Origin of the sequence: Escherichia sp. WS547 (assembly GCF_046486065.1) — a bacterium.
Classification (GTDB): domain Bacteria; phylum Pseudomonadota; class Gammaproteobacteria; order Enterobacterales; family Enterobacteriaceae; genus Escherichia; species Escherichia coli.
Window position 1 is genome coordinate 1 of sequence record NZ_JBJQMA010000004.1, and the last position, 57,671, is coordinate 57,671.

Sequence of the window (57,671 nt, forward strand, 5' to 3'; positions counted from 1 at the left end):
AACGAAGTTGGATGCAAATGTCAGATCGTGTGCGCCTGTTAGGGCGCGGCTGGTAAGAGAGCCTTATAGGCGCATTTGAAAAACCTCCGGCTATGCCGGAGGATATTTATTTACTTAGTAGAGATAAACGGAACTGTACTGCCGGGAATCATGGTATCGGGTAGCTTACCGTCCCAACGCTCAGCAGTGGTGAGGGCAACAAGTCCGGGATTATCCCGCAGAGCTTCACCGCGCAGGCGGATAGCTTCTGCTTCAGCCGCACTTTTTAAACGAATAGTTTCAGCCTCTGCCGCGCCTCTTACGCGAATAGTCTCAGCTTCTGCTTTGGCTGCCGCCAGTTTACTGTCTGCTTCTGCCTGGGCCTGAGTTACCGCTATTTGCGCCTGGATTTTCTCTGTTTCCAGATTTTGCTTACGTGTGGCAATGGCGACTTCTGCTTTCATTCGATCTTCAATCGATTTTTCATAAGCGTCAGAAAAATCAATATTTTCAATCTGAACACCATCAATCACCACCGGGCCAACAACGGCTTTACGCATTGCATTTTGCAGATCCTGAACCAGTTTTGTACGATCCTGTACCGCGCTGATGGCTGTATATTGCCCGAAAACGTTCTCCAGTTGGGTTGGCAGCTGGCGGACGATCAGACGCTCTTTTAAAGATTCAATGGTGTTGTAGGTTGTATAAACTGCGCCAGCTTCTGAAGGTTTAATGTGGAAGCTGACTGATACTGTCATTTGTGCCGGTTGCTGGTCGCGGCTGTAGGCCTGTAATCCCTGATAAACCACAGCCTGATTACGCGTGGAAATTTTCTCCACGCTTTCCATAAAAGGGATCTTAAAACCCAGACCCGGCTCGGCAACTTTTACGATTTTTCCGTAGCGCAGCAAAATGCCGCGTTCACCTTCATTAACGGTGTAATACGAGAGAAATGGCAGCACAACCACGGCAAGCACGCCAATGACGATAGCAATAGATTTTTGTGGGCGAAATGAGGTTATTGAAACAGGTGCTTTCATATGAATCTTCCTTGAGTAAAGTGGGGAATATGTCACATGAGGTGAGGAGAAAATAGCCGACAGGTGAGAATTCAGAATCTATAAAGGGGTATAGCGAAAAAACATTGCATTAAAAAAGTATGTTTTCGGACATTCAATAAATAAATGGCGATATGCATCACAAATACAACAACAATCAAAATGTTGATTTTGTGATAAACATAACAAATACAAAGTTGACTTTAAAAATATCAATTTCATTTTGTTGTTATTTAAGGTTTTATTATTTTTGTTCATGGGGTTTTTCTTCTCGCGTACCCAATTGCTTTCATTAAACCGCACGAGTATTTTATTTATACCGCCTGACGGTACCCTAAAAATAAAATAAGGATAATTTATGCGGTTTATTGATTATTTCCCAAAATCATCAATCTCAGTTATACATTCAGCAAAAGACTGGCAGGAAGCTATCGATTTCTCGATGGCATCATTGCTGGATAAAAACTATATCAGCGAGAATTACATTCAGGCAATTAAAGATTCCACCATTAACAATGGCCCTTATTATACTCTCGCACCAGGTGTGGCAATGCCTCATGCGCGACCGGAATGTGGGGCGCTTAAAACCGGGATGTCTTTGACGTTACTTAAACAAGGCGTTTATTTTCCGGGGAATGACGAACCGATAAAATTACTCATCGGCCTTTCTGCTGCCGATGCCGATTCGCACATTGGCGCTATTCAGGCGTTAAGTGAATTATTGTGTGAAGAAGAAATACTCAACCAATTATTAACAGCAGCATCAGAAAAACAATTAGCGGACATAATCAGCCGCGGATAATTACTCTCTCCTCTACAGGATAATATTATGGAAAACAAGTCTGCTCGTGCAAAGGTCCAGGCTTTTGGGGGCTTTTTGACTGCAATGGTCATCCCCAATATCGGTGCTTTTATTGCCTGGGGTTTTATTACTGCATTATTTATTCCTACTGGTTGGCTGCCGAATGAACATTTCGCCAAAATTGTCGGCCCGATGATTACCTATTTATTGCCCGTGATGATTGGTTCTACTGGTGGTCATCTGGTCGGCGGTAAACGCGGGGCGGTCATGGGCGGAATAGGTACTATTGGTGTGATCGTTGGCGCAGAGATCCCGATGTTCCTTGGTTCGATGATTATGGGGCCGCTCGGTGGGCTGGTCATAAAATATGTCGATAAGGCACTGGAAAAACGCATACCTGCCGGTTTTGAGATGGTTATCAATAACTTCTCATTAGGTATCGCGGGGATGCTCCTTTGTCTGCTGGGTTTTGAAGTTATCGGCCCGGCGGTGTTAATTGCCAATACTTTCGTCAAAGAGTGTATTGAGGCGCTGGTACATGCGGGTTATCTGCCTCTGCTGTCAGTCATCAATGAACCGGCGAAAGTGCTTTTCCTCAATAATGCGATCGATCAGGGCGTCTATTATCCGCTGGGAATGCAACAGGCATCAGTTAACGGCAAATCCATCTTCTTTATGGTGGCATCCAATCCAGGGCCTGGCTTAGGACTGTTGCTGGCATTCACTCTGTTTGGTAAAGGGATGAGTAAGCGCTCTGCACCTGGTGCGATGATTATTCACTTCCTCGGCGGTATCCACGAACTGTATTTCCCGTATGTGCTGATGAAGCCACTGACCATTATTGCCATGATTGCGGGCGGTATGTCTGGCACCTGGATGTTTAACTTACTGGACGGTGGTCTGGTGGCTGGCCCAAGTCCGGGGTCTATCTTTGCTTACCTGGCGCTGACGCCGAAAGGCTCATTCCTGGCGACAATTGCTGGTGTTACGGTAGGTACCCTGGTGTCCTTTGCTATCACTTCGCTGATACTGAAGATGGAAAAAACGGTGGAAACGGAGAACGAAGATGAGTTTGCTCAGTCAGCCAATGCGGTTAAGGCGATGAAACAAGAGGGTGCATTCTCGTTAAGCCGGGTTAAGCGTATCGCCTTTGTTTGCGATGCGGGGATGGGCTCCAGCGCGATGGGCGCAACCATCTTCCGTAAACGTCTGGAAAAAGCGGGGCTGGCAATTGAAGTAAAACATTACGCGATAGAAAACGTGCCTGTGGATGCGGATATCGTTGTTACTCATGCCAGTCTGGAAGGGCGCGTGAAACGTGTGACGGATAAACCGCTGATACTGATTAATAACTATATTGGCGATCCAAAACTCGACACTTTATTTAATCAATTAACCGCCGAACATAAAAACTGATTGCCGAGGTAAAAATGAAAACCAAAGTTGCTGCTATTTATGGCAAGCGGGATGTCCGTCTGCGCGAATTTGAACTGCCAGAAATTACCGATAATGAACTGTTAGTGAGTGTAATTTCTGACAGTGTCTGTTTATCGACCTGGAAAGCGGCGTTACTCGGTAGTGAACATAAACGCGTACCCGACGATTTAGAAAATCATCCGGTCATTACCGGGCATGAATGTGCTGGGGTTATTGTCGAAGTGGGTAAAAATCTCACCGACAAATATAAAAAAGGCCAGCGTTTTGTATTGCAACCGGCGATGGGGTTACCAAGCGGATATTCAGCGGGCTACAGCTACGAATATTTTGGCGGTAACGCCACCTATATGATTATTCCCGAGATCGCCATTAACCTGGGCTGCGTATTACCGTATCACGGCTCTTATTTTGCTGCGGCGTCGCTGGCAGAGCCTATGTGCTGCATTATTGGCGCTTATCATGCCAATTATCACACCACGCAATATGTTTATGAGCATCGCATGGGCGTTAAACCTGGCGGCAATATTGCGCTGCTGGCGTGTGCAGGTCCGATGGGCATTGGCGCTATCGATTACGCCATTAACGGCGGCATACAACCGTCGCGGGTGGTGGTGGTCGATATCGACGACAAACGCCTGGCGCAGGTAGAGAAGCTGCTGCCGGTGGAACTGGCGGCCAGTAAAGGCATTGAGCTGGTGTATGTGAATACCAAAGGGATGAGCGATCCGGTACAGAAGCTGCGGGCGCTGACAGGAGATGTCGGGTTCGATGACATTTTTGTTTATGCGGCGGTGCCTGCTGTCGTTGAGATGGCTGACGAATTACTGGCGGAAGATGGCTGCCTGAACTTCTTTGCCGGGCCGACGGATAAAAACTTCAAAGTGCCGTTTAATTTCTACAACGTCCATTACAACAGCACGCACGTCGTCGGTACATCCGGCGGTTCAACGGACGATATGAAAGAGGCGATTGCGTTAAGCGCCACGGGGCAGTTGCAGCCGTCGTTTATGGTGACCCATATTGGTGGCCTGGATGCGGTGCCAGATACCGTGCTCAATCTGCCGGATATCCCCGGCGGTAAAAAACTCATTTATAACGGCGTCACCATGCCGCTCACTGCCATTGCCGATTTTGCCGAAAAAGGCAAAACCGATCCGCTGTTTAAAGAGCTGGCGCGGCTGGTTGAGGAAACGCACGGCATCTGGAATGAGCAGGCCGAGAAATATCTGCTGGCGCAATTTGGCGTTGATATCGGGGAGGCCGCGCAATGATGTCCCTGGCGTGGCCATTATTTCGCGTTACGGAACAGGCAGCGTTGGCTGCCTGGCCGCAAACCGGATGTGGCGACAAAAATAAAATTGATGGCCTGGCGGTCACCGCGATGCGCCAGGCATTAAACGACGTCGCTTTTCGTGGACGAGTGGTTATCGGCGAAGGAGAAATTGACCATGCGCCGATGCTGTGGATTGGCGAAGAGGTGGGCAAAGGCGATGGGCCAGAAGTCGATATCGCGGTTGATCCCATTGAAGGCACGCGGATGGTGGCGATGGGGCAGAGCAATGCGCTGGCGGTCATGGCTTTCGCCCCTCGAGATAGCCTGTTACATGCGCCCGATATGTATATGAAAAAGCTGGTTGTTAATCGGCTGGCGGCGGGCGCGATTGATCTGTCTTTGCCTCTGACGGACAACCTGCGCAACGTGGCGAAAGCGTTAGGCAAACCGCTGGATAAGCTGCGCATGGTTACGCTGGATAAACCGCGCCTGAGTGCCGCGATTGAGGAAGCAACACAGCTGGGCGTGAAGGTTTTTGCCCTGCCGGATGGCGATGTCGCCGCCAGCGTGCTGACCTGCTGGCAGGATAATCCTTACGATGTGATGTACACCATCGGCGGTGCGCCAGAAGGCGTGATTTCTGCCTGTGCCGTTAAAGCATTAGGCGGGGATATGCAGGCCGAGCTGATTGACTTTTGCCAGGCTAAAGGGGATTACACGGAAAATCGGCAGATTGCAGAGCAGGAGCGCAAGCGTTGCAAGGCAATGGGCGTTGACGTTAACCGTGTGTACTCGCTCGATGAACTGGTGAGGGGGAACGATATCCTCTTTAGCGCTACGGGCGTGACGGGCGGTGAGCTGGTGAACGGTATCCAACAGACGGCGAATGGGGTGCGGACGCAGACATTACTGATCGGCGGCGCGGACCAAACGTGTAATATAATAGACTCCCTGCATTGATGGTGATCTATCGGAAGACCAATGGCGACGCTGACAGAAGATGATGTGCTTGAGCAACTGGATGCACAGGACAATTTATTTTCATTTATGAAAACTGCGCATACCATTTTGCTCCAGGGGATACGCCAGTTTCTGCCGTCGCTGTTTGTCGATAACGATGAAGAGATCGTGGAATATGCAGTGAAGCCGTTACTCGCCCAAAGCGGCCCGCTTGACGATATTGATGTTGCACTGCGTTTGATTTATGCGTTGGGGAAAATGGATAAATGGTTGTACGCCGATATCACGCATTTTTCCCAGTTCTGGCATTACCTGAACGAACAGGATGAAACGCCCGGATTTGCCGATGACATGACCTGGGATTTTATCAGCAACGTCAATAGCATAACCCGCAATGCGATGCTCTATGACGCGTTAAAAGCGATGAAGTTCGCTGATTTCTCCGTCTGGTCAGAGGCGCGTTTTAGCGGAATGGTCAAAACGGCGCTGACGCTGGCAGTAACGACCACCTTAAAGGAATTAACGCCGTGAAAATTGAATTAACGGTGAATGGGCTGAAGATACAGGCACAGTACCAGAACGAAGAGATTGAAAATGTACATAAACCGTTGCTGCACATGTTGGCGGCCTTACAGACGGTAAATCCGCAGCGGCGTACGGTGGTTTTTCTTTGCGCTCCGCCGGGGACGGGTAAATCAACCCTAACCACCTTCTGGGAATATCTCGCGCAACAAGACCCGGAACTGCCCGCTATTCAGACGCTCCCGATGGATGGTTTTCACCATTACAATAGCTGGCTGGATGCGCATCAATTGCGCCCCTTCAAAGGCGCACCAGAGACATTTGACGTTGCGAAACTGACGGAAAATCTGCGCCAGGTCGTGGAAGGGGATTGTACGTGGCCGCAGTACGATCGACAAAAGCATGATCCTGTTGAAGATGCGTTGCACGTTACCGCACCACTCGTCATCGTCGAAGGAAACTGGTTGTTACTGGATGATGAAAAGTGGCTGGAGTTGGCATCTTTCTGCGATTTTTCTATTTTTATTCATGCACCTGCTCAAATTCTGCGGGAGCGCTTGATTAGTCGTAAAATTGCGGGAGGATTAACGCGGCAAGTAGCCGAAGCATTTTATGCCCGCACCGATGGCCCCAATGTCGAGCGTGTGCTGATGAATAGCCGTCAGGCCAATCTGATAGTAGAGATGACTGAAGAAGGCCGGTATCACTTCACAAGCTGACAATTTATTCCAGTTATTGTAGGGTTATTATTACGCCAGCCTGGAATAAAGCTTCCCACAAAAGGGGATAAAAGTGTGATGTGAGTCAGATAAATGTCTTCTTCGGCTGGACAAACATTCCTTTTATTCCACGTTTCGCTTATCCTAGCTGAAGCGTTTCAGTCGATTAAATGTTCGACAATTAACCAATCAGTCGCAGTTTGCGACAGGTAAGGTTTCCCCGGACGATTTGCTGGATTACTCTGTCTGGCAAATTTGCTCAGGGAAAACCTTGCAGGAGATCTATGACCGTACGCGTAGCGATAAATGGCTTCGGTCGCATCGGGCGTAATGTGGTTCGTGCTTTGTATGAATCCGGACGCCGGGCGGAAATTACCGTGGTGGCAATCAACGAACTGGCGGATGCTGCGGGCATGGCGCATTTGTTGAAATATGACACCAGCCATGGCCGTTTTGCATGGGAAGTACGACAGGAACGCGATCAACTTTTTGTTGGTGATGACGCCATCCGCGTATTGCATGAACGTTCACTGCAATCGCTCCCCTGGCGTGAACTTGGCGTTGATGTAGTCCTCGACTGCACCGGCGTATATGGCTCCCGCGAGCATGGCGAAGCGCATATTGCCGCCGGGGCCAAAAAAGTGCTCTTTTCACATCCTGGCAGTAACGATCTCGACGCGACCGTTGTTTACGGCGTCAATCAGGATCAACTTCGTGCGGAACACCGCATCGTTTCTAACGCTTCCTGTACCACGAATTGCATAATTCCCGTCATCAAATTGTTAGATGATGCGTACGGTATTGAGTCCGGCACTGTGACCACAATTCACTCCGCCATGCACGATCAACAGGTTATTGATGCATACCACCCTGACCTGCGTCGCACCCGGGCAGCCAGCCAGTCGATCATTCCGGTCGATACTAAACTGGCCGCCGGTATCACACGATTTTTTCCGCAATTTAACGATCGCTTTGAAGCGATTGCGGTACGTGTGCCAACCATAAATGTGACGGCAATCGATTTAAGCGTGACGGTGAAGAAACCTGTAAAAGCCAATGAAGTCAACCTGTTGCTGCAAAAAGCAGCACAAGGTGCATTTCATGGTATAGTTGACTATACGGAATTGCCGTTGGTCTCTGTAGATTTTAACCACGATCCGCACAGTGCCATTGTCGATGGCACCCAAACCCGGGTCAGTGGCGCACACCTGATCAAAACGTTGGTCTGGTGCGATAACGAATGGGGCTTTGCTAACCGAATGCTCGACACGACGTTAGCTATGGCTACTGTTGCTTTCAGGTAAGACGCAAGCAGCGTCTGCAAAACTTTTAGAATCAACGAGAGGATTCACCATGTCTGTAATTAAGATGACCGATCTGGATCTTGCTGGGAAACGTGTATTTATCCGTGCGGATCTGAACGTACCAGTAAAAGACGGGAAAGTAACCAGCGACGCGCGTATCCGTGCTTCTCTGCCGACCATCGAACTGGCCCTGAAACAAGGCGCAAAAGTGATGGTAACTTCCCACCTGGGTCGTCCTACCGAAGGCGAGTACAACGAAGAATTCTCTCTGCTGCCGGTTGTTAACTACCTGAAAGACAAACTGTCTAACCCGGTTCGTTTGGTTAAAGATTACCTCGACGGCGTTGACGTTGCTGAAGGTGAACTGGTTGTTCTGGAAAACGTTCGCTTCAACAAAGGCGAGAAGAAAGACGACGAAACTCTGTCCAAAAAATACGCTGCACTGTGTGACGTGTTCGTAATGGACGCATTCGGTACTGCTCACCGCGCGCAGGCTTCTACTCACGGTATCGGTAAATTTGCTGATGTTGCGTGCGCAGGTCCGCTGCTGGCAGCTGAACTGGACGCGCTGGGTAAAGCACTGAAAGAACCTGCTCGCCCGATGGTGGCTATCGTTGGTGGTTCTAAAGTATCTACCAAACTGACCGTTCTGGACTCCCTGTCTAAAATCGCTGACCAGCTGATTGTTGGTGGTGGCATCGCTAACACCTTTATCGCGGCACAAGGCCACGATGTGGGTAAATCCCTGTACGAAGCTGATCTGGTTGACGAAGCAAAACGTCTGCTGACCACCTGCAACATCCCGGTTCCGTCTGATGTTCGCGTAGCAACTGAGTTCTCTGAAACTGCACCGGCTACCCTGAAATCTGTTAACGATGTGAAAGCTGACGAGCAGATCCTGGATATCGGTGATGCTTCCGCTCAGGAACTGGCTGAAATCCTGAAGAATGCGAAAACCATTCTGTGGAACGGTCCGGTTGGCGTGTTCGAATTCCCGAACTTCCGCAAAGGTACTGAAATCGTGGCTAACGCTATCGCAGACAGCGAAGCGTTCTCCATCGCTGGCGGCGGCGACACTCTGGCAGCAATCGACCTGTTCGGCATTGCTGACAAAATCTCCTACATCTCTACTGGCGGCGGTGCATTCCTCGAATTCGTGGAAGGTAAAGCACTGCCTGCAGTAGCGATGCTCGAAGAGCGCGCTAAGAAGTAAAAAAATCACAGGGCAGGGAAACCTGCCCTTGTTGCAGCGCGCTTTTAAAGCACGCACTTTTTCATACTCTAAATAATTCGAGTTGCAGGAAGGCGACAAGAGAGTGAATCCCATGAGCTTACATAAGTAAGTGACTGAGGTGAGCGAACGCAGACGCAGCACATGCAACTTGAAGTATGACGAGTATAAGGCCCGACGATACAGGACAAGAGACATGTCTAAGATTTTTGATTTCGTAAAACCTGGCGTAATCACTGGTGATGACGTACAGAAAGTTTTCCAGGTAGCAAAAGAAAACAACTTCGCACTGCCAGCAGTAAACTGCGTCGGTACTGACTCCATCAACGCCGTGCTGGAAACCGCTGCTAAAGTTAAAGCGCCGGTTATCGTTCAGTTCTCCAACGGTGGTGCTTCCTTTATCGCTGGTAAAGGCGTGAAATCTGACGTTCCGCAGGGTGCTGCTATCCTGGGCGCGATCTCTGGTGCGCATCACGTTCACCAGATGGCTGAACATTATGGTGTTCCGGTTATCCTGCACACCGACCACTGCGCGAAGAAACTGCTGCCGTGGATCGACGGTCTGCTGGACGCGGGTGAAAAACACTTCGCAGCTACCGGCAAGCCGCTGTTCTCTTCTCACATGATCGACCTGTCTGAAGAGTCTCTGCAAGAGAACATCGAAATCTGCTCTAAATACCTGGAGCGCATGTCCAAAATCGGCATGACTCTGGAAATCGAACTGGGTTGCACCGGTGGTGAAGAAGACGGCGTGGACAACAGCCACATGGACGCTTCTGCACTGTACACCCAGCCGGAAGACGTTGATTACGCATACACCGAGCTGAGCAAAATCAGCCCGCGTTTCACCATCGCAGCGTCCTTCGGTAACGTACACGGTGTTTACAAGCCGGGTAACGTGGTTCTGACTCCGACCATCCTGCGCGACTCTCAGGAATATGTTTCTAAGAAACACAACCTGCCGCACAACAGCCTGAACTTCGTATTCCACGGTGGTTCCGGTTCTACTGCTCAGGAAATCAAAGACTCCGTAAGCTACGGCGTAGTAAAAATGAACATCGATACCGATACCCAATGGGCAACCTGGGAAGGCGTTCTGAACTACTACAAAGCAAACGAAGCTTATCTGCAGGGTCAGCTGGGTAACCCGAAAGGCGAAGATCAGCCGAACAAGAAATACTACGATCCGCGCGTATGGCTGCGTGCCGGTCAGACTTCGATGATCGCTCGTCTGGAAAAAGCATTCCAGGAACTGAACGCGATCGACGTTCTGTAAGATATTCCTTTCTGCTTATCTCAAGGCCCGCTCTGCGGGTCTTTTTTTCGCCAAAAGCAAGGTGATGCAGATGAGAAATCTGTGATCTATTTGGCAAAATTATGCTTTATTGTTTACCCTTGTCAGACTGCCCGCCATAAGGCGGCGGAGTGTATTTCTCCATTTTGAGTCAGTTGAAAAGGAATATTGAATGGAAGATTTGAATGTTGTCGATAGCATAAACGGCGCGGGAAGCTGGCTGGTGGCTAACCAGGCGCTGCTGCTAAGTTATGCAGTAAACATCGTGGCGGCACTCGCGATCATCATCGTTGGTTTGATTATCGCGCGGATGATTTCCAACGCGGTGAATCGCCTGATGATCTCCCGTAAAATCGATGCCACTGTTGCTGATTTTCTTTCTGCATTAGTCCGTTACGGTATTATCGCCTTTACGCTAATCGCTGCACTGGGCCGCGTAGGTGTACAAACCGCGTCCGTCATTGCTGTACTCGGTGCCGCAGGCTTAGCTGTTGGTCTGGCTTTGCAGGGGTCACTGTCTAACCTGGCCGCTGGCGTGTTACTTGTCATGTTCCGCCCGTTCCGTGCCGGAGAATATGTTGACCTCGGCGGCGTAGCCGGTACTGTGCTGAGTGTGCAGATTTTCTCCACCACCATGCGTACTGCAGACGGTAAAATTATCGTTATTCCGAACGGTAAAATTATTGCCGGAAATATTATTAACTTCTCCCGCGAGCCAGCTCGCCGTAACGAATTTATTATTGGCGTGGCGTATGATTCCGATATCGATCAGGTTAAGCAGATCCTGACCAATATTATCCAGTCTGAAGATCGCATTTTGAAAGATCGCGAAATGACTGTGCGCCTGAACGAACTTGGTGCATCGTCGATTAATTTCGTGGTCCGCGTCTGGAGCAACAGCGGCGATCTGCAAAACGTGTACTGGGATGTGCTGGAGCGTATTAAACGTGAATTTGATGCCGCCGGTATCAGCTTCCCGTACCCGCAAATGGATGTGAACTTTAAGCGGGTGAAAGAAGACAAAGCTGTGTAATCAACGCTGAGGCCAGATAATACTCTCTGGCCTCTCTCTTATTAGTTTTTCTGATTGCCAATTAATATTATCAATTTCCGCTAATAACAATCCCGAGATATAGTCTCTGCATCAGATACTTAATTCGGAATATCCAACGTGTTTTCTTATTACTTTCAAGGTCTTGCGCTTGGCGCAGCTATGATCCTACCGCTCGGTCCACAAAATGCTTTTGTGATGAATCAGGGCATTCGTCGTCAGTACCACATTATGATTGCCTTACTTTGCGCTATCAGCGATTTGGTCCTGATTTGCGCCGGGATTTTTGGTGGCAGCGCGTTATTGATGCAGTCGCCGTGGTTGCTGGCGCTGGTCACCTGGGGCGGCGTAGCCTTCTTGCTGTGGTATGGTTTTGGCGCTTTTAAAACAGCGATGAGCAGTAATATTGAGTTAGCCAGTGCCGAAGTCCTGAAGCAAGGCAGATGGAAAATTATCGCCACCATGCTGGCAGTGACCTGGCTGAATCCGCATGTTTACCTGGATACTTTTGTTGTACTGGGCAGCCTTGGCGGGCAACTTGATGTGGAACCAAAACGTTGGTTTGCGCTCGGGACAATTAGCGCCTCTTTCCTGTGGTTCTTTGGTCTGGCTATTCTCGCAGCCTGGCTGGCACCGCGCCTGCGCACGGCAAAATCACAACGCATTATCAATCTGGTTGTGGGATGTGTTATGTGGTTTATTGCCTTGCAGCTGGCGAGAGACGGTATTGCTCATGCACAAGCCTTGCTCAGTTAGGCGCTATCTGATGGAAAAATAAAACAGAGGCGCTAAGCTTGCCTCCAGAGGTCCTGAATTTTAGGCAAGTCAATTAACACGGAGAGACTAACGTGAAGTTCAAAGTTATCGCCCTGGCGGCATTAATGGGTATTAGCGGGATGGCAGCGCAGGCTAACGAATTGCCGGATGGACCGCATATTGTCACCTCCGGTACGGCAAGCGTGGATGCGGTGCCAGACATTGCCACTCTTGCGATTGAAGTCAACGTGGCCGCGAAGGATGCCGCTACTGCCAAGAAACAGGCGGATGAGCGCGTCGCACAATACATTTCCTTCCTTGAACTCAATCAGATCGCGAAAAAAGATATCAGCTCAGCGAACTTACGCACCCAGCCAGATTATGATTATCAGGATGGTAAAAGTATCCTGAAAGGCTACCGTGCTGTGAGAACGGTGGAAGTCACGCTCCGTCAGTTAGACAAACTGAATTCCTTGCTGGATGGCGCGCTGAAGGCGGGTCTTAACGAAATTCGTTCTGTGTCGCTGGGCGTGGCGCAGCCGGATGCCTATAAAGACAAAGCGCGTAAGGCAGCGATTGATAACGCGATTCATCAGGCGCAGGAACTTGCGAACGGCTTTCATCGTAAACTGGGGCCGGTATATAGCGTGCGCTACCATGTTTCCAACTATCAGCCCAGCCCAATGGTGCGGATGATGAAAGCCGATGCCGCGCCGGTGTCCGCCCAGGAAACTTACGAGCAGGCCGCTATTCAGTTTGATGATCAGGTCGATGTGGTCTTCCAGTTAGAACCTGTGGATCAACAACCCGCTAAAACACCTGCAGCACAATAATATTTGTAGCCCGACGTATTCGTCGGGCTAATGCCTTTACCCTATATTGCCTCCTTTTTCTGTAATTTTCTGTAAAACCATGAGGTAATCACCTATCTTTGCTCGCGGTTTCATCAAGGATAGGCTGACTGAAACGGTTAAGCGGACAAGGATGCGGGGGAGGGGGTATGGACATTTTTATTTCGAAAAAGATGCGCAATTTCATTTTATTAGCGCAAACCAATAATATTGCCCGGGCGGCAGAAAAAATCCATATGACGGCTTCGCCATTTGGTAAAAGCATTGCCGCGCTGGAAGAACAAATTGGCTATACGCTATTTACCCGCAAAGATAATAATATCAGCCTCAATAAAGCCGGACAGGAACTGTATCAAAAACTGTTCCCGGTTTATCAACGGCTTTCTGCGATTGATAATGAAATCCATAACTCAGGGCGTCGTTCACGAGAAATTGTGATTGGCATAGATAATACTTATCCGACAATTATTTTCGATCAGTTGATTAGTCTCGGAGATAAGTATGAAGGCGTGACCGCCCAGCCAGTTGAGTTCAGCGAAAATGGCGTTATCGATAATCTTTTTGACCGTCAGTTAGATTTTATTATCTCCCCACAGCATGTATCTGCACGAGTTCAGGAACTGGAAAACCTGACTATCAGTGAACTACCGCCGCTGCGATTGGGCTTTCTCGTTTCTCGCCGTTATGAAGAGCGTCAAGAGCAAGAGCTGCTTCAGGAGCTGCCCTGGCTGCAAATGCGCTTTCAGAACCGGGCCAACTTCGAAGCAATGATTGATGCGAATATGCGACCTTGTGGGATCAATCCAACCATTATTTATCGTCCCTACAGTTTTATGGCCAAAATCAGCGCCGTGGAGCGCGGACATTTTCTGACGGTGATCCCGCATTTTGCCTGGCGACTGGTGAATCCGGCAACGCTGAAATATTTTGATGCGCCGCACAGGCCGATGTATATGCAGGAATATCTTTATTCAATCAGAAATCATCGTTATACCGCCACGATGCTTCAGCATATTGCTGAAGATCGTGACGGGACGAGTCATTAACCCAGCATCGAGCCGGTTGCAATTAAATTACGGTGTAAATCGAAGACGTGGCTAAGATCGTGGTGAATATGTCCGCCGGGCGCATTTTCCAGATAGCGATGCAGATAATCCCGATACATAGGATGTGCACAATTATCAATGATAGTGCGGGCGCGTTGAAGCGGGGAAAGACCACGCAGATCGGCGATGCCTTGTTCGGTGATGATCACTTTGACGCTGTGTTCGCTGTGATCAACATGGCTGCACATTGGCACGACGGTTGAGATCTTGCCTTCTTTAGCAATCGACGGGGCCATAAAGATCGACAGATACGCGTTGCGTTCAAAATCACCGCTGCCACCGATGCCGTTCATCAGATCGACCCCGGCTACGTGCGTTGAGTTGGCATGCCCGTAAATATCAAACTCCAGGCCGACGTTCAGAGCGATGACGCCCAGACGACGGATGATTTCCGGGTTATTGGAAATCTCCTGCGGACGCAACACAATGCGGCTGGCAAAGTAATCCATATTGTCGTAAATCTTGCGCAGGGAATCGGCCGAGATTGTCAGGCTGGAGGCGCTGGCCCCGCTGATTTTTCCGGTTTCCAGTAAATGCACCACCGATTCCTGTAGCACTTCCGAATACATCATGAACGGAGGAATTTCCGGATTTTCCCCCAGACGCGCCATTACCGCATTATTGATGTTGCCCACGCCACTTTGCAGCGGCAGAAATTCCGGCGGAATACGCCCATGCGCCATTTCCTGCAACAAGAACGTGACCACGTTATCGGCAATCTGCTGGCACATGGGATTTTGCTTATCCAGCATATTACCGGCGTCGGGCAAGTTGGTTTCCACGACGGCGACAATCTTTTTCGGATCGATTTGCACATAGCGGGTACCGACGCGATCCATTGCATGGAAGATCGACACGCTATTGCGCCGCGGTGGTGCGCCAGGAATCACAATATCTGCCAGTTCTGCAACGCGCGGATCGTGATAGTGATTGAGTTCAATGATCACTTTCTTCGCCCGCAGCAGCCAGGTCGGCGCATTACCGATCCCGCTGGTTAACCAGACTCGACCATCCGGTGCCAGTGCCGATGCTTCAATGACGGCAACATCAATGTCGCCGAAGAAACCGTAATTGACCATTTGCGCCACTTCGCTCAAATGCAGGTCAACGAAACTCACAGCGCCCTGATTGATCTTTTTACGTAAACCGGACGATGTTTGATATGGCGCACGCCAGGAAACAGCATCGGCGTCAGAAAGTACATCGTCAGCGGCGGCGCTGATTGACGCCCCCGTCAGCAGGCGGATTTGATACGGCTTTTTGGCCTCATGCTGTTCGTTAGCTCTGCGGGCAATGGCGGTGGGAAGGGCTTTCGGCGAACCCGCCGGAGTAAAGCCGCTAAATGCCACCATGTCGTTATGCTGGATAATTTCTGCCGCTTCATCGGCGGTCATCCTTGTCCACTGAGTTTCCATTTTTACTCCTTCGTTCGCAGGGATTAATGACCAACGAAATTAGGTTTACGTTTTTCGAGGAAAGCGTTCATCCCTTCCTGGTAATCTTCGCTGTCATAAACCGCGCGGCGCATCCCCTGAATACGTTCAAATTCATCGGAGTTCATGGTGTGCGCTTCGCCCAGTACACGCAGCTCTTCTTTGATAACGGCAATGGCTAACGGCGCTTTCTCAGAGATGTGGTGCGCCATTTGTAAGGTGAAATCTTCCAGTTCTTCCAATTCCACAACATGGTTGAGGATGCCGACAGCCAGCGCGCGCTGGGCGGTGATTGGCGAAGCGGTAAAAATCAGCTCTTTGACAATGTGGAAGCCCGCGTCGCGGGTCAGGTTGTGAATGCCGACCAGGTTATACGGGACACCGAGGTTTACAGGTGTCATTGAGAAGGTTGAGGTACTGGCGGCGATAATCAGATCGGAACTCATGATCATTTCAAATGCGCCACCCCAAACACTACCTTCCACCATCGAAATGATCGGTTTCGGGAATTTTTGGATCATGCGGGTGATTTGACGCAATGGATCATCATAGGAGAGCGGATCGCGACCGCCAGACGGCAGTTCGTGAATATCGTGACCTGCGGAGAAGACTTTGGATCCACTCGGCGCGCGCAAAATGATACAGCGAATTTCCGGCCGGTTGAGATCGCTTAACGCCTGCATAAGATCATCGATAAAGACTTTACTTAAGGCATTAAGTTTGCGGCCATAGTTAAACTCAATGACCGCCACTTTGTTGATAGTGGCAACGTTCACATACTGATAAGACATAAAAATTCCTTTAATCAAAATATTGCGTCTGGATAAATTCACTGAGCTGCCGCAGGCCGGTGCGCGGTGAGAGCGTATTGTTTTTGACCGCTAAAAGCGTCTGGCTGTAATAGCGATCGAAATCTTCATTCGCGAACAGGTGATTCAGTACTTCTTCTTCGGTTTGTTTACGCAGCCATTCCACCGATTGTTGTTGCCGCACTTGTTGCAAACGACCACTGGCAGTTAGCGCGGTTTTGAAGTCGATGATGGCGTGCCAGATCTCATCGATTCCACGTTTTTCCAGTGCGCTACAAGTCAGAACCCGTGGCTGCCATTCGTCGTATTTACGTCGCAGAATATGCAGGGCACTCTCGTACATATGCCGGGCAATGGCGATATTGGTATGGTTATCGCCATCGTCTTGGTTGATAACGATCAGATCTGCCACTTCCATCAGCCCCTTTTTAATGCCCTGCAGATCATCGCCGCCACCGGCAATTTGCAACGAGATAAAACAGTCCACCATGCGGGCGACTTCCGTTTCTGACTGCCCGACGCCAACCGTTTCGACAATCACTACGTCATAACCCGCCGCTTCGCATAACAGCATTAATTCCCGCGCTCGCTGACTGGCACCGCCCAGATGGCCGGAGGAGGGTACCGGGCGAATAAACGCCGCCTCGGCACGCGCAAGGTCATTCATGCGGGTTTTATCCCCGAGAATGCTACCGCCAGTGACCGGGCTGCTGGGATCGACCGCAATAACCGCAACCTTTAATCCCTCACGAATCAACAACATGCCAAAGGCTTCAAGAAAGGTACTTTTCCCCGCGCCGGGTGTGCCGGTAACGCCCAGTCGCAGGGCGTTACCACAGAACGGCATAATGGCGTCAAGCAGCTGTGTACTTAGCGCCTGATGACGCGGGTGACGGCTTTCCACCAACGTCATGGCCTGGGCGAGCGTGGCACGCTCACCCTGACGTAAGCGGCGAATACTTTCTGCCAGCGTGGCTTCATTAATCATGATGCTGGCTTATCAGATTCAGTACGTCGCGCACGCTGTCGAGCATAGGTGTACCTGGACCATAAATCGCCGCCACGCCGCGATCTTGCAGGAAGGCGTAATCCTGCGGCGGAATGACGCCACCCGCGACCACGCAGATATCTTTGCGTCCCCATTTTTTCAGCGCTTCGACCAGTTCCGGGATCAGCGTTTTATGACCGGCAGCCAGTGAGGATGCGCCCACTACGTGGACGTCGTTTTCTACGGCCAGGCGGGCGATCTCTTCAGGTGTAGAGAACATCGGGCTTAAATCTACGTCGAAACCGAGATCGGAATAGGCGCTGGCGATCACTTTCGCGCCGCGATCGTGCCCATCCTGGCCCATTTTAGCGATCAGAATGCGCGGGCGACGACCATTGTCGGCAAGGAACTGCTCCGTTTGCGCAACAATGGCATCGAACTCGGAGGCCGATTTCTCAGACTGATGATAGCTTTGCGCAATCACGCCGGTAACACACTGGCTTGGCACCAGATAACGGTCGAAAGCGGCTTCCAGCGCATCGGAAATTTCACCCAGGGTGGCGCGAACGCGAGCAGCATTAACAGCGGCAGCCAGCAGGTTTTCGTTATGCTGTGCGGCGTGAGTCAGGGCGTTCAACGCGGCGGTTACGGCGGCATCATCACGGGTGGCGCGAATGCGTTCCAGCGAAGCAATTTGCTCGTTACGCACCATCACGTTGTCGATCTCAAGTACATCGGTTTCGTCTTCGTGATCCAGTTTGTACTTGTTGACACCAACGATGACACGCTTGCCCTGGTCGATCAGCGACTGTTCGCGCGCTGAGGCCTCTTCGATCATTCGTTTTGGCAGACCTGCTTCGATCGCTTTCGCCATACCACCGGCTTCGTCGATCTGTTGGATAATAGCTCTGGCTTGTTTGACGATTTGATCGGTCAGCGACTCAACGTAATAGGATCCGGCCAGTGGATCGACGGTGCGGCAGAGTTCTGATTCTTCCTGAATGATGATCTGGGTATTGCGGGCAATGCGTGCTGAGAAATCGGTAGGCAAACCAAGCGCTTCATCAAAGGCGTTGGTATGCAGTGACTGAGTACCGCCCAGCGTTGCAGCCAGTGCTTCAATGGTGGTGCGGATAACGTTGTTATACGGATCCTGTTCAGTCAGGCTCCAGCCTGAGGTCTGGCAGTGGGTACGCAGCGCCAGTGATTTCGGATCCTGTGCGCCAAATCCACTGACCGCTTCGCTCCATAAATAACGTGCCGCACGCAACATGGCGACGTTCATAAACAGATCCATGCCAATGCCGAAGAAGAACGACAGGCGAGGAGCGAAGTCATCAATTTTCAGCCCAGCGGATATTGCTGCTTTGATGTACTCAATCCCATCGGCGAGCGTAAATGCTACCTGCTGCACGCAGTTGGCACCCGCTTCACCCATGTGGTAACCGCTGATACTGATGGTATTAAATCGCGGCATGTTGCCGGAACACCAGGCGATGATGTCGGCGATAATGCGCATTGACGGTTTTGGCGGGTAAATATAGGTGTTGCGGCAGAGGTACTCTTTGAGGATATCGTTTTGAATGGTGCCGGTCAGTTTATCAGGTGTAACACCTTGCTCTTCCGCGGCGACGATATAAAACGCCAGTACTGGTAGCACTGCGCCATTCATGGTCATCGAAACCGACATTTTATCCAGCGGGATCTGGTCGAACAGGACTTTCATATCTTCCACGGTGTCGATAGCGACGCCCGCTTTGCCGACGTCGCCCGCCACGCGTGGGTTATCGGAGTCGTAGCCTCGGTGGGTGGCAAGGTCAAACGCAACGGAAAGACCTTTTTGCCCGGCGGCCAGGTTACGGCGATAAAAAGCGTTGGACTCTTTTGCTGTTGAAAAACCAGCATACTGACGGATGGTCCACGGTTGGGCGGTATACATAGTGGCACGCGGGCCACGAACGTAGGGAGGCAAACCAGGAAGGGTACCTGTCACCTCCAGATTATCGAGATCGGCTTCGGTATACAGCGGCTTGATGGCGATCCCTTCCGCGGTTTGCTGAACCAGCGAGTCGACAGTTTTCTCCCGACGGCTCAATTCCTTGTTGGCAAGCTGTTGCCACTCCTGCACGTTAGACATTATTTGCTCCGTAAAACGCAATCAAAATGAGGGTATTTGCGCCTACGGTGAGCTTTTTACGTGGGTTTGTCGCCAGCAAAAAAAATGCATTCAGACGTCGTTTTTTGCCGCCTGAGATTTGTCTATTTTGTGATGTGATTCAAGGAATACAAAAAGAAGTGAGGACAACGCCTGATATGTGCTATCAGGCATTATTTGATGGATTAATCCTGACGAAGGACTTTGTGACCATAATCGAGTAACGCATCAGTGACTTTACGCATCATGCGGCTTTCAGGAGCAAAGCGGTGCCAGTAGAGCATCCGTCGTTGAAATAGCCCAGGCGTTAAGTCAATCAGTTCACCGCTGGCCAGCTCTTTCTCGATTTGCAGGTGCGGGATCATACAGCAGGTGGTGCCCTGGCGAGCAAGTTGCACGAACGCTTCTGAAGAATTAACAATATGGCACGGTACGCTGCCTGGGGGCAGATCGAAGTTTTGCTGCAAAAAGGCCTGGTGCATATCGTCAAGATGGTCAAAGGCGACCACTGGCGCTTTTAGCAGAGCCGAACGCGTTACGCCGTTAGGGAAATATTTTTCGGCAAACGGTTTTGAGCTGACGAATAGATAGTCGAGCGCACCGAGCTTATCGACAAGACAACTCGGCAGCGCCTGATGTTGAATACTCACCGCGCCGACCACTTCGCCGCGGCGCAGACGTTCCTGAGTGCGGGTTTCATCTTCTACCTGCAAGTTGAGGCGGATAGGCGAATCAGCTAACACAGGAGCCAGCGCCGGAAGCAACCACGTCGCCAGACTGTCTGCGTTGACCGCCAGTGAAAGCAGCAGCGGAGTCGAACCGGTTTGTTCATCGCCCAGCCACTCTTCTTCCAGCAACTCCACCTGGCGCAGCAGTGCCAGCAGTTTTTGCCCTTGTTCTGTCGGGCGCGGCGGTACGGTACGCACCAACAGCGGCTGCCCGAACATATTTTCCAGTTGCTTAATGCGCTGTGAGACGGCTGATTGTGTAATGCACAGCTTTTGTGCCGCGCGCTCAAATCCTCGTTCACGTATCACCGCATCCAGTGCCTGTAATGTTCTGTAGTCCGGGCGTTTCATTGCTGTTGTCTGCTCCTGGTAAATGCTTTTTCCTGCACTATGACACAATTTTGTGTCAGGTTGCATATACCGAAGCCGTCGGCGGGTAACATTTGTATCAATGGTTAAACGCGCAGCTTAAAAGATCAGGGATTTGCGCTATTGCATTTCGCTTAGCGACTTCGCGCCCTGGTTATGTTGAATGGCGTGGCGTTATTGCCTCTGTTCGCACCGTGGAGCGGCATACCCAGACCGTTGTATGCTTTATTTGCCGGGCGAAAGGGGATGCCCGCCATTGCGCGATATTTTATGGATGAGTTAACCACGCGGCTTGCCAACGGGGTCTGAATCGCTTTTTTTGTATATAATGCGTGTGAAATTTCATACCACAGGCGAAACGATCATGACGCAGGATGAATTGAAAAAAGCAGTAGGATGGGCGGCACTTCAGTATGTTCAGCCCGGCACCATTGTTGGTGTAGGTACAGGTTCCACCGCCGCACACTTTATTGACGCGCTCGGCACGATGAAAGGCCAGATTGAAGGGGCCGTTTCCAGTTCGGATGCTTCCACTGAAAAACTGAAAAGCCTCGGCATTCACGTTTTTGATCTCAACGAAGTCGACAGCCTTGGCATCTACGTTGATGGCGCAGATGAAATCAACGGCCACATGCAAATGATCAAAGGCGGCGGCGCGGCGCTGACCCGTGAAAAAATCATTGCTTCGGTTGCGGAAAAATTTATCTGTATTGCCGACGCTTCCAAGCAGGTTGATATTCTGGGCAAATTCCCGCTGCCAGTAGAAGTTATCCCGATGGCACGTAGTGCAGTGGCGCGCCAGCTGGTGAAACTGGGCGGTCGTCCGGAATACCGTCAGGGCGTGGTGACCGATAACGGCAACGTGATCCTCGACGTCCACGGCATGGAAATCCTTGACCCGATAGCGATGGAAAACGCCATAAATGCGATTCCTGGCGTGGTGACTGTTGGCTTGTTTGCTAACCGTGGCGCGGACGTTGCGCTGATTGGCACACCTGACGGTGTCAAAACCATTGTGAAATGATCTGACGGGGGAACCTCCCCCGTTAAAAAAATTCTCTTCATTAAATTTGGTGACATGTGTCACGTTTTTACCTGGCTATTGTCGATTGCTCTAAATAAACCCTCTAAACCAGCATATTCATCCAAGAAATACCTTTGCGTGATATTTCCTCAACATCGCGACGCAAACGTTCATATTGCCGCAATATTATTTTTTGATATGTTGAAAGGCGGATGCAAATCCGCACACAACATTTCAAAAGACAGGATTGGGTAAATGGCAAAGGTATCGCTGGAGAAAGACAAGATTAAGTTTCTGCTGGTAGAAGGCGTGCACCAAAAGGCGCTTGAAAGCCTTCGTGCAGCGGGTTACACCAACATCGAATTTCACAAAGGCGCGCTGGATGATGAACAATTAAAAGAATCCATCCGCGATGCCCACTTCATCGGCCTGCGATCCCGTACCCATCTGACTGAAGACGTGATCAACGCCGCAGAAAAACTGGTCGCTATTGGCTGTTTCTGTATCGGAACAAACCAGGTTGATCTGGATGCGGCGGCAAAACGCGGGATCCCGGTATTTAACGCACCGTTCTCAAATACGCGCTCTGTTGCGGAGCTGGTGATTGGCGAACTGCTGCTGCTATTGCGCGGCGTGCCGGAAGCCAATGCTAAAGCGCACCGTGGCGTGTGGAACAAACTGGCGGCGGGTTCTTTTGAAGCGCGCGGCAAAAAGCTGGGTATCATCGGCTACGGTCATATTGGTACGCAATTGGGCATTCTGGCTGAATCGCTGGGAATGTATGTTTACTTTTATGATATTGAAAACAAACTGCCGCTGGGCAACGCCACTCAGGTACAGCATCTTTCTGACCTGCTGAATATGAGCGATGTGGTGAGTCTGCATGTACCAGAGAATCCGTCCACCAAAAATATGATGGGTGCGAAAGAGATTTCACTAATGAAGCCCGGCTCGCTGCTGATTAATGCTTCGCGCGGTACTGTGGTGGATATTCCGGCGCTGTGTGACGCGCTGGCGAGCAAACATCTGGCGGGGGCGGCAATCGACGTATTTCCGACGGAACCGGCAACCAATAGCGATCCATTTACCTCTCCGCTGTGTGAATTCGACAACGTCCTTCTGACGCCACACATTGGCGGTTCGACTCAGGAAGCGCAGGAGAATATCGGCCTGGAAGTTGCGGGTAAATTGATCAAGTATTCTGACAATGGCTCAACGCTCTCTGCGGTGAACTTCCCGGAAGTCTCGCTGCCACTGCACGGTGGGCGTCGTCTGATGCACATCCACGAAAACCGTCCGGGCGTGCTAACTGCGCTGAACAAAATCTTCGCCGAGCAGGGCGTCAACATCGCCGCGCAATATCTACAAACTTCCGCCCAGATGGGTTATGTGGTTATTGATATTGAAGCCGACGAAGACGTTGCCGAAAAAGCGCTGCAGGCAATGAAAGCTATTCCGGGTACCATTCGCGCCCGTCTGCTGTACTAATTCCCCTTCTCTGAAAATTAACGGGCAGGTCACTGACTTGCCCGTTTTTTTATCCCTTTTCCACACCGTTGCCGCATTGCGCATTCTACTTTGCGAGTCTGCTCCAGAAAATAAATCAAAGTCAGATCAATGCGTTGTGTTTATTTAATGGGGATTTACGATGGCAGGACAGCACAGGGCTGTAACGGTAAAGCCCTCACCGAAGCGAGGGCTTGAAGGAGAAGGGTTATGATGCGACTTGTCATCATACTGATTGTACTGTTACTCATAAGTTTCCCAGCTTATTAACAGTCAGTCTCAGGGGAGGAGTAATCCTCCCTTACCCTTACTCACTAAATTAGGTTAAAGAATCAACGATGTCAATCAGGGCGATGCAGGTGTGTCGCCCTCACCACTCCCAGACTTTCGACGGTGTAACCACCGCAGGAAGAGGGATATCCCACTCTTCAACGGGGAGTTTTTCCACCAACTGACAATCATGCGCATAACCCACCGGTTGCATTTTATAGTGCTGCCAGTTTTGTAAGGTCCGATCATAAAAACCACCGCCCATTCCCAGGCGCTGGCCGTACTCATCAAAGGCGACCAGCGGTGTGATCAACACGTCTAATCGGGAAAGGGGGAGCACGTCACGCACATCCAGTTTTGGCTCATGGATCTTCAACCTGTTCATCACCAGTTCGCTTTGCGGATGGTAATTCAGGAACAGCAAATTACCGGCACTAAAGGGATGCAAAACTGGAAGATATACGCGCTTACCGGCGCGCCAGAGTTGTTCTATAAGTGGCTGGGTGTCGAGTTCGCCATCAAAAGAGAGGAATACAGCGACCGTATGCGCCATCACCACTGGGGGATAAGTCATCATCCGGGTAGCAGCTTGTTGACCCATTTCCTGCTGTTGTTCCGGCGTTAACGCACGACGACGTTGCCGAATCATTTTGCGGATTTCTTGTCGGGATAATGTCAGTGGGAGTTCTGGTAGTTGCGTCATGGCTGGTGCCAGATAAGAAGGGAATCTCCGAGATGCCGCCGCAGGCTGTAACCCTTGAACCCTTGGTTCAAGGTGAATGTGTCGTCGCAGTTTTAAGGCTTCTCGGACGGACCGAGCATGCTCACCAACCGCGGAGCGCCACATTCTTGTGGTATGAAATATCGGCTCAGGGGACTGGCCCGCTTGCGAACATCTCAGAGAAATTTTGTCTTCACGGTTACTCTACCACAGTAAACCGAAAAGTGTCATTCAAAGTTTTGGTTAGTTTTTTCGGTGATGCGACCTTGTTCAAGTAACGCTTGTTCTATGGTCTGCTGCAGCATCCGAATACGCTGTTCCATACTTGCCGCGTAGTCACGAGTCTTCGCTTTTTCTTGCGCTAACTCATAGCTGATATTCAATGCGGCAATGAAGACCAACTGTTCAGTATTTGTGACTCTAGTGCGTTCTTTCAGATCTTGCAACCGTTGGTTCAGATCGTCCGCTGCCTGATTCAACGCATCCCTTTGGTCAGGCGGGCAGTTCACACGCAGTGAACGGCCAAAAATTTGGATATCGACGGGTTGTGCAGACATGCCACCTTCCTGCTGATTGACTGCGCTGCCTTCGTCTTTAGACCCATGGTCTGCGAAGGGGCGACACTATAGCTACCCTGATGAGAAGAGACAAGCCCTTTTCTGGTCCACCAGGGCCCAAAGTGGTAGCATATCATGAATATTCCTCCCTTTGACGACGAATGCTTATGTCTATACAGAACGAAATGCCTGGTTACAACGAAATGAACCAGTATCTGAACCAACAAGGGACGGGTCTGACCCCTGCTGAGATGCATGGTTTAATCAGTGGGATGATATGTGGCGGTAACGATGACAGCTCATGGCTGCCGCTACTTCACGACCTGACGAACGAAGGCATGGCTTTCGGTCATGAGCTGGCACAGGCACTGCGTAAAATGCACTCTGCCACCAGCGATGCCCTGCAGGATGACGGCTTCCTTTTTCAGCTTTATCTGCCTGATGGCGATGATGTCAGCGTTTTCGATCGGGCTGATGCGCTGGCAGGTTGGGTCAATCACTTCCTGCTTGGTCTTGGCGTTACGCAACCGAAGCTGGACAAAGTGACCGGCGAAACCGGTGAAGCCATCGACGATCTGCGTAACATCGCGCAGCTGGGCTACGACGAAGACGAAGATCAGGAAGAGCTTGAAATGTCGCTTGAAGAGATCATCGAATACGTTCGTGTTGCCGCGCTGTTATGCCACGACACCTTTACTCATCCGCAACCGACCGCGCCAGAAGTACAAAAACCGACTCTACACTAAAAACAAAAAACGTAAGGAGAGTGTTATGAGTGAGATATCCCGGCAAGAGTTTCAGCGTCGCCGTCAGGCCCTGGTGGAGCAAATGCAACCCGGCAGCGCCGCGCTGATTTTTGCTGCACCAGAAGTAACACGTAGCGCCGACAGCGAATACCCCTATCGTCAGAACAGTGACTTCTGGTACTTCACCGGCTTTAACGAACCGGAAGCGGTGCTGGTGCTGATTAAAAGCGATGACACTCATAACCACAGCGTTTTGTTTAACCGCGTTCGCGACCTGACGGCAGAGATCTGGTTTGGTCGTCGCTTAGGTCAGGATGCCGCGCCAGAGAAACTGGGTGTTGATCGCGCTCTGGCATTCAGCGAAATTAATCAGCAACTTTATCAACTACTTAATGGTCTGGATGTGGTTTACCACGCCCAGGGCGAATATGCATATGCTGATGAAATCGTGAACAGTGCGCTGGAAAAACTGCGTAAAGGCTCGCGGCAAAATCTTACCGCACCGGCAACGATGATCGACTGGCGTCCCATTGTTCATGAAATGCGCCTGTTCAAATCGCCGGAAGAGATTGCCGTACTTCGCCGCGCGGGGGAAATTACCGCCCTGGCGCATACCCGGGCGATGGAAAAATGCCGTCCGGGAATGTTCGAGTACCATCTGGAAGGCGAAATTCACCACGAATTTAACCGCCACGGTGCGCGTTATCCGTCCTACAACACCATCGTCGGCAGCGGTGAAAACGGCTGCATTCTGCACTACACCGAAAACGAGAGTGAACTGCGCGACGGTGACCTGGTGTTGATTGACGCGGGTTGTGAATACAAAGGTTACGCGGGCGATATTACCCGCACCTTCCCGGTCAACGGCAAATTCACTCAGGCCCAGCGTGAAATCTACGACATTGTGCTGGAGTCTCTTGAAACCAGCCTGCGCCTGTATCGTCCGGGAACTTCCATGCAGGAAGTCACTGGTGAAGTGGTGCGTATCATGGTTAGCGGCCTGGTAAAACTCGGCATCCTGAAAGGTGATGTTGATGAACTGATCGCTCAGAACGCCCATCGTCCTTTCTTTATGCATGGCCTTAGCCACTGGTTAGGACTGGATGTCCATGACGTTGGCGTTTATGGTCAGGATCGCTCGCGCATTCTGGAACCGGGGATGGTACTGACCGTAGAGCCTGGTCTGTATATCGCGCCGGATGCGGATGTGCCAGAACAATATCGCGGTATCGGCATTCGTATTGAAGACGACATTGTGATTACCGAAACCGGCAACGAAAACCTCACCGCCAGCGTGGTGAAAAAGCCGGAAGAAATCGAAGCGTTGATGGCTGCTGCGAGAAAGCAATGAGCGTAATCATCGTCGGTGGCGGCATGGCGGGCGCGACGCTGGCGCTGGCTATTTCCCGGTTAAGTCACGGGGCGCTGCCGGTACATTTGATTGAAGCGACTGCGCCAGAGTCACATGCTCATCCGGGCTTTGATGGACGAGCTATTGCGCTGGCGGCGGGTACCTGTCAGCAACTGGCGCGCATCGGCGTTTGGCAATCTCTGGCGGATTGCGCAACCGCCATCACCAGCGTGCATGTCAGCGATCGTGGTCACGCTGGATTTGTCACCCTCGCCGCAGAAGATTACCAACTGGCGGCGCTGGGACAGGTTGTCGAATTGCACAATGTCGGGCAACGGCTGTTTGCATTGCTGCGTAAAGCACCTGGCGTAACGCTGCATTGCCCTGATCGCGTGGCTAACGTTGCCCGTACTCAGAGTCACGTTGAAGTGACGCTGGAGTGTGGCGAAACGCTGACGGGCCGCGTGCTGGTAGCCGCTGATGGCACCCATTCAGCGTTAGCCACTGTGTGCGGCGTTGACTGGCAGCAGGAGCCTTACGAACAACTGGCTGTGATTGCCAACGTTGCGACTTCCGTTGCGCACGAAGGGCGCGCTTTTGAACGCTTTACGCAACATGGCCCGCTGGCGATGTTGCCGATGTCTGACGGACGCTGTTCGCTGGTCTGGTGTCATCTACTGGAACGGCGCGAAGAGGTACTGTCGTGGAGCGACGAGAAGTTTTGCCGTGAACTCCAGTCGGCCTTTGGTTGGCGACTTGGGAAAATTACCCACGCTGGTAAACGCAGTGCTTATCCGCTGGCGTTAACCCGCGCCGCCAGACCTATTACCCATCGTACCGTGCTGGTGGGCAATGCGGCGCAAACTCTGCACCCGATTGCCGGGCAAGGGTTCAACCTCGGTATGCGGGATGTCATGAGCCTTGCGGAAACCTTGACTCAGGCGCAGGAGCGCGGAGAAGACATAGGTGATTACGGCGTATTGTGCCGTTATCAGCAGCGTCGACAGAGCGATCGCGAAGCAACCATCGGTGTCACGGACAGCCTTGTACATCTTTTTGCCAACCGTTGGACGCCGCTGGTTGTCGGGCGCAACATCGGGCTGATGACGATGGAATTATTTACCCCGGCACGCGATGTGCTGGCGCAGCGCACCCTCGGTTGGGTGGCGCGTTGAAGGCGGTTTTAAGGAATAAACAATGCAAAGTGTTGATGTAGCCATTGTTGGCGGCGGCATGGTGGGGCTGGCGGTTGCCTGCGGCTTACAGGGGAGCGGCTTACGCGTTGCCGTACTGGAGCAGCGCGTACCGGAACCTCTGGCGGCGGATGCACCACCACAACTGCGCGTTTCGGCTATCAATGCCGCCAGCGAAAAATTACTCACCCGTCTTGGCGTCTGGCAGGACATTCTCTCTCGTAGGGCCAGTTGTTATCACGGTATGGAAGTGTGGGACAAAGACAGTTTTGGTCACATTTCGTTTGACGATCAAAGCATGGGCTATAGCCATCTTGGGCATATCGTTGAAAACTCAGTGATTCACTACGCGCTGTGGAACAAAGCGCAGCAGTCGTCAGATATCACTCTGTTGGCCCCCGCAGAATTACAGCAGGTCGCCTGGGGAGAAAATGAAACCTTCCTGACGCTGAAAGATGGCAGCATGTTAACGGCGCGTCTGGTGATTGGCGCGGACGGCGCTAATTCCTGGTTGCGCAACAAAGCCGATATTCCGCTGACTTTCTGGGATTATCAGCATCACGCGCTGGTAGCGACCATTCGCACGGAAGAACCGCATGATGCGGTGGCGCGGCAGGTTTTCCATGGCGAAGGCATTCTGGCCTTTTTACCGCTTAGCGATCCGCATCTTTGCTCGATTGTCTGGTCACTGTCGCCAGAGGAAGCGCAGCGGATGCAGCAGGCAAGTGAAGACGAATTTAATCGCGCGTTAAATATCGCTTTTGATAATCGCCTTGGCTTATGCAAGGTTGAGAGTGCGCGTCAGGTGTTCCCACTGACGGGGCGTTATGCGCGCCAATTTGCCGCGCACCGTCTGGCGTTGGTGGGCGACGCCGCGCATACCATTCACCCGCTCGCGGGGCAGGGCGTTAATCTCGGCTTTATGGATGCCGCAGAGCTGATTGCCGAACTGAAACGGTTGCATCGTCAGGGGAAAGACATCGGGCAGTACATTTATCTGCGTCGCTATGAGCGTAGCCGCAAGCACAGTGCGGCGCTGATGCTGGCTGGTATGCAGGGATTCCGCGATATGTTTTCCGGTACCAATCCGGCGAAAAAACTGCTGCGTGATATTGGTTTGAAACTGGCCGACACGCTTCCTGGCGTTAAACCACAACTTATCCGCCAGGCAATGGGATTAAACGATTTGCCTGAATGGCTGCGTTAAAAATTTCTCTTCTGCTGTTTATTTGATACCCATCACACTTTCATCTCCCGGTTTTTTCGCCGGGAGATTTTCCTCATTTGAAATAAACTAATTTCACCTCCGTTTTCGCATTATATTTTCTAATGCCACGAATTTTTGATTTAGTGTTTTTTGACATTTTTTCAGCTCTTAATATTGCCTTATTCAAATTAATTTCCTCATCGCATCATCTTTCTATAGAAATTGGTGTGTTTTTTGGTTTTTTATTCTGTTGTGATTTTGGCGTTTTTTAACCATAAGCTAATGTGATGATCAATTTTACCTTATGGTTAACAGTCTGTTTCGGTGGTAAGTTCAGGCAAAAGAGAACGATTGCGTTGGGGACCGGGAGTGGCTCCGATGCTGGGTTTCGTGGTGATAATTTCGCCATGGAAAAGTTGTCAGCCCCGCTTATTCAATGAGGACAAGATGGCACAACAGACTCCTTTGTACGAACAACACACGCTTTGCGGCGCTCGCATGGTGGATTTCCACGGCTGGATGATGCCGCTGCATTACGGTTCGCAAATCGACGAACATCATGCGGTACGTACCGATGCCGGAATGTTTGATGTGTCACATATGACCATCGTCGATCTTCGCGGCAGCCGCACCCGGGAGTTTTTGCGTTATCTGCTGGCGAACGATGTGGCGAAACTCACCAAAAGCGGCAAAGCCCTTTACTCGGGGATGTTGAATGCCTCTGGCGGTGTGATAGATGACCTCATCGTCTACTACTTTACTGAAGATTTCTTCCGCCTCGTTGTTAACTCCGCCACCCGCGAAAAAGACCTCTCCTGGATTACCCAACACGCTGAACCTTTCGGCATCGAAATTACCGTTCGTGATGACCTTTCCATGATTGCCGTGCAAGGGCCGAATGCGCAGGCAAAAGCTGCCACACTGTTTAATGACGCTCAGCGTCATGCGGTGGAAGGGATGAAACCGTTCTTTGGCGTGCAGGCGGGCGATCTGTTTATTGCCACCACCGGTTACACCGGTGAAGCGGGCTACGAAATTGCGCTGCCCAATGAAAAAGCGGCCGATTTCTGGCGCGCGCTGGTGGAAGCGGGCGTTAAGCCATGCGGTCTGGGCGCGCGTGACACGCTGCGTCTGGAAGCGGGCATGAATCTTTATGGTCAGGAGATGGACGAAACCATCTCTCCGTTAGCCGCCAACATGGGCTGGACTATCGCCTGGGAACCGGCAGATCGTGACTTCATCGGTCGTGAAGCCCTGGAAGTGCAGCGTGAACATGGCACAGAAAAACTGGTTGGTCTGGTGATGACTGAAAAAGGCGTGCTGCGTAATGAACTGCCGGTACGTTTTACTGATGCGCAGGGCAACCAGCATGAAGGCATTATCACCAGCGGTACTTTCTCCCCGACGCTGGGTTACAGCATTGCGCTGGCGCGTGTGCCGGAAGGTATTGGTGAAACGGCGATTGTGCAAATTCGCAACCGTGAAATGCCGGTTAAAGTGACGAAACCTGTTTTTGTGCGTAACGGTAAAGCCGTCGCGTGATTTACTTTTTTGGAGATTGATTGATGAGCAACGTACCAGCAGAACTGAAATACAGCAAAGAACACGAATGGCTGCGTAAAGAAGCCGACGGCACTTACACCGTTGGTATCACCGAACATGCCCAGGAGCTGTTAGGCGATATGGTGTTTGTTGACCTGCCGGAAGTGGGCGCAACGGTTAGCGCGGGCGATGACTGCGCGGTTGCCGAATCGGTAAAAGCGGCGTCAGACATTTATGCGCCAGTAAGCGGTGAAATCGTGGCGGTAAACGACGCACTGAGCGATTCCCCGGAACTGGTGAACAGCGAACCGTATGCAGGCGGCTGGATCTTTAAAATCAAAGCCAGCGATGAAAGCGAACTGGAATCACTGCTGGATGCGACCGCATACGAAGCATTGTTAGAAGACGAGTAACGGCTTTATTCCTCTTCTGCGGGAGAGGATCAGGGTGAGGAACTTTTACGCCTCACCCTCACTCTCTTCGCAAGGAGAGAGGTTCACAATTCACTGCACGTTTCAGGAACCATCGCTCATGACACAGACGTTAAGCCAGCTTGAAAACAGCGGCGCTTTTATTGAACGCCATATCGGACCGGACGCCGCGCAACAGCAAGAAATGCTGAATGCCGTTGGCGCACAATCGTTAAACGCGCTGACCGGCCAGATTGTACCGAAAGATATTCAGCTTGCGACCCCGCCGCAGGTTGGCGCACCGGCGACCGAATACGCCGCGCTGGCGGAACTCAAGGCTATTGCCAGTCGCAATAAACGCTTCACGTCTTACATCGGCATGGGTTACACCGCCGTGCAGCTACCGCCGGTTATTCTGCGTAACATGCTGGAAAATCCGGGCTGGTATACCGCGTATACTCCGTATCAACCTGAAGTCTCCCAGGGCCGCCTTGAGGCACTGCTCAACTTCCAGCAGGTAACGCTGGATTTGACTGGACTGGATATGGCCTCTGCTTCTCTTCTGGACGAGGCCACCGCTGCCGCCGAAGCAATGGCGATGGCTAAACGCGTCAGCAAACTGAAAAATGCCAACCGCTTCTTTGTTGCTTCTGACGTTCATCCGCAAACGCTCGATGTGGTCCGTACTCGTGCTGAAACCTTTGGTTTTGAAGTGATTGTCGATGACGCGCAAAAAGTGCTCGACCACCAGGACGTCTTCGGCGTGCTGTTACAGCAGGTCGGCACTACTGGTGAAATTCACGACTACACCACGCTTATTAGCGAACTGAAATCACGCAAAATTGTGGTCAGTGTCGCCGCCGATATTATGGCGCTGGTGCTGTTAACTGCGCCGGGTAAACAGGGCGCGGATATTGTTTTTGGTTCGGCGCAACGCTTTGGCGTACCGATGGGCTACGGTGGCCCACACGCGGCATTCTTTGCGGCGAAAGACGAATACAAACGCTCAATGCCGGGCCGTATTATCGGTGTATCGAAAGATGCAGCTGGCAACACCGCTCTGCGCATGGCGATGCAGACTCGCGAGCAACATATTCGTCGTGAGAAAGCGAACTCCAACATTTGTACTTCCCAGGTGCTGCTGGCAAACATCGCCAGCCTGTATGCCGTTTATCACGGCCCGGTTGGCCTGAAACGTATCGCTAACCGCATTCACCGTCTGACCGATATCCTGGCGGCAGGCCTGCAACAAAAAGGTCTGAAGCTGCGCCATGCGCACTATTTCGACACTCTGTGTGTGGAAGTGGCCGACAAGGCGGGCGTACTGGCGCGTGCCGAAGCGGCTGAAATCAACCTGCGTAGCGATATCCTGAACGCGGTTGGGATCACCCTTGATGAAACCACCACGCGCGAAAACGTGATGCAGCTTTTCAGCGTACTGCTGGGGGATAACCACGGACTGGACATCGACACGCTGGACAAAGACGTGGCTCACGATAGCCGCTCTATTCAGCCTGCAATGTTGCGCGACGACGAAATCCTCACCCATCCGGTGTTTAATCGCTACCACAGCGAAACCGAAATGATGCGCTATATGCACTCGCTGGAGCGTAAAGATCTGGCGCTGAATCAGGCGATGATCCCGCTGGGTTCCTGCACCATGAAACTGAACGCCGCCGCCGAGATGATCCCCATCACCTGGCCGGAATTTGCCGAACTGCACCCGTTCTGCCCGCCGGAACAGGCCGAAGGTTATCAGCAGATGATTGCGCAACTGGCTGACTGGCTGGTGAAACTGACCGGTTACGACGCCGTTTGTATGCAGCCGAACTCTGGCGCACAGGGCGAATATGCGGGCCTGCTGGCGATTCGTCATTATCATGAAAGCCGCAACGAAGGGCATCGCGATATCTGCTTGATCCCGGCTTCTGCGCACGGAACTAACCCCGCTTCTGCACATATGGCAGGAATGCAGGTGGTAGTTGTGGCATGTGATAAAAATGGCAACATCGATCTGACTGACCTGCGCGCGAAAGCGGAACAAGCGGGCGATAATCTCTCCTGCATCATGGTGACTTATCCTTCCACCCACGGCGTGTACGAAGAAACGATCCGTGAAGTGTGTGAAGTCGTGCATCAGTTCGGCGGTCAGGTTTACCTTGATGGCGCGAACATGAACGCCCAGGTCGGCATCACCTCACCGGGCTTTATTGGCGCGGACGTTTCGCACCTTAACCTGCATAAAACTTTCTGCATTCCGCACGGTGGCGGCGGCCCAGGTATGGGACCGATCGGCGTGAAAGCGCATCTGGCACCGTTTGTGCCAGGTCATAGCGTGGTACAAATTGAAGGCATGTTAACCCGTCAGGGCGCGGTTTCTGCGGCACCGTTCGGTAGCGCATCCATTCTGCCAATCAGCTGGATGTACATCCGCATGATGGGCGCAGAAGGGCTGAAAAAAGCAAGCCAGGTGGCAATTCTTAACGCCAACTATATTGCCAGCCGCCTGCAGGATGCTTTCCCGGTGCTGTATACCGGTCGCGACGGTCGCGTGGCGCACGAATGTATTCTTGATATTCGTCCGCTGAAAGAAGAAACCGGCATCAGCGAACTGGATATTGCCAAGCGTCTGATCGACTACGGTTTCCACGCGCCGACGATGTCGTTCCCGGTGGCGGGTACGCTGATGGTTGAACCGACTGAATCTGAAAGCAAAGTGGAACTGGATCGCTTTATCGACGCGATGCTGGCTATCCGCGCAGAAATCGACCAGGTGAAAGCCGGAGCCTGGCCGCTGGAAGATAACCCGCTGGTGAACGCGCCGCACATTCAGAGCGAACTGGTCGCCGAGTGGGCGCATCCGTACAGCCGTGAAATTGCGGTATTCCCGGCAGGCGTGGCAGACAAATACTGGCCGACAGTGAAACGTCTGGATGATGTTTACGGCGACCGTAACCTGTTCTGCTCCTGCGTACCGATTAGCGAATACCAGTAATTTACTGATTCGACTATCTTCTAAAGGCGCTTCGGCGCCTTTTTAGCTTGTTAATAAAGTGCGCTTTGTGTGTCGGATGAAGCGTAAATATAAACTCCTGGAGTTCAATATATGACAGGAGCGCCAGGCCTGATGAGCGGGGCGCATCAGGCACATCGGGTAATTAAAGCTTCTCGCCGTTGCTGGCAATCACCTCTTTGTACCAGTCAAAGCTCTTCTTACGTGAACGCGACATATCGCCAGTACCGTCGTCATGTTTATTCACATAGATAAAGCCGTAGCGTTTGCTGTACTGCCCGGTAGTGAACGACACGCAGTCGATGCAGCCCCACGGTGTGTAGCCCATCAGATCCACGCCATCGTAAGTCACCGCTTTTTTCATCTCTTCAATATGGGCGCGCAGGTAGTCAATGCGGTAGTCGTCGTTGATGCTGCCATCTTCTTCCATCTTGTCGTAAGCGCCAAAACCGTTTTCGACAATAAACAGCGGCTTCTGATAACGCTCATACAGTTCGCAAAGTGCATAGCGCAGACCCACAGGATCAATCTGCCAGCCCCAGTCAGACGCTTTAACATACGGGTTTGGTACGCTGCCTTCAAAACCAGAGATCGCATCGCCGGTGCCGCCTTCGGCCTTCACCGCGTTGGTCATGTAATAGCTGAAACCGAGATAATCGCAGGTGCCTTCGCGCAGCACATCGAGATCGCCGTCTTCCATTTTGATGTTAAATCCGCGACGCTCCCACTCGTTCAACACATAGGACGGGTAATAGCCACGCAGTTGCACATCGGTAAAGACGTAGCGTTCGCGCATCGACTCCTGGGCGAACATCACATCGTCCGGATTACAGGAGTAAGGGTAAAGCGGCACCATCGCCAGCATACAGCCGACTTTCATTTCCGGGTTAATGCGACGCGCGGCTTTCACCGCCAGGGCGCTGGCGACAAACTGGTGATGCAGCACCTGATACATCGTCTCTTCCGGGTTCTCATGCTCGGTATAAACCACGCCGGAGCAGCAGTAACCGAACAGCGGTGCACGCCAGTTACGCTGGTTGTTAATTTCGTTGAAGGTCATCCAGTATTTGACTTTATACTTATAGCGTTCAAATACCACTTCCGCGAAACGGACAAAGAAATCAACCACTTTACGGTTGGTCCAGCTACCGTATTGCTGCACCAGATGCAGCGGCATTTCAAAGTGGGAGAGGGTGATCACTGGTTCGATGTTGTATTTCAGCAGTTCATCGAACATATCATCGTAGAACTTCAGCCCTTCTTCGTTTGGCTGAGCTTCATCACCTTTTGGAAAAATGCGCGTCCAGGCGATGGATGTACGAAAACATTTGAAGCCCATTTCGGCAAATAGCTTGATGTCTTCCTTGTAATGACCATAAAAATCAACGGCTTCATGGTTCGGATAGTATTTTCCTGGCAACACTTCTTTGGTGATTTCGCGCGGCACGCCGTGTGCGCCACCGGTCAGAACGTCACAAATGCTCGGCCCTTTGCCGCCTTTGTTCCAGCCGCCTTCGACCTGATGAGCGGCAACTGCGCCGCCCCATAAGAAATCTTTCGGTAAGGTGAGTTTTTTCACTATCATAGGCTCCAGATGAGTCAATTCTTACAGGAAATAGTACCATGCAGCCAAACGACATCACTTTTTTTCAACGTTTCCAGGATGACATTCTGGCTGGGCGTAAAACTATCACCATCCGCGACGAGTCTGAATCGCACTTCAAAACGGGTGATGTGCTTCGTGTCGGGCGTTTTGAAGATGACGGTTATTTTTGCACGATTGAAGTCACCGCAACCTCAATCGTAACGCTGGATACGCTGACGGAAAAACATGCAGAGCAGGAGAATATGACCATGCTAGAACTGAAAAAGGTCATTGCCGACATCTATCCCGGCCAGACACAGTTTTATGTGATTGAATTTAAATGCCTTTAAATTGAACTCACGCCTGTTAGTTGAAATTTTGCATTTAATTTCATGATTTTTAGGAGATTAGTCCCAAATCAGAATTTATTTTAGCTAACAGGTGTTCACTGGAACTATTCTCAGTTACGCTGGAGAGGTATACATGTGCGTGTACGTTTCTCCGGAGTAAGTTATGGTTCAGAAGCCCCTCATTAAGCAGGGATATTCGCTGGCAGAGGAAATTGCCAACAGCGTCAGTCACGGCATTGGGTTGGTGTTTGGTATCGTTGGGCTGGTGTTGCTACTGGTTCAGGCGGTGGATCTCAATGCCAGCGCCACAGCGATAACCAGTTACAGCCTCTATGGCGGCAGTATGATCCTGCTGTTCCTCGCTTCGACGCTCTATCACGCCATTCCTCATCAACGGGCAAAAATGTGGCTGAAGAAATTTGACCATTGCGCTATTTACCTATTGATTGCCGGAACCTACACGCCGTTTTTGCTGGTGGGGCTGGATTCTCCGTTAGCGCGCGGGTTGATGATTGTTATCTGGAGCCTGGCATTGCTGGGGATTCTGTTCAAACTGACCATCGCGCACCGATTCAAAATTTTATCTCTGGTGACCTATCTGGCGATGGGCTGGCTGTCGCTGGTGGTGATTTATGAAATGGCAATTAAGCTTGCGGCGGGCAGCGTTACCTTACTGGCTGTAGGCGGCGTGGTTTACTCGCTCGGGGTGATTTTCTACGTCTGCAAACGCATTCCCTACAACCATGCCATCTGGCACGGCTTTGTGCTCGGCGGCAGCGTGTGCCACTTTCTGGCGATCTATTTATATATTGGGCAGGCGTAATGGGTGTGCCTTTGTAGGCCTGAAAAGACACACCCTTGTCGCATCAGGCGATAAATGCATGATGCGACACAGAGATTTACTCTTCGAGTGAATACGGCAGCGGCTCGATATGCAATGTATTCGCATCGTCACGCACGCGGAAGATGCTGTCCGGTTCCATATCGTTATTCATGACGACCTGTACCACGACCTGACCATCTTCCAGTTTTACCGCAGCCAGCACGGTTCCGGTACGACGCCAGTTCTCGCCCATTTTCAGCTCTAAGTCTTCACCGGCTTCCGGCAGTCGGCTGGCGCTACCCGTCAGCAACCAGAGCGCGCGTTTGTTGGCACCACGGAATTTAGCTCGCGCCACCATCTCTTGTCCGGTATAGCAGCCTTTTTTAAAGCTAATGCCGCCCAGCGCCTGGAGGTTGGTCGCCTGTGGGATAAACTGCCCGCTGTTGGCGGCATCAATCACCGGGAAACCCGCTTCAATGTTTAATGCCAGCCACTGTTGGCTATTGTTCAGTTCCGCTTCACCGCGCAGTTTATCGGTCAGCATATTGGCAGTGGCTTCATCGGTTACGATCAGGAAACGTTCTGCAGGGTGTTCAAACCATAGCAAAGTGGTCGCGCCTTCTTTAACTACCTGTTTTTCTTTCGAAGGCAGTTCACTAAAGATATTTGCCAGCGCGGCGCGCGCCTGAAAACCGGCAACACCAAGCAGCACACGCTCATCGTCCGGCGCGATGGTCACTTTAGAGAACACCGCATATTTTTTCAGTTCAGTCAGCTGCGGTTCACGCACACTGCGCCGTTCAATCCATGCAAAGCCATCGCCGTCGCGGAACAGACGTAAATTGCTCCACATTTTACCTTTGGCGTCGCAATGGGCGGCGAGCAGATGCTGATTTTCTGTCATCTGGCTGACATCTGCTGTCACCTGACCCTGCATATATTTTTCGCTGTCCGCGCCAGTAATGGTGGCAAGCGCCCAGTCATCAAGCGTTATCAGCGTCAGCGGTAAACGGGCAGACGCCGTAGGCTGACGGGGAGGAAAAGGTGTAAAAGCCATAATAGAGTCCTGAGTTGCTTAACGGCGTATTAATGACTAATGGTAAAAGAGCTATGAGGCAATGCAAGTGCTTTCACTACGCGATCTGTGCCTTCTGCGAGGCGACTTCCAAAAAAATGAAGCCCTTGAATTGTTGTGAATTAATTTCGCGATCGCGATTGTGTTTACTGATATTCCCGCAAAAGAAGTCGAAAAACACGTTACAATAGCCAGGTACTGGATTTTCGTGAGACAGGAAGAAGATGGACATTAACAACAAAGCCCGCATTCATTGGGCATGCCGCCGTGGTATGCGCGAACTCGATATTTCAATCATGCCGTTTTTCGAACATGAGTACGACAGCTTAAGCGATGACGAAAAACGCATCTTTATTCGTCTGCTGGAGTGTGACGATCCCGATCTGTTTAACTGGCTGATGAACCACGGTAAACCGGCCGATGCAGAACTGGAAATGATGGTCCGACTCATCCAGACACGGAACCGGGAACGTGGTCCTGTGGCAATCTGATCTGCGCGTCTCCTGGCGCGCACAGTGGCTTTCCTTGCTGATCCACGGGCTGGTTGCCGCTGTTATTTTACTCATGCCCTGGCCGCTCAGTTACACCCCGTTATGGATGGTGTTACTTTCGCTGGTGGTGTTTGATTGCGTTCGCAGCCAGCGGCGCATTAATGCTCGCCAGGGGGAAATTCGCCTGTTGATGGACGGGCGTTTGCGCTGGCAAGGGCAGGAGTGGAGCATCGTCAAAGCGCCGTGGATGATTAAGAGCGGCATGATGCTGCGTTTACGTTCTGACAGCGGTAAACGGCAACATTTATGGCTGGCAGCCGACAGCATGGACGAAGCCGAATGGCGGGATTTACGGCGGATATTGTTGCAACAAGAGACGCAAAGATAAAGATGACGGCAAAGCATATGCGCTAAGCCGTCAGTGACATCAGGCGTAATGCTCTGCCATTTCGTTGAGGATTTGCTCGCACCAGTTCTGAATACGCTCGTCGCTAAGGTCATATTGGTTAGTTTCGTCCAGCGCCAGACCCACGAACAGTTGCCCGTCAGCAATCACCGGTTTCGGGCTGGTAAACTCATATCCTTCCGTTGGCCAGTAGCCGACGAACTTCACGCCTTTGGTCGAGAGCTTGTCATGCAGTATACCGAGCGCATCGAGGAACCACTCGCCGTATCCCAGTTGATCGCCAAGCCCATACAGCGCAACAATTTTACCTTCGAGGTTCAGGTCGTCGAGCTGATCCCAGACGGCTTCCCAGTCTTCCTGGATTTCACCAAAATCCCAGGTCGGGATACCCAGAATGAGCACATCGTACTGCTCCATTAATTTCGGGGAGTCGTCCTTGAGGTTATGTAAGGTCACCAGTTCTGGGCCGATAATATCGCGGATTTTTTCTGCCGCCATTTCGGTGTAACAGGTGCTGGAACCGTAAAAAAGACCCATATTCATAACGTAAGCTTCTCGATTCTGCTGTGGCTTTTGTGGCTAGTGTATCAGAATCGCTTTAGTCACGGCACAATAAGGCATAATGGATCAAATGAGTGACCATAAGGGGCGCAAGTGAAACAGGATCTGGCACGCATCGAGCAGTTTCTTGATGCTCTGTGGCTGGAAAAAAATCTGGCTGAAAATACGTTGAACGCTTACCGTCGCGATCTGTCAATGATGGTGGAGTGGTTGCATCACCGCGGGTTGACGCTGGCGACGGCGCAAAGTGACGATTTGCAGGCATTACTGGCAGAACGGCTGGAGGGCGGGTATAAAGCCACCAGCTCAGCGCGTTTGCTGAGTGCAGTGCGCCGATTGTTCCAGTATCTTTATCGCGAAAAGTTTCGTGAAGACGATCCCAGTGCGCATCTTGCTTCACCGAAATTGCCCCAGCGTTTGCCAAAAGATTTAAGCGAAGCGCAGGTCGAACGTTTATTACAGGCACCATTAATTGATCAGCCACTGGAGCTACGCGATAAAGCCATGCTTGAAGTGTTGTATGCTACCGGGCTGCGTGTCTCTGAACTGGTCGGGCTGACAATGAGTGATATCAGCCTGCGTCAGGGCGTAGTGCGGGTCATTGGTAAAGGCAACAAAGAGCGCCTGGTGCCGTTAGGTGAAGAGGCGGTTTACTGGCTGGAAACGTATCTCGAGCATGGGCGACCGTGGTTGTTGAACGGTGTCTCTATTGATGTGTTGTTCCCCAGCCAGCGTGCGCAGCAGATGACGCGACAGACCTTCTGGCACCGCATTAAACATTATGCCGTGCTGGCGGGTATCGACAGCGAAAAGCTGTCACCGCATGTGTTGCGTCACGCTTTTGCCACTCATTTATTAAATCATGGTGCGGATTTACGCGTGGTGCAGATGCTACTGGGCCACAGCGATCTCTCCACCACGCAAATTTATACGCATGTCGCTACCGAGCGTCTGCGGCAACTTCATCAACAGCATCACCCGCGGGCGTGATGTCTGAAAAGAACGGGAAGATTTATGAAGAAAGGTTTTATGTTGTTTACTTTGTTAGCGGCGTTTTCAGGCTTTGCTCAGGCTGATGACGCGGCAATTCAACAAACGTTAGCCAAAATGGGCATCAAAAGCAGCGATATTCAGCCCGCGCCCGTAGCTGGCATGAAGACAGTTCTGACTAACAGCGGTGTGTTGTACATCACCGATGATGGTAAACATATCATTCAGGGGCCAATGTATGACGTTAGTGGCACAGCTCCGGTCAATGTCACCAATAAGATGCTGTTAAAGCAGTTGAATGCGCTTGAAAAAGAGATGATCGTTTATAAAGCGCCACAGGAAAAACACGTCATCACCGTGTTTACTGATATTACCTGTGGTTACTGCCACAAACTGCATGAGCAAATGGCAGACTACAACGCACTGGGGATCACCGTGCGTTATCTTGCTTTCCCACGCCAGGGGCTGGAGAGCCAGGCTGAGCAACAAATGAAAGCCATCTGGTGTGCGAAAGATAAAAACAAAGCGTTTGATGATGTGATGGCTGGTAAAGCTGCCACTCCGGCAAGTTGCGATATCGATATTGCCGATCATTACGCACTTGGCGTCCAGCTTGGCGTTAGCGGCACTCCGGCAATTGTGCTGAGCAATGGCACACTTGTTCCGGGTTACCAGCCACCGAAAGACATGAAAGAATTCCTCGACGAACACCAAAAAATGACCAGCGGTAAATAATTCGCGTGAAACAACAGATACAACTTCGTCGCCGTGAAGTCGATGAAACGGCAGACTTGCCCGCTGAATTGCCTCCCTTGCTGCGCCGTTTATACGCCAGCCGGGGAGTACGCAGTGCGCAAGAACTGAAACGCAGTGTTAAAGGTATGTTGCCCTGGCAGCAACTGAGCGGCGTCGAAAAGGCCGTTGAGATCCTTTACAACGCTTTTCGCGAAGGAACGCGGATTATTGTGGTCGGTGATTTCGACGCCGACGGCGCGACCAGCACGGCTCTAAGCGTGCTGGCGATGCGCTCGCTTGGTTGCAGCAATATCGACTACCTGGTACCAAACCGTTTCGAAGACGGTTACGGCTTAAGCCCGGAAGTGGTCGATCAGGCCCATGCCCGTGGCGCGCAGTTAATTGTCACGGTGGATAACGGTATTTCCTCCCATGCGGGGGTTGAACATGCTCGCTCGTTGGGCATCCCGGTTATTGTTACCGATCACCATTTGCCGGGCGACACATTACCCGCAGCGGAAGCGATCATTAACCCTAACTTGCGCGACTGTAATTTCCCGTCGAAATCACTGGCAGGCGTGGGTGTGGCGTTTTATCTGATGCTGGCTCTGCGCACTTTTTTGCGCGATCAGGGCTGGTTTGATGAGCGCGGCATCGCAATTCCTAATCTGGCAGAACTGCTGGATCTGGTCGCGCTGGGAACAGTGGCGGACGTCGTGCCGCTGGACGCTAATAATCGCATTCTGACGTGGCAGGGGATGAGTCGCATCCGTGCCGGAAAGTGCCGTCCGGGGATTAAAGCGCTGCTGGAAGTGGCCAACCGTGATGCACAAAAACTCGCCGCCAGCGATTTAGGTTTTGCGCTGGGGCCACGTCTCAATGCTGCCGGGCGACTGGATGATATGTCCGTTGGTGTGGCACTGTTGCTGTGCGACAACATCGGCGAAGCGCGCGTGCTGGCAAATGAACTCGATGCGCTAAACCAGACGCGAAAAGAGATCGAACAAGGAATGCAGGTTGAAGCCCTGACCCTGTGCGAGAAACTGGAGCGCAGCCGTGACACGCTACCCGGCGGGCTGGCAATGTATCACCCTGAATGGCATCAGGGCGTTGTTGGCATTCTGGCATCGCGTATCAAAGAGCGTTTTCACCGTCCGGTTATCGCCTTTGCCCCTGCGGGCGACGGTACGCTGAAAGGTTCTGGTCGTTCCATTCAGGGGTTGCATATGCGCGATGCGCTGGAGCGGCTGGACACGCTCTACCCCGGTATGATGCTTAAGTTTGGCGGCCATGCAATGGCGGCCGGGCTGTCACTGGAAGAGGATAAATTCGAACTCTTTCAGCAACGCTTTGGCGAACTGGTGACTGAGTGGCTGGACCCTTCACTATTGCAAGGCGAAGTGGTGTCAGACGGTCCGTTAAGCCCGGCCGAAATGACCATGGAAGTGGCGCAGTTACTGCGCGATGCTGGCCCGTGGGGACAGATGTTCCCGGAACCGCTGTTTGACGGTCATTTCCGCCTTCTGCAACAACGACTGGTGGGCGAGCGCCATTTGAAGGTCATGGTTGAACCGGTCGGCGGCGGCCCGCTGCTGGACGGCATTGCCTTTAACGTTGATACCGCCCTTTGGCCGGATAACGGCGTGCGCGAAGTGCAACTGGCTTATAAGCTTGATATCAACGAGTTTCGCGGCAATCGCAGCCTGCAAATTATCATCGACAATATCTGGCCAATTTAGCGTCATCTTCTCTATAAAAAAGAGTGTGGATTGGGTACAATCCCGCTCTTATCACCGCATTTTGACTAGCTCAAGAAAAGAAATCAGACCATGTTTGAAATTAATCCGGTAAATAATCGCATTCAGGACCTCACGGAACGCTCCGACGTTCTTAGGGGGTATCTTTGACTATGACGCCAAGAAAGAGCGTCTGGAAGAAGTAAACGCCGAGCTGGAACAGCCGGATGTCTGGAACGAACCCGAACGCGCACAGGCGCTGGGTAAAGAGCGTTCCTCCCTCGAAGCCGTTGTCGACACCCTTGACCAAATGAAACAGGGGCTGGAAGATGTTTCTGGTCTGCTGGAACTGGCTGTAGAAGCTGACGACGAAGAAACCTTTAACGAAGCCGTTGCTGAACTCGACGCCCTGGAAGAAAAACTGGCGCAGCTTGAGTTCCGCCGTATGTTCTCTGGCGAATATGACAGCGCCGACTGCTACCTCGATATTCAGGCGGGGTCTGGCGGCACGGAAGCACAGGACTGGGCGAGCATGCTTGAGCGTATGTATCTGCGCTGGGCGGAGTCGCGTGGTTTCAAAACTGAAATCATCGAAGAGTCGGAAGGTGAAGTGGCGGGTATTAAATCCGTAACGATCAAAATCTCCGGCGATTACGCTTACGGCTGGCTGCGTACAGAAACTGGCGTTCACCGCCTGGTGCGTAAGAGCCCGTTTGACTCCGGCGGTCGTCGCCACACGTCGTTCAGCTCCGCGTTTGTTTACCCGGAAGTTGATGACGATATCGATATCGAAATCAATCCGGCGGATCTGCGCATTGACGTTTATCGCGCGTCCGGCGCGGGCGGTCAGCACGTTAACCGTACCGAATCTGCGGTGCGTATTACTCACATCCCGACCGGGATCGTGACTCAGTGCCAGAACGACCGTTCCCAGCACAAGAACAAAGACCAGGCCATGAAGCAGATGAAAGCGAAGCTTTATGAACTGGAGATGCAGAAGAAAAATGCCGAGAAACAGGCGATGGAAGACAATAAATCCGACATCGGCTGGGGCAGCCAGATTCGTTCTTATGTCCTTGATGACTCCCGCATTAAAGATCTGCGTACCGGGGTAGAAACCCGCAACACGCAGGCCGTGCTGGACGGCAGCCTGGATCAATTTATCGAAGCAAGTTTGAAAGCAGGGTTATGAGGAACCAACATGTCTGAACAACACGCACAGGGCGCTGACGCGGTAGTCGATCTTAACAATGAACTGAAAACGCGTCGTGAGAAGCTGGCGAACCTGCGCGAGCAGGGGATTGCCTTCCCGAACGATTTCCGTCGCGATCATACCTCTGACCAATTGCACGCAGAATTCGACGGTAAAGAGAACGAAGAACTGGAAGCGCTGAACATCGAAGTTGCCGTTGCTGGCCGCATGATGACCCGCCGTATTATGGGTAAAGCGTCTTTCGTTACCCTGCAGGATGTGGGTGGCCGCATTCAGCTGTACGTTGCCCGTGACGATCTGCCGGAAGGCGTTTACAACGAGCAGTTCAAAAAATGGGACCTCGGCGACATCCTCGGCGCGAAAGGTAAACTGTTCAAAACCAAAACCGGCGAACTGTCTATCCACTGCACCGAGCTGCGTCTGCTGACCAAAGCACTGCGTCCGCTGCCGGACAAATTCCACGGCTTGCAGGATCAGGAAGCGCGCTATCGTCAGCGTTATCTGGATCTCATCTCTAACGATGAATCCCGCAACACCTTTAAAGTGCGCTCGCAGATCCTCTCTGGTATTCGCCAGTTCATGGTGAACCGCGGCTTTATGGAAGTTGAAACGCCGATGATGCAGGTGATCCCTGGCGGTGCCGCTGCGCGTCCGTTTATCACCCACCATAACGCGCTGGATCTCGACATGTACCTGCGTATCGCGCCGGAACTGTACCTCAAGCGTCTGGTGGTCGGTGGCTTCGAGCGTGTATTCGAAATCAACCGTAACTTCCGTAACGAAGGTATTTCCGTACGTCATAACCCAGAGTTCACCATGATGGAACTCTATATGGCTTACGCAGATTACAAAGATCTGATCGAGCTGACCGAATCGCTGTTCCGTACTCTGGCACAGGATATTCTCGGTAAGACGGAAGTGACCTACGGCGACGTAACGCTGGACTTCGGTAAACCGTTCGAAAAACTGACCATGCGTGAAGCGATCAAGAAATATCGCCCGGAAACCGACATGGCGGATCTGGATAACTTCGACTCTGCGAAAGCGATTGCTGAATCTATCGGCATCCACGTTGAAAAGAGCTGGGGTCTGGGCCGTATCGTTACCGAGATCTTCGAAGAAGTGGCAGAAGCACATCTGATTCAGCCGACCTTCATTACTGAATATCCGGCAGAAGTTTCTCCGCTAGCGCGTCGTAACGACGTTAACCCGGAAATCACAGACCGCTTTGAGTTCTTCATTGGTGGTCGTGAAATCGGTAACGGCTTTAGCGAGCTGAATGACGCGGAAGATCAGGCGCAGCGCTTCCTGGATCAGGTTGCCGCGAAAGACGCAGGCGACGACGAAGCGATGTTCTACGACGAAGATTATGTCACCGCACTGGAACACGGCTTACCGCCGACAGCAGGTCTGGGAATTGGTATCGACCGTATGGTAATGCTGTTCACCAACAGCCATACCATCCGCGACGTTATTCTGTTCCCGGCGATGCGTCCGGTAAAATAAGCATTACGTTATGCTCACAACCCCGGCAAATGTCGGGGTTTTTTAATTGTGCTGCGCGAAAGCAGACAACAATTTTCTTGCTTCACTATTGGCTGCCTGCATCACCATCCACGGACTGAACGCCCACGGCGTGGCATCAATACCGCGTAATACATCTGCTAAATCACACCATTGATAATCCATCACTTCATCATCGTTGATCTGTAACGCACTGGTGGTGCGTGCGGCAAATACCGGACACACTTCATTTTCCACAATGCCATTCGGATCGGTGGCGCGATAGCGAAAGTCAGGATAGATAGATTCAGGAGGCGTAATTTCCACGCCAAGCTCATAACGGCAACGGCGGATCACTGCGTCTTCGTTGCTTTCTCCCTGTTGTGGGTGCCCACAAACCGAGTTAGTCCACACGCCAGGCCATGCTTTTTTGCTCAGTGCGCGGCGGGTAACTAATAATTGCCCCTTGGCATTAAACAGCCAACTGGAGAACGCGAGATGTAAGAGGGTGTCTGCCGTGTGTGCGGCATACTTTTCCAGCGTACCCGTGGGAACTCCCTGTGCATTCAATAAAATGACGTGTTCCGTTTGCATAATTTCTCACATGTAATTCTAATCACTCATCATTATAGATAATTGAAGAGTGAAATGATTAACCAAGTGAGCGTTTATCGACAACCGCCCGTTTTGAGCGGATGTCGACAGGTAAAAACCATTTAAAAAAGCAGCATCATATATTTGAAGCGACTTTCAATGGCCATTGCAACACAGTCAGAAATGACAGGAATAGAGAGAGTAAAAAGCAACAACAGACTGAATATAGCGCGCATTAAAAGATTCATATTATTCTCCATGCTCATTTTTCTTCAGCTTGCGCATCAGAAGCCACATACGTACTGTCCTGACTTTTAAATCTTTATCAGAGACGGATTCCTTCACCAGATCAGCATGATGCTGATAGCCATTAAAGAAGACGTTCAGCACAACGGCGCTAAGGGTTGCGAGCATAATGCCGCTATGCAGCAACGGTTGCAGTACGGCCGGTAACTTAGAAAAGAAATCGTGAGAGAGCGTCGGAGTCATGCCAACGCCGAGACTGATCGCCACAATATAGAGGTTGTAACGATTGGTGGTGTAGTTACAGCGCGACAGAATTCGAATCCCTGTCGCCAGTACCATGCCGAACATCACCAGCCCAGCACCGCCCAGCACAAATTGCGGAATGGAGGCGACCAGCACCGCCATTTTTGGCACCATGCCAAACAGGATTAATATAATTCCCGAAGAAATACACACCCAGCGGCTATGAACGCGCGTCACGCTAACCAGGCCAACGTTTTGAGAAAATGACGTGTGGGGAAAGCTGTTAAACGTTCCGCCTATCATTGTCCCTACGCCATCGACACGCAGCCCGCGAATAATATCGTGTGAAGAGAGTTTACGACCGACTATTTCACCCAGTGCCAGGAACATCCCCATCGACTCGATAAACACGATGATTAACACGGCAGTCATGGTCAGAATGGAAACGGGATCAAAAATCGGCATACCAAACGACATCGGCGTAACAATCGCAAACCACGAGGCATCATGTAGCCCGGATAAATTGACTTCATTCATCATCCACGAAAGTAAAAAGCCAAATACAATCCCCAGTAATACGGCGACGTTGGACATAAATCCTTTCGCATAGCGAGTAATGAGCAAGATGAAAATTAAGACGGCAAAGGAGATACCTAAATAAACGGGATTACCATATTGCGGATTCCCTTTACCTCCTGCGGCCCAGTCAATACCCACCTGAATGATGCTAAGTCCGATAGAAGTAATAACCACACCGGTAACCAGTGGCGGGAATAAAGGCATCAAGCGACCGATAAGTGGCGCTAATAATGTGGTGATAAAACCCGCGGCGATAGTGGCACCAAATATCCCCAGCAGGCCGATATCCGGGTTCATCCCAATGGCTATCATTGGTGTTACAGCAGCAAAGGTCACCGACATAATCACCGGCAGGCGGATCCCCATAAAGCGGCCGATACCGATACATTGCAATAATGTGACGATCCCGCAGCAAAAGAGATCCGAGCTAATGAGCATCGCAATAGCTTCTTTTGAGAGGCCCAGTCGGTCACCAATCATAAGAGGAACAGCGACTGCACCTGCGTACATGACAAGGACGTGTTGCAGACCGAGTATGATCAGCTTTCCTGGTGATAATATGCGGTCAACCTCATCAGTTGGGCGGTCTTGCCCTGAAGATGAGGGAAGTTGGGAATCTATGGCGCTCATCAGTGTTTCTCCTTTCGCCCGCCAGAGTAAAAAGCAACCGTTTACGTTAATGAAACTGTCTAAACACATGCTCGTGGAGTGCCAGTTTTTGCGAGGAAGGGGAGTTAGAGACAGGAATTGCGGAGGCAATCACATAATCGTGGTTAAACCACGAAAATGAGAAGAGAACCTGACAATGGAATTATCTGTAATTTTCTCATATTGATATTTCATTAATCATTCTAGCATGTCGCACTCTCGTATTTAATCGTTTTTATCTGGTTAGATCTCTTTTGGTCGGCAATGTTGAAATAATGAAAGCGGCACAGATTGAGGGGCAATAATTTGAACTCAGTCGCAAAATTATAATTAAATCGGCCATGCTACCTAATATATGCCCATTTATTGCATCGCGAAATTTGAGAAGACATAACTCATTAAATGAAAGGGATGCAAATGAATAAGTTTATCGCTGCTGAAGCTGCGGAATGTATAGGCTGTCATGCTTGTGAAATTGCCTGTGCGATGGCACATAATCAAGAAAACTGGCCGCTGAGTCACAGTGACTTTCGACCGCGTATCCACGTTGTAGGGAAAGGCCAGGCTGCGAATCCGGTGGCCTGCCATCACTGCAACAATGCCCCTTGCGTTACGGCTTGTCCGGTTAATGCTCTGACTTTCCAGCCCGATAGCGTACAACTGGACGAGCAAAAATGTATTGGTTGTAAAAGATGCGCAATCGCTTGCCCCTTTGGCGTCGTTGAGATGGTCGATACGATTGCGCAGAAATGCGACCTTTGTAACCAGCGCAGTTCCGGCACGCAAGCCTGTATTGAAGTCTGCCCAACACAGGCGTTACGGCTGATGGACGATAAAGGGTTGCAGCAGATAAAGGTGGCCCGCCAGCGCAAAACGGCAGCAGGAAAAGCGTCATCAGACGCTCAGCCATCTCGCAGTGCAGCGTTGCTCCCCGTTAACTCGCGTAAAGGCGCAGATAAAATTTCAGCGAGTGAACGGAAAACCCACTTTGGCGAAATCTATTACGGGCTGGATCCACAACAAGCGACTTATGAGAGTGACCGCTGTGTTTATTGCGCCGAAAAAGCTAACTGCAACTGGCATTGCCCGCTGCATAACGCTATTCCGGATTACATCCGTCTGGTGCAGGAAGGAAAGATTATTGAAGCGGCAGAACTTTGCCACCAGACCAGTTCCTTACCAGAAATCTGCGGCAGGGTATGTCCACAGGACCGTCTTTGTGAAGGCGCATGTACTTTGAAAGATCACTCTGGCGCAGTCTCTATCGGGAATCTGGAACGCTATATCACCGATACCGCGCTGGCGATGGGCTGGCGTCCCGATGTCAGCAAAGTTGTTCCCCGTATCGAAAAAGTGGCGGTGATTGGCGCTGGGCCTGCAGGGTTAGGGTGTGCTGATATTCTGGCGCGCGCAGGAGTTCAGGTTGATGTCTTTGATCGCCATCCAGAAATTGGCGGTATGCTGACTTTTGGCATTCCTCCTTTCAAACTCGATAAAACGGTATTAAGCCAGCGGCGAGAGATATTCACCGCAATGGGAATCGACTTTCATCTTAACTGTGAAATTGGCCGCGATATTACCTTTAGCGATTTAACTTCTGAATATGATGCAGTTTTCATCGGCGTGGGGACTTACGGGATGATGCGAGCAGATCTGCCGCATGAAGATGCGCCCGGTGTCATTCAGGCTCTACCGTTCCTGACTGCCCATACCCGCCAGCTCATGGGGTTGCCGGAGTCTGAAGAGTATCCGCTGACGGATGTGGAAGGTAAGCGGGTCGTGGTATTGGGCGGTGGCGATACGACCATGGATTGTTTGCGGACTTCCATCCGCCTCAATGCCGCCAGCGTGACCTGCGCGTATCGTCGTGATGAAGTCAGTATGCCGGGCTCGCGCAAAGAGGTGGTCAATGCGCGCGAGGAAGGTGTCGAGTTTCAGTTCAATGTTCAGCCGCAATATATCGCTTGTGACGAAGATGGGCGTTTAACTGCGGTGGGCCTGATTCGTACAGCCATGGGTGAGCCGGGGCCGGATGGTCGCCGTCGTCCTCGTCCGGTAGCGGGTTCAGAATTTGAATTGCCCGCCGATGTTCTGATTATGGCCTTTGGTTTCCAGGCGCATGCCATGCCGTGGTTGCAGGGCAGCGGAATTAAACTCGATAAATGGGGCCTGATTCAAACCGGCGACGTCGGGTATTTACCTACCCAGACGCACCTGAAAAAAGTCTTTGCTGGTGGGGATGCAGTTCATGGCGCGGATCTGGTTGTCACTGCAATGGCCGCAGGAAGGCAGGCGGCGCGCGATATGTTAACTCTGTTTGATACGAAGGCATGGTGATGAAATCGTTAATTATCGTTAATCCGGCTGACTGTATTGGCTGCCGTACTTGTGAAGTGGCCTGTGTGGTCGCTCACCCTTCAGAACAGGAGTTGAATGCCGATGTCTTTTTACCCCGGCTGAAGGTACAGCGACTGGACTGCATCAGTGCGCCGGTGATGTGCCATCAGTGTGAAAACGCCCCTTGTGTTGGCGCTTGCCCCGTGGGAGCGCTGACGATGGGCGAGCAGGTGGTGCAGGCCAATTCTGCCCGTTGTATTGGCTGTCAGAGTTGCGTCAGTGCGTGCCCGTTTGGGATGATAACCATTCAGTCGTTGCCGGGGGATACCCGGCAACAAATTGTGAAATGCGATCTCTGTGAACAGCGGGAAGAGGGGCCTGCCTGCGTTGAATCTTGCCCGACACAGGCGCTACAGTTGCTTACTGAAAGAGAACTCAGGCGAGTCCGCCAGCAGCGTATTGTTGCCAGCGGTGAGAATCCTCTCTGAAAGAAATCTCCGCGCTGAAAGGCGCGGAGAATCTATTAGATTGCCCAACCACCCGCGTAAAACGCGACCAGTGCGGCAGTAATGATCACCGTACCAATATTCAGCTTTTGCCATTCGCGTGCAAAGACGCGGCCTACGACCAGTGTCACAAAGCCCAGCATAATACCGGTAACGATATTACAAGTCAGAACGATGAACACGGCACACACCAGGCCAGCCATTGCGTCGATAAAATCATTGAAATCCAGCTTCGAGACGTTACTTAACATCAGCAAACCTACGTACATCAGAGCGGGTGCAGTGGCGTAACCAGGGATCAAAAATGACAGCGGTGATAAGAACAAAATCAGCAGGAATAACGCCCCCACTACGGTTGCGGTCAACCCTGTTTTACCCCCGGCGGCGGTTCCTGCCGCTGATTCGATATAAACCGCTGCGGGCGCTGCGCCCACCAGACCGGAGAATATTGAACTTACTGAGTCACTGGTCAGGGCTTTGCCGCCGTTGATGATCTGGTTGTCTTTATCCAACAAATTCGCCTGACCGGCGACGGCACGGATGGTGCCAGTGGCGTCGAACACTGCGGTCATCACCAATGCCAGTACACTCGGAAGTACAGTTGGCTGGAGTGCGCCCATAATATCGAGGCTGAAAATCAGAGACTTACCATCTTCGCCAGTCAGGCTTGGCATCGCCACCAGACCGTGGTACTTCACCGCTGGGTCAAAGATTAAGCCGATGATCGAAATTGCAATAATCACCAACAAGATCCCGCCGGGTACGCGGCACTTTTCCAGACCGAAGATGACCGCCAGCCCCAGCAAGCTCATCATCACCGGGAAGGAGGTAAACGCACCGAGCGCCACTGGCAAGCCTTCAATCGGGTTTTTGATAACCATTCCCACACCGTTAGCAGCAATCAGCAGCAGAAACAGGCCGATACCGATACCTGTACCGTGAGCTATCCCCATCGGTAAATTACGTAAGATCCAGGTACGCACACCGGTTACGGAAATGGCGGTGAAGATGACGCCCATCAGAAAGACCGCGCCCAGTGCGACAGGAACGCTAATTTGTTGCCCGAGTACCAGACTGAATGCGGTAAACGCCGTCAGGGAAATCGCGCAACCAATCGCCATTGGCAAATTGGCCCATAACCCCATCAGCAACGAGCCGAAGCCCGCGACCAGACAGGTGGCAACAAACACAGCTGCGGGAGGAAAACCTGCTTTGCCCAGCATTCCCGGAACAACGATAACGGAATAAACCATGGCCAGAAAGGTCGTTAAGCCAGCCAGTACTTCCTGACGAACGGTACTGCCACGAGCGGTAATTTTAAAATAATTATCCAGCGCGCCCTGTGACTTTGGTGCGTCCGGTGTTTGTAGGATGTCTCCAGACATAATGATGTCCTCACGAGGATGTTAAAGTTTTATTATTAGTTGCGTTCGTACACCAGACGACCATCAACGTAGGTGCGGTAGATCGAACGGTCATCGCCCAACGTCATCATCACGAACAATTTGTCGACTAAAGAAACAGAGTTGTCATAGCGCAACTGCTGTAGCGGAGTGGCGGTGGGTTCCATCACCACGAAATCAGCCTCTTTGCCAGGTAAAAAGTTGCCAATCAAATCGTCAAGGCCCAGAGATTTCGCTCCGCCGAGCGTGGCCAGGTAAAATGCTTCATATGCCGAGAGGCGATAGCCTTGTAGTTGCAACACTTTGTAGGCTTCGTTTAGCGTTTGCAGCATGTTGAAAGTTGTTCCGGCACCGATATCCGTTCCCATGCCCACTTTGACTTTCTTCTGCCATGCTTTTTTCAAGTTGAATAAGCCGCTGCCGAGGTAAAGGTTGGAGGTCGGACAGAAAGCAATGCTGGATTTGGTTTCGCTGAGACGATCCCACTCTTTTTCTTCGAGATGGACGCAGTGAGCAAAGACACAGTTTTTACCTGTCAGGCCATACTGGTGATAAACATCCAGATAGCCATCATGTTCAGGATAAAGTTCTTTCACCCAGGCAATTTCATCTTTGTTTTCACAGAGATGGGTATGTACCCACGTATCCGGATATTCTTCTTTCAGGCGTTTCGCCATCGCCATCTGTTCAGGAGATGAGGTAGGGGCGAAGCGTGGCGTAATCGCATACAACAGACGACCATTTTTGTGCCAGCGCTCGATCAGTTCTTTGCTTTGGTGATAGCTGCTTTCGGCAGTGTCGAGCAGATAATCCGGTGCGTTGCGGTCCATCATCACCTTACCGGCAATCATACGCATATTGATATGGCTGGCGGCTTCAAACAGCGCATCAACGGATTGCGGATGAACAGTGCCAAACACCAGCGCCGTGGTGGTTCCGTTACGTAAAAGCTGCTTGATGAAGAACGCCGACATTTCGCGGGCGTACTCTAAATCCTCATAACGACGTTCAGTAGGGAAGGTGTGTTTATTCAACCACTCCAGCAATTGTTCACCATAGGCCCCCACCATTTCACTTTGCGGATAATGGATATGTGTATCGACAAAGCCCGGTACTATCAGTTTGCCGCGATAGTCGCGCACGCGAATAGTGTCAGGAATTTGATGCTTTCCGTCTTCCCATTCACCAAACCATTCCACTTTTCCCTGTTTAATGAGTAATAAACCATCCTCAATAAACCGCAGCGCAGAGGCAATCTCCTCTGGGTTATCGACTGTACGGGTGACATCAATAAAACTGCCTCGTACCGCTTTTAACGTGTGTTCTCCTGACATCATTGACTCCTTTACTGTTAATCCATCTCTTCCTCTGAGGTAATACCAGGCAGAACGTTTTCCTGTCGGTAGCCACCAGGGAGGATAATATTTAATAAAATCGCAGTTAACCCGCCAGCACAAATAGGGTTTTCAACTAGTACATAAATAGAGGCTGGCAATATTTTAAAAATTTCGGGATCGTAGGAGACGCCAAGTCCTAAACCTAAAGAAGTGGCGACAATAAGTGTTTCTCGGCGCTTTAAACCGTTGGTGATGATGATGCGAATCCCAGCGATAGCAATCATGGAAAACATCAACGTCATTGCGCCTCCCAGAACTGCCGAGGGTATGGTTGTGAAGAAGCCGCCAATCATCGGAAACAAGCCGAGGATAACCAGCATTACCGCGATGGTTCGCCCGACATAACGTGAAGCGACGCCAGTCATCTGAATAACCCCATTATTTTGCGCAAACGTGGTTAAGGGTAATGAACCGACAGCGGAGGCGATAACAGAAACCAGACCATCTGCCAGCACGCCGCCTTTCAGTCGGGACTGATACTCTTCCCCCTGAATAGGGCGGCGAGAAACCATTGCCGTGGCGGTGATATCGCCGACAGCTTCCAGCACGCTAAGCAAATAAATCGTGCCAACCACCAGGAACTGATGGAAGCTGAAACTAAACCCGTATTTGAATGGATGCGGGATGGTGATTAACGGCAAATTGCGCATACTGCTGAAATCCACCATACCCAGGCATAACGACGCGATATAACCGACGCATAGCCCAATGGCGATCCCTCCCATGCGTAGCAACGGACTGCGACAGCAGTTAAAGCCGATCACCACAATCAAAACCAATAAACCAACGCCGAGATGTTCGTAATTGCCGAACGTACCGCTGCTTTTGGCTGCAAATCCTCCACCAAAATCGATAATGCCGACTTTAATCAGGCTTAAGCCGATCATCAGTACCACAATACCGCTGACAGTAGGCGTAATAACCCGACGTAAATAGGGCAGGATAAAAGAAGAGCCGACAACCAGAAATGCGCCAACGAAGGAGACGCCGAGGAGCGACGACATGATTAACTCTTCGTGAAAACCGTCGCTTTTCATGCTGCTGCCCAGCGCAATCATGACCGTAACAAATGAAAAATTGACTGACTGAATTGAGAGAAGACCAGAACCGACGATGCCGTAGCGGTTTACTTGTAACCAGGTACCAATACCAGAGGCGATCATCGCCATAGAAACCAGATAAGCGGTTGTTTCAGCGGAAAGCTGTAAGGCCGCACCCACGATTAACGCGGGGGTTACCATCGGAACGAAAATTGCCAACAGATGGGTAATGGCACCAACGAGAGCCTGATGAAAGGGAGGGCGATCCTCCAGTTCAAATATAAGGTCAGAACCTGCATGGTTTATATCAGACATCCCTTCACTCCTTTTAAAGTAAATTTGATCATCTGAATCAGTAAAATAAATTCCCACGAATTTGGGGCGCAGGACGCCTTGAGAACGGCTTATCTCATTTTCGCAGTCACTATTTAGTCATCGTCCAAACAGAGAAACAGGCCGCCGAAGCGGCCATTTATTATTTATATTTTTTCCAGCGCGGTGAGTATTTTCTCCGGTGTGAAATGCCATTCGCGTAACCAGATGCCGCATGCATCGTGAATTGCGGTAGCAATCGCCGGAGCTGCGCCATTTACACCGATTTCCGAGATCGATTTGGCCCCGAACGGGCCGACTTTATCGTCGCTCGGCACCAGCACAGCGCGGAAATCACGCGGAATGTCACCAATTTTCGGTGCACCGTAACTGCGTAAATCACGCGTTAACGGGTGACCTTCGGCGTCATAAATGATCTCTTCGCTCATACTGTGGCCGATAGCACGCAGGGTGGCCCCGTAGATTTGTCCCAACGCTAACTCTGGATTGACCGGTGTACCGCAGTCCAGCAAGGCGTAGAATTTATCCAGGCGGATTTCACCCGTACGCGTGTTGACGGCAACTTCAGCGAAGTTTGCGCCATACGGGAAAGCGAAATCAGGCGTGATATAACTGCCAGTTCCCACCAGTGAACCAAAGCCGGTGCCGGTTTCGCCTTTATGGGCAATATCCCCGAAACTAACTTCGCCTTTCTTGCCGCGCACGACGCCCGGCGTTGCTAGTTGAACATCTGCCACTGGCTCACCCAACATTTGCGCGCCGTGGAACAGTATTTTCTCCCGCAGATTTTCTGCTGCCAAACGCGCCGCGTTACCCGAGAAGCAAGTACCGGACGAGGCATATGCGCCTTTATCAAACAACGCATGATCGGTATCACCGGAGATAACATGCACGTCCTGCGGTGGGCAGTGCAGCACTTCTGCTGCCAGTTTCGTCACCACGGTATCCAGACCAGTACCAATATCCGCACCGCCAGAATGAACGATAAAGGTACCGTCTGATTCCAGTTTGATCATACAGTTAGCCTGATCGATATCCGGGATACCCGATTTCTGCATGATAATGGCGACGCCGCGACCGATGTGCCAGTCACCGTTTTGTGGTTTTGGTGAAGACCATTGGATCATCTCGCGACCCTGACGCAGGATCTCTTCCAGTGCGCAGCTGGTGGCGGAAGGAACGGAGGTCGGCGCTTTACCTTCACCGATTGCACCGAGAATTTTCAGCTCTTGCCCTTCGTGTACCCGGTTACGTTCGATAATTTCCAGTTGGTCGATCTGTAACTGTTCAGCCAGTTCCGCTAATGCCATGGTGATAGCGAAGTTACCTTTCGGTGCGCCATAACCCTGATAAGCACCATTTGGGCAAATGTTGCTGTAGTAGGTGGTGACCTGGAAATCGACGTTATCGCACGGATATAACGGCAGCGACAGCGCCGGTCCGTTACACGGTACGGTGAGTGAGTGGTTGCCGTAAGGGCCAGTGTTGGCGCGGAAATCCATCTTCACTGCCGTCAGGCGACCATCTTTTTTCGCTCCCAGTTTGACGGTGACTTTCGCGACGTGACGAGAGGTGTTAGCAATAAACTCTTCTTCACGGGTGTAGCGGAACAGTACCGGACGCCCGGTCACGCAGGTTGCCCAGGCGCACACTTCTTCCAGCAGGATGTCCTGTTTAGACCCAAAACCGCCGCCAACTCGCTCTTTAATGACATGAACTTTATGTTGTTTCATGCCCACGAGGCGCGCGACCTGGCGGCGTAAGTGCCATGGTACCTGGGTGGAGGCGTGGATAACCAGACGATCGCCGTCCATACGGGTAAAGCAGATATGTGTTTCAGTCGGGCACTGCTGCGCCTGCGTTGAGTTATAGGTTCGCTCAATGATCACATCGGCATCGGCAAAGCCTTTGTCCATATCGCCAATATGACCATGAATACTGGCGGCGATATTTTTGCGAGGGCGAGAACCGATCGGGAAGTTGATGATCATATGCTCGCCGCGCTGGGCTGCATGGCTGTTATCGTCTTCCAGAGTATCTGGCGCACCAGCAACATACACCACCGGTTCATCGTGCACGACAGGCGCATCTTCCGCCATTGCTTCGTCGATCGACATTACAGGTTTAAGCACTTCATATTCAACGTCGATGAGCTTCAGTGCTTCGAGCGCAATTTCTTCACTTTCTGCGACGACCGCAGCAACGCGATCGCCGACGTGACGCATTTTCTTGCCGAACATACGGCGGTCAAGCGGTGACGGTTCCGGTGCGCTCTGACCGCCCGGGGTATAGTAGATATCCGGGCAATTCAGGTGAGTAATAACGTGAACAACGCCCGGTAAGGCTTCAGCTTTGCTGACATCCAGATGAGTAATCAGTGCGTGAGCGTGTGGGCTACGTAACATTTTAATGACGCAGGCGTCAGCCGTTACGCGGTCTTCAACATAGCAGGGTTTCGCCTGCACCATTTTCGCGGCATCAGTTTTAGGATAATGCTTGCCAATGACTTCAA

At 51.4% G+C, this 57,671-nt stretch carries 54 protein-coding genes and 1 other RNA gene (1 of these 55 running past the window's edge); 35 read left to right on the forward strand and 20 right to left on the reverse strand.

The features are described 5' to 3' along the window. Positions 1 to 110 precede the first annotated feature (110 nt). Entirely contained in the window at positions 111 to 1,019 is a 909-nt protein-coding gene (locus ACJHWK_RS05045; RefSeq protein ID WP_000646928.1) for a prohibitin family protein, read from the reverse strand. Between the two features lie 376 nt (positions 1,020 to 1,395). Here ACJHWK_RS05045 and cmtB point away from each other — a divergent pair, with 376 nt between their 5' ends. The 13 genes from cmtB (at position 1,396) to srsR (ending at position 14,283) form a co-directional block, all read left to right on the forward strand. After that, positions 1,396 to 1,839, forward strand: a complete 444-nt coding sequence (gene cmtB / locus ACJHWK_RS05050; RefSeq protein WP_001210980.1) for a PTS mannitol transporter subunit IIA — start codon at positions 1,396 to 1,398, stop codon at positions 1,837 to 1,839. A 27-nt stretch (positions 1,840 to 1,866) separates the two neighbouring features. Next, complete coding sequence (cmtA, locus tag ACJHWK_RS05055; RefSeq protein ID WP_170886261.1) at positions 1,867 to 3,255, forward strand: PTS mannitol transporter subunit IICB; 1,389 nt, start codon at positions 1,867 to 1,869, stop codon at positions 3,253 to 3,255. A 14-nt stretch (positions 3,256 to 3,269) separates the two neighbouring features. Next, entirely contained in the window at positions 3,270 to 4,547 is a 1,278-nt protein-coding gene (locus ACJHWK_RS05060; protein WP_000853200.1) for a zinc-binding dehydrogenase, read from the forward strand. After that, positions 4,544 to 5,509 carry a class II fructose-bisphosphatase gene (glpX, locus tag ACJHWK_RS05065; RefSeq protein ID WP_000987283.1) on the forward strand — a complete coding sequence of 322 codons (966 nt, stop codon included), beginning with the start codon at positions 4,544 to 4,546 and terminating at the stop codon, positions 5,507 to 5,509. Before ACJHWK_RS05060 ends, glpX begins: the two co-directional genes overlap by 4 nt. A 21-nt stretch (positions 5,510 to 5,530) precedes the next feature. After that, positions 5,531 to 6,040, forward strand: coding sequence for a fumarase E (fumE, locus tag ACJHWK_RS05070; RefSeq protein WP_000224147.1), 510 nt, complete (start codon positions 5,531 to 5,533; stop codon positions 6,038 to 6,040). Next, positions 6,037 to 6,750: a nucleoside/nucleotide kinase family protein gene (locus tag ACJHWK_RS05075; protein WP_000687705.1), complete on the forward strand. Its 714-nt coding sequence runs from the start codon at positions 6,037 to 6,039 to the stop codon at positions 6,748 to 6,750. Before fumE ends, ACJHWK_RS05075 begins: the two co-directional genes overlap by 4 nt. Before the next feature lie 284 nt (positions 6,751 to 7,034). Beyond that, positions 7,035 to 8,054 (forward strand): erythrose-4-phosphate dehydrogenase, encoded by a 1,020-nt coding sequence (gene epd, locus ACJHWK_RS05080; protein ID WP_000218480.1) that lies wholly within the window; start codon positions 7,035 to 7,037, stop codon positions 8,052 to 8,054. Between the two features lie 49 nt (positions 8,055 to 8,103). Beyond that, a complete protein-coding gene (gene pgk / locus ACJHWK_RS05085) occupies positions 8,104 to 9,267 on the forward strand; it encodes a phosphoglycerate kinase (protein ID WP_005018348.1) in 1,164 nt (387 codons plus the stop codon). A gap of 214 nt (positions 9,268 to 9,481) precedes the next feature. Next, positions 9,482 to 10,561: a class II fructose-bisphosphate aldolase gene (fbaA, locus tag ACJHWK_RS05090; protein WP_000034372.1), complete on the forward strand. Its 1,080-nt coding sequence runs from the start codon at positions 9,482 to 9,484 to the stop codon at positions 10,559 to 10,561. A gap of 190 nt (positions 10,562 to 10,751) precedes the next feature. Then, entirely contained in the window at positions 10,752 to 11,612 is an 861-nt protein-coding gene (mscS, locus tag ACJHWK_RS05095; protein WP_000389813.1) for a small-conductance mechanosensitive channel MscS, read from the forward strand. A 138-nt stretch (positions 11,613 to 11,750) separates the two neighbouring features. Beyond that, positions 11,751 to 12,386, forward strand: a complete 636-nt coding sequence (argO, locus tag ACJHWK_RS05100; RefSeq protein ID WP_000493347.1) for an arginine exporter ArgO — start codon at positions 11,751 to 11,753, stop codon at positions 12,384 to 12,386. Positions 12,387 to 12,478: 92 nt separating this feature from the next. Next, positions 12,479 to 13,219: an oxidative stress defense protein gene (locus ACJHWK_RS05105; RefSeq protein ID WP_000669834.1), complete on the forward strand. Its 741-nt coding sequence runs from the start codon at positions 12,479 to 12,481 to the stop codon at positions 13,217 to 13,219. Between the two features lie 167 nt (positions 13,220 to 13,386). Beyond that, on the forward strand, positions 13,387 to 14,283 hold the full coding sequence (gene srsR / locus ACJHWK_RS05110) for a LysR family transcriptional regulator SrsR (protein WP_000350807.1): 897 nt from the start codon (positions 13,387 to 13,389) through the stop codon (positions 14,281 to 14,283). On the opposite strand, the gene scpC is transcribed toward srsR, so the two are convergent. From scpC to argP, 5 genes are all read right to left on the reverse strand, one after another. Then, on the reverse strand, positions 14,280 to 15,758 hold the full coding sequence (gene scpC / locus ACJHWK_RS05115) for a propionyl-CoA:succinate CoA transferase (RefSeq protein WP_000449941.1): 1,479 nt from the start codon (positions 15,756 to 15,758) through the stop codon (positions 14,280 to 14,282). The genes srsR and scpC overlap by 4 nt on opposite strands. Positions 15,759 to 15,781: 23 nt before the next feature. Further along, positions 15,782 to 16,567 carry a methylmalonyl-CoA decarboxylase gene (scpB, locus tag ACJHWK_RS05120; protein ID WP_001521243.1) on the reverse strand — a complete coding sequence of 262 codons (786 nt, stop codon included), beginning with the start codon at positions 16,565 to 16,567 and terminating at the stop codon, positions 15,782 to 15,784. A 10-nt stretch (positions 16,568 to 16,577) separates the two neighbouring features. After that, on the reverse strand, positions 16,578 to 17,573 hold the full coding sequence (gene meaB / locus ACJHWK_RS05125; protein WP_170886260.1) for a methylmalonyl Co-A mutase-associated GTPase MeaB: 996 nt from the start codon (positions 17,571 to 17,573) through the stop codon (positions 16,578 to 16,580). Then, positions 17,566 to 19,710 (reverse strand): methylmalonyl-CoA mutase, encoded by a 2,145-nt coding sequence (gene scpA, locus ACJHWK_RS05130; RefSeq protein ID WP_001521239.1) that lies wholly within the window; start codon positions 19,708 to 19,710, stop codon positions 17,566 to 17,568. Before scpA ends, meaB begins: the two co-directional genes overlap by 8 nt. Before the next feature lie 203 nt (positions 19,711 to 19,913). Next, positions 19,914 to 20,807: a DNA-binding transcriptional regulator ArgP gene (argP, locus tag ACJHWK_RS05135; protein ID WP_000828351.1), complete on the reverse strand. Its 894-nt coding sequence runs from the start codon at positions 20,805 to 20,807 to the stop codon at positions 19,914 to 19,916. A 382-nt stretch (positions 20,808 to 21,189) separates the two neighbouring features. Here argP and rpiA point away from each other — a divergent pair, with 382 nt between their 5' ends. The 3 genes from rpiA (at position 21,190) to ibsC (ending at position 23,625) form a co-directional block, all read left to right on the forward strand. After that, positions 21,190 to 21,849 (forward strand): ribose-5-phosphate isomerase RpiA, encoded by a 660-nt coding sequence (gene rpiA / locus ACJHWK_RS05140; RefSeq protein WP_000189743.1) that lies wholly within the window; start codon positions 21,190 to 21,192, stop codon positions 21,847 to 21,849. 255 nt (positions 21,850 to 22,104) lie between these two features. Further along, complete coding sequence (gene serA, locus ACJHWK_RS05145; protein WP_001151604.1) at positions 22,105 to 23,337, forward strand: phosphoglycerate dehydrogenase; 1,233 nt, start codon at positions 22,105 to 22,107, stop codon at positions 23,335 to 23,337. A gap of 228 nt (positions 23,338 to 23,565) precedes the next feature. Beyond that, positions 23,566 to 23,625, forward strand: a complete 60-nt coding sequence (gene ibsC / locus ACJHWK_RS05150; RefSeq protein WP_071525914.1) for a type I toxin-antitoxin system toxin IbsC — start codon at positions 23,566 to 23,568, stop codon at positions 23,623 to 23,625. A 100-nt stretch (positions 23,626 to 23,725) separates the two neighbouring features. Here the strand turns inward: ibsC and ACJHWK_RS05155 are convergent, their stop codons facing one another. From ACJHWK_RS05155 to zapA, 3 genes are all read right to left on the reverse strand, one after another. Further along, the gene (locus ACJHWK_RS05155; protein WP_001298273.1) at positions 23,726 to 24,328 is read right to left on the reverse strand and encodes a 5-formyltetrahydrofolate cyclo-ligase; all 603 of its coding nucleotides are present in this window, start codon (positions 24,326 to 24,328) and stop codon (positions 23,726 to 23,728) included. Positions 24,329 to 24,348: 20 nt separating this feature from the next. Further along, positions 24,349 to 24,532: non-coding RNA, 6S RNA (gene ssrS, locus ACJHWK_RS05160), on the reverse strand. A gap of 41 nt (positions 24,533 to 24,573) precedes the next feature. After that, a complete protein-coding gene (gene zapA / locus ACJHWK_RS05165) occupies positions 24,574 to 24,903 on the reverse strand; it encodes a cell division protein ZapA (RefSeq protein ID WP_001276008.1) in 330 nt (109 codons plus the stop codon). Between the two features lie 167 nt (positions 24,904 to 25,070). On the opposite strand from zapA, the gene ygfB reads away from it, so the two are divergent. Genes ygfB through ubiI form a run of 4 tightly spaced genes read left to right on the forward strand, consistent with a single transcriptional unit; the run spans position 25,071 to position 29,400 of the window. Continuing rightward, positions 25,071 to 25,649 carry a UPF0149 family protein YgfB gene (gene ygfB / locus ACJHWK_RS05170; protein ID WP_001295378.1) on the forward strand — a complete coding sequence of 193 codons (579 nt, stop codon included), beginning with the start codon at positions 25,071 to 25,073 and terminating at the stop codon, positions 25,647 to 25,649. A 25-nt stretch (positions 25,650 to 25,674) separates the two neighbouring features. Continuing rightward, positions 25,675 to 27,000, forward strand: a complete 1,326-nt coding sequence (gene pepP / locus ACJHWK_RS05175) for a Xaa-Pro aminopeptidase (protein ID WP_001290111.1) — start codon at positions 25,675 to 25,677, stop codon at positions 26,998 to 27,000. After that, complete coding sequence (gene ubiH, locus ACJHWK_RS05180; protein WP_000111162.1) at positions 26,997 to 28,175, forward strand: 2-octaprenyl-6-methoxyphenyl hydroxylase; 1,179 nt, start codon at positions 26,997 to 26,999, stop codon at positions 28,173 to 28,175. The genes pepP and ubiH overlap by 4 nt, the downstream gene beginning before the upstream one ends. Before the next feature lie 22 nt (positions 28,176 to 28,197). Next, on the forward strand, positions 28,198 to 29,400 hold the full coding sequence (gene ubiI / locus ACJHWK_RS05185) for an FAD-dependent 2-octaprenylphenol hydroxylase (RefSeq protein ID WP_001521237.1): 1,203 nt from the start codon (positions 28,198 to 28,200) through the stop codon (positions 29,398 to 29,400). Between the two features lie 73 nt (positions 29,401 to 29,473). Here ubiI and ACJHWK_RS05190 read toward each other — a convergent pair whose 3' ends face one another. Continuing rightward, positions 29,474 to 29,557, reverse strand: a complete 84-nt coding sequence (locus tag ACJHWK_RS05190) for a hypothetical protein (protein WP_122545169.1) — start codon at positions 29,555 to 29,557, stop codon at positions 29,474 to 29,476. Positions 29,558 to 29,847: 290 nt separating this feature from the next. On the opposite strand from ACJHWK_RS05190, the gene gcvT reads away from it, so the two are divergent. The 3 genes from gcvT (at position 29,848) to gcvP (ending at position 34,347) form a co-directional block, all read left to right on the forward strand. After that, positions 29,848 to 30,942, forward strand: a complete 1,095-nt coding sequence (gcvT, locus tag ACJHWK_RS05195) for a glycine cleavage system aminomethyltransferase GcvT (RefSeq protein ID WP_000068697.1) — start codon at positions 29,848 to 29,850, stop codon at positions 30,940 to 30,942. 23 nt (positions 30,943 to 30,965) lie between these two features. Continuing rightward, the gene (gcvH, locus tag ACJHWK_RS05200) at positions 30,966 to 31,355 is read left to right on the forward strand and encodes a glycine cleavage system protein GcvH (protein ID WP_001295377.1); all 390 of its coding nucleotides are present in this window, start codon (positions 30,966 to 30,968) and stop codon (positions 31,353 to 31,355) included. Between the two features lie 118 nt (positions 31,356 to 31,473). Continuing rightward, on the forward strand, positions 31,474 to 34,347 hold the full coding sequence (gcvP, locus tag ACJHWK_RS05205; RefSeq protein ID WP_001521236.1) for an aminomethyl-transferring glycine dehydrogenase: 2,874 nt from the start codon (positions 31,474 to 31,476) through the stop codon (positions 34,345 to 34,347). 163 nt (positions 34,348 to 34,510) lie between these two features. On the opposite strand, the gene bglA is transcribed toward gcvP, so the two are convergent. Further along, entirely contained in the window at positions 34,511 to 35,944 is a 1,434-nt protein-coding gene (gene bglA, locus ACJHWK_RS05210) for a 6-phospho-beta-glucosidase BglA (protein ID WP_001521235.1), read from the reverse strand. A gap of 44 nt (positions 35,945 to 35,988) precedes the next feature. Between bglA and yqfB the strand changes: the two genes are divergently transcribed. Continuing rightward, on the forward strand, positions 35,989 to 36,300 hold the full coding sequence (yqfB, locus tag ACJHWK_RS05215) for a N(4)-acetylcytidine aminohydrolase (RefSeq protein WP_410234801.1): 312 nt from the start codon (positions 35,989 to 35,991) through the stop codon (positions 36,298 to 36,300). A 163-nt stretch (positions 36,301 to 36,463) separates the two neighbouring features. After that, on the forward strand, positions 36,464 to 37,123 hold the full coding sequence (gene trhA / locus ACJHWK_RS05220) for a PAQR family membrane homeostasis protein TrhA (RefSeq protein ID WP_000250269.1): 660 nt from the start codon (positions 36,464 to 36,466) through the stop codon (positions 37,121 to 37,123). A gap of 76 nt (positions 37,124 to 37,199) precedes the next feature. Here trhA and ygfZ read toward each other — a convergent pair whose 3' ends face one another. Beyond that, complete coding sequence (gene ygfZ / locus ACJHWK_RS05225; RefSeq protein ID WP_000886050.1) at positions 37,200 to 38,180, reverse strand: tRNA-modifying protein YgfZ; 981 nt, start codon at positions 38,178 to 38,180, stop codon at positions 37,200 to 37,202. Between the two features lie 242 nt (positions 38,181 to 38,422). Here ygfZ and sdhE point away from each other — a divergent pair, with 242 nt between their 5' ends. Both sdhE and ACJHWK_RS05235 read left to right on the forward strand, forming a co-directional pair. Then, positions 38,423 to 38,689: an FAD assembly factor SdhE gene (gene sdhE, locus ACJHWK_RS05230; protein ID WP_000354046.1), complete on the forward strand. Its 267-nt coding sequence runs from the start codon at positions 38,423 to 38,425 to the stop codon at positions 38,687 to 38,689. Then, entirely contained in the window at positions 38,670 to 39,077 is a 408-nt protein-coding gene (locus ACJHWK_RS05235) for a protein YgfX (RefSeq protein ID WP_000244781.1), read from the forward strand. Before sdhE ends, ACJHWK_RS05235 begins: the two co-directional genes overlap by 20 nt. A gap of 39 nt (positions 39,078 to 39,116) precedes the next feature. Here the strand turns inward: ACJHWK_RS05235 and fldB are convergent, their stop codons facing one another. Then, positions 39,117 to 39,638, reverse strand: a complete 522-nt coding sequence (gene fldB / locus ACJHWK_RS05240; RefSeq protein WP_001521233.1) for a flavodoxin FldB — start codon at positions 39,636 to 39,638, stop codon at positions 39,117 to 39,119. A gap of 111 nt (positions 39,639 to 39,749) precedes the next feature. Between fldB and xerD the strand changes: the two genes are divergently transcribed. From xerD to lysS, 5 genes are all read left to right on the forward strand, one after another. Then, positions 39,750 to 40,646: a site-specific tyrosine recombinase XerD gene (gene xerD / locus ACJHWK_RS05245; protein WP_000806638.1), complete on the forward strand. Its 897-nt coding sequence runs from the start codon at positions 39,750 to 39,752 to the stop codon at positions 40,644 to 40,646. Positions 40,647 to 40,670: 24 nt separating this feature from the next. After that, entirely contained in the window at positions 40,671 to 41,381 is a 711-nt protein-coding gene (dsbC, locus tag ACJHWK_RS05250) for a bifunctional protein-disulfide isomerase/oxidoreductase DsbC (protein ID WP_001521231.1), read from the forward strand. Positions 41,382 to 41,386: 5 nt separating this feature from the next. Further along, a complete protein-coding gene (gene recJ, locus ACJHWK_RS05255) occupies positions 41,387 to 43,120 on the forward strand; it encodes a single-stranded-DNA-specific exonuclease RecJ (protein ID WP_021523238.1) in 1,734 nt (577 codons plus the stop codon). A gap of 90 nt (positions 43,121 to 43,210) precedes the next feature. Further along, a protein-coding gene (gene prfB / locus ACJHWK_RS05260) for a peptide chain release factor 2 (protein ID WP_001701073.1) occupies positions 43,211 to 44,309 on the forward strand; the annotation gives its coding sequence in 2 pieces (ribosomal slippage) (positions 43,211 to 43,285 and positions 43,287 to 44,309; 1,098 coding nt in all). 9 nt (positions 44,310 to 44,318) lie between these two features. Next, positions 44,319 to 45,836 (forward strand): lysine--tRNA ligase, encoded by a 1,518-nt coding sequence (lysS, locus tag ACJHWK_RS05265; protein ID WP_000003071.1) that lies wholly within the window; start codon positions 44,319 to 44,321, stop codon positions 45,834 to 45,836. A 42-nt stretch (positions 45,837 to 45,878) separates the two neighbouring features. Here the strand turns inward: lysS and idi are convergent, their stop codons facing one another. Next, entirely contained in the window at positions 45,879 to 46,427 is a 549-nt protein-coding gene (gene idi / locus ACJHWK_RS05270; protein ID WP_001192809.1) for an isopentenyl-diphosphate Delta-isomerase, read from the reverse strand. Between the two features lie 54 nt (positions 46,428 to 46,481). Here idi and ACJHWK_RS05275 point away from each other — a divergent pair, with 54 nt between their 5' ends. After that, positions 46,482 to 46,553 (forward strand): protein YqfH, encoded by a 72-nt coding sequence (locus ACJHWK_RS05275; protein ID WP_120795390.1) that lies wholly within the window; start codon positions 46,482 to 46,484, stop codon positions 46,551 to 46,553. Here the strand turns inward: ACJHWK_RS05275 and yqfG are convergent. Both yqfG and uacT read right to left on the reverse strand, forming a co-directional pair. Beyond that, the gene (gene yqfG, locus ACJHWK_RS05280) at positions 46,550 to 46,675 is read right to left on the reverse strand and encodes a protein YqfG (RefSeq protein ID WP_001050745.1); all 126 of its coding nucleotides are present in this window, start codon (positions 46,673 to 46,675) and stop codon (positions 46,550 to 46,552) included. The genes ACJHWK_RS05275 and yqfG overlap by 4 nt on opposite strands. A gap of 1 nt (position 46,676) precedes the next feature. Further along, the gene (gene uacT, locus ACJHWK_RS05285; protein WP_001295374.1) at positions 46,677 to 48,125 is read right to left on the reverse strand and encodes a urate/proton symporter UacT; all 1,449 of its coding nucleotides are present in this window, start codon (positions 48,123 to 48,125) and stop codon (positions 46,677 to 46,679) included. A gap of 435 nt (positions 48,126 to 48,560) precedes the next feature. On the opposite strand from uacT, the gene ygfT reads away from it, so the two are divergent. Further along, positions 48,561 to 50,480, forward strand: coding sequence for a formate-dependent uric acid utilization protein YgfT (gene ygfT / locus ACJHWK_RS05290; protein ID WP_001469294.1), 1,920 nt, complete (start codon positions 48,561 to 48,563; stop codon positions 50,478 to 50,480). Beyond that, positions 50,480 to 50,968, forward strand: coding sequence for a 4Fe-4S dicluster domain-containing protein (locus ACJHWK_RS05295; protein WP_000838417.1), 489 nt, complete (start codon positions 50,480 to 50,482; stop codon positions 50,966 to 50,968). The genes ygfT and ACJHWK_RS05295 overlap by 1 nt, the downstream gene beginning before the upstream one ends. Positions 50,969 to 51,003: 35 nt before the next feature. Here ACJHWK_RS05295 and ghxQ read toward each other — a convergent pair whose 3' ends face one another. The 4 genes from ghxQ to ACJHWK_RS05315 form a co-directional block, all read right to left on the reverse strand. Continuing rightward, positions 51,004 to 52,371, reverse strand: coding sequence for a guanine/hypoxanthine transporter GhxQ (gene ghxQ / locus ACJHWK_RS05300; RefSeq protein ID WP_000012178.1), 1,368 nt, complete (start codon positions 52,369 to 52,371; stop codon positions 51,004 to 51,006). 35 nt (positions 52,372 to 52,406) lie between these two features. Continuing rightward, complete coding sequence (gene guaD, locus ACJHWK_RS05305; RefSeq protein WP_001469293.1) at positions 52,407 to 53,723, reverse strand: guanine deaminase; 1,317 nt, start codon at positions 53,721 to 53,723, stop codon at positions 52,407 to 52,409. 17 nt (positions 53,724 to 53,740) lie between these two features. Beyond that, positions 53,741 to 55,141: a xanthine/proton symporter XanQ gene (gene xanQ / locus ACJHWK_RS05310; protein ID WP_020232943.1), complete on the reverse strand. Its 1,401-nt coding sequence runs from the start codon at positions 55,139 to 55,141 to the stop codon at positions 53,741 to 53,743. Between the two features lie 164 nt (positions 55,142 to 55,305). Continuing rightward, a protein-coding gene (locus ACJHWK_RS05315) for a molybdopterin-dependent oxidoreductase Mo/Fe-S-binding subunit (RefSeq protein WP_170886436.1) crosses the window boundary here: on the reverse strand, positions 55,306 to 57,671 show its 3' portion. The gene runs 505 nt beyond the window's last position; the window shows 2,366 of its 2,871 coding nt (coding positions 506–2,871); its start codon lies beyond the right edge, outside the window; its stop codon occupies positions 55,306 to 55,308.

Coding starts and splice junctions, on each gene's coding strand:
- ACJHWK_RS05045 (WP_000646928.1), bottom strand. CDS start 1,019: ATGAAAGCACCTGTTTCAATAACCTCATTTCGCCCACAAAAATCTATT.
- cmtB (WP_001210980.1), top strand. CDS start 1,396: ATGCGGTTTATTGATTATTTCCCAAAATCATCAATCTCAGTTATACAT.
- cmtA (WP_170886261.1), top strand. CDS start 1,867: ATGGAAAACAAGTCTGCTCGTGCAAAGGTCCAGGCTTTTGGGGGCTTT.
- ACJHWK_RS05060 (WP_000853200.1), top strand. CDS start 3,270: ATGAAAACCAAAGTTGCTGCTATTTATGGCAAGCGGGATGTCCGTCTG.
- glpX (WP_000987283.1), top strand. CDS start 4,544: ATGATGTCCCTGGCGTGGCCATTATTTCGCGTTACGGAACAGGCAGCG.
- fumE (WP_000224147.1), top strand. CDS start 5,531: ATGGCGACGCTGACAGAAGATGATGTGCTTGAGCAACTGGATGCACAG.
- epd (WP_000218480.1), top strand. CDS start 7,035: ATGACCGTACGCGTAGCGATAAATGGCTTCGGTCGCATCGGGCGTAAT.
- pgk (WP_005018348.1), top strand. CDS start 8,104: ATGTCTGTAATTAAGATGACCGATCTGGATCTTGCTGGGAAACGTGTA.
- fbaA (WP_000034372.1), top strand. CDS start 9,482: ATGTCTAAGATTTTTGATTTCGTAAAACCTGGCGTAATCACTGGTGAT.
- mscS (WP_000389813.1), top strand. CDS start 10,752: ATGGAAGATTTGAATGTTGTCGATAGCATAAACGGCGCGGGAAGCTGG.
- srsR (WP_000350807.1), top strand. CDS start 13,387: ATGGACATTTTTATTTCGAAAAAGATGCGCAATTTCATTTTATTAGCG.
- scpC (WP_000449941.1), bottom strand. CDS start 15,758: ATGGAAACTCAGTGGACAAGGATGACCGCCGATGAAGCGGCAGAAATT.
- scpB (WP_001521243.1), bottom strand. CDS start 16,567: ATGTCTTATCAGTATGTGAACGTTGCCACTATCAACAAAGTGGCGGTC.
- meaB (WP_170886260.1), bottom strand. CDS start 17,573: ATGATTAATGAAGCCACGCTGGCAGAAAGTATTCGCCGCTTACGTCAG.
- scpA (WP_001521239.1), bottom strand. CDS start 19,710: ATGTCTAACGTGCAGGAGTGGCAACAGCTTGCCAACAAGGAATTGAGC.
- argP (WP_000828351.1), bottom strand. CDS start 20,807: ATGAAACGCCCGGACTACAGAACATTACAGGCACTGGATGCGGTGATA.
- rpiA (WP_000189743.1), top strand. CDS start 21,190: ATGACGCAGGATGAATTGAAAAAAGCAGTAGGATGGGCGGCACTTCAG.
- serA (WP_001151604.1), top strand. CDS start 22,105: ATGGCAAAGGTATCGCTGGAGAAAGACAAGATTAAGTTTCTGCTGGTA.
- ACJHWK_RS05155 (WP_001298273.1), bottom strand. CDS start 24,328: ATGACGCAACTACCAGAACTCCCACTGACATTATCCCGACAAGAAATC.
- zapA (WP_001276008.1), bottom strand. CDS start 24,903: ATGTCTGCACAACCCGTCGATATCCAAATTTTTGGCCGTTCACTGCGT.
- ygfB (WP_001295378.1), top strand. CDS start 25,071: ATGTCTATACAGAACGAAATGCCTGGTTACAACGAAATGAACCAGTAT.
- pepP (WP_001290111.1), top strand. CDS start 25,675: ATGAGTGAGATATCCCGGCAAGAGTTTCAGCGTCGCCGTCAGGCCCTG.
- ubiH (WP_000111162.1), top strand. CDS start 26,997: ATGAGCGTAATCATCGTCGGTGGCGGCATGGCGGGCGCGACGCTGGCG.
- ubiI (WP_001521237.1), top strand. CDS start 28,198: ATGCAAAGTGTTGATGTAGCCATTGTTGGCGGCGGCATGGTGGGGCTG.
- ACJHWK_RS05190 (WP_122545169.1), bottom strand. CDS start 29,557: ATGTCAAAAAACACTAAATCAAAAATTCGTGGCATTAGAAAATATAAT.
- gcvT (WP_000068697.1), top strand. CDS start 29,848: ATGGCACAACAGACTCCTTTGTACGAACAACACACGCTTTGCGGCGCT.
- gcvH (WP_001295377.1), top strand. CDS start 30,966: ATGAGCAACGTACCAGCAGAACTGAAATACAGCAAAGAACACGAATGG.
- gcvP (WP_001521236.1), top strand. CDS start 31,474: ATGACACAGACGTTAAGCCAGCTTGAAAACAGCGGCGCTTTTATTGAA.
- yqfB (WP_410234801.1), top strand. CDS start 35,989: ATGCAGCCAAACGACATCACTTTTTTTCAACGTTTCCAGGATGACATT.
- trhA (WP_000250269.1), top strand. CDS start 36,464: ATGGTTCAGAAGCCCCTCATTAAGCAGGGATATTCGCTGGCAGAGGAA.
- ygfZ (WP_000886050.1), bottom strand. CDS start 38,180: ATGGCTTTTACACCTTTTCCTCCCCGTCAGCCTACGGCGTCTGCCCGT.
- sdhE (WP_000354046.1), top strand. CDS start 38,423: ATGGACATTAACAACAAAGCCCGCATTCATTGGGCATGCCGCCGTGGT.
- fldB (WP_001521233.1), bottom strand. CDS start 39,638: ATGAATATGGGTCTTTTTTACGGTTCCAGCACCTGTTACACCGAAATG.
- dsbC (WP_001521231.1), top strand. CDS start 40,671: ATGAAGAAAGGTTTTATGTTGTTTACTTTGTTAGCGGCGTTTTCAGGC.
- lysS (WP_000003071.1), top strand. CDS start 44,319: ATGTCTGAACAACACGCACAGGGCGCTGACGCGGTAGTCGATCTTAAC.
- idi (WP_001192809.1), bottom strand. CDS start 46,427: ATGCAAACGGAACACGTCATTTTATTGAATGCACAGGGAGTTCCCACG.
- yqfG (WP_001050745.1), bottom strand. CDS start 46,675: ATGAATCTTTTAATGCGCGCTATATTCAGTCTGTTGTTGCTTTTTACT.
- uacT (WP_001295374.1), bottom strand. CDS start 48,125: ATGAGCGCCATAGATTCCCAACTTCCCTCATCTTCAGGGCAAGACCGC.
- ygfT (WP_001469294.1), top strand. CDS start 48,561: ATGAATAAGTTTATCGCTGCTGAAGCTGCGGAATGTATAGGCTGTCAT.
- ACJHWK_RS05295 (WP_000838417.1), top strand. CDS start 50,480: ATGAAATCGTTAATTATCGTTAATCCGGCTGACTGTATTGGCTGCCGT.
- ghxQ (WP_000012178.1), bottom strand. CDS start 52,371: ATGTCTGGAGACATCCTACAAACACCGGACGCACCAAAGTCACAGGGC.
- guaD (WP_001469293.1), bottom strand. CDS start 53,723: ATGTCAGGAGAACACACGTTAAAAGCGGTACGAGGCAGTTTTATTGAT.
- xanQ (WP_020232943.1), bottom strand. CDS start 55,141: ATGTCTGATATAAACCATGCAGGTTCTGACCTTATATTTGAACTGGAG.